At 43.4% G+C, this 57,671-nt stretch carries 45 protein-coding genes, 1 tRNA gene and 1 pseudogene (1 of these 47 running past the window's edge); 23 read left to right on the forward strand and 24 right to left on the reverse strand.

All coding sequences use genetic code 11. The annotated features are described in order from the left end of the window. From BHV83_RS15260 to rseP, 4 genes are all read left to right on the forward strand, one after another. Positions 1-96: a hypothetical protein gene (locus BHV83_RS15260; protein ID WP_502687967.1), complete on the forward strand. Its 96-nt coding sequence runs from the start codon at positions 1-3 to the stop codon at positions 94-96. 15 nt (positions 97-111) lie between these two features. Next, positions 112-984: a M23 family metallopeptidase gene (locus BHV83_RS15265; RefSeq protein WP_005641364.1), complete on the forward strand. Its 873-nt coding sequence runs from the start codon at positions 112-114 to the stop codon at positions 982-984. A 5-nt stretch (positions 985-989) separates the two neighbouring features. Continuing rightward, on the forward strand, positions 990-2,141 hold the full coding sequence (locus BHV83_RS15270; protein WP_122204490.1) for a 1-deoxy-D-xylulose-5-phosphate reductoisomerase: 1,152 nt from the start codon (positions 990-992) through the stop codon (positions 2,139-2,141). A gap of 140 nt (positions 2,142-2,281) precedes the next feature. After that, positions 2,282-3,616 carry an RIP metalloprotease RseP gene (rseP, locus tag BHV83_RS15275; RefSeq protein WP_005641362.1) on the forward strand — a complete coding sequence of 445 codons (1,335 nt, stop codon included), beginning with the start codon at positions 2,282-2,284 and terminating at the stop codon, positions 3,614-3,616. Between the two features lie 144 nt (positions 3,617-3,760). Here rseP and bioD read toward each other — a convergent pair whose 3' ends face one another. The 12 genes from bioD to BHV83_RS15335 all read right to left on the reverse strand — a co-directional run bounded on the left by bioD (position 3,761) and on the right by BHV83_RS15335 (position 16,698). Beyond that, on the reverse strand, positions 3,761-4,438 hold the full coding sequence (gene bioD, locus BHV83_RS15280; protein ID WP_005641361.1) for a dethiobiotin synthase: 678 nt from the start codon (positions 4,436-4,438) through the stop codon (positions 3,761-3,763). Positions 4,439-4,446: 8 nt separating this feature from the next. Beyond that, positions 4,447-5,211 carry a malonyl-ACP O-methyltransferase BioC gene (gene bioC, locus BHV83_RS15285; RefSeq protein WP_119215624.1) on the reverse strand — a complete coding sequence of 255 codons (765 nt, stop codon included), beginning with the start codon at positions 5,209-5,211 and terminating at the stop codon, positions 4,447-4,449. After that, positions 5,199-5,864 (reverse strand): DUF452 family protein, encoded by a 666-nt coding sequence (locus BHV83_RS15290; protein ID WP_022322334.1) that lies wholly within the window; start codon positions 5,862-5,864, stop codon positions 5,199-5,201. The genes bioC and BHV83_RS15290 overlap by 13 nt, the downstream gene beginning before the upstream one ends. 62 nt (positions 5,865-5,926) lie before the next feature. Continuing rightward, entirely contained in the window at positions 5,927-7,066 is a 1,140-nt protein-coding gene (locus BHV83_RS15295) for an 8-amino-7-oxononanoate synthase (RefSeq protein WP_005641358.1), read from the reverse strand. Between the two features lies 1 nt (position 7,067). Beyond that, positions 7,068-8,348, reverse strand: coding sequence for an adenosylmethionine--8-amino-7-oxononanoate transaminase (gene bioA / locus BHV83_RS15300; protein WP_005641357.1), 1,281 nt, complete (start codon positions 8,346-8,348; stop codon positions 7,068-7,070). Next, positions 8,345-9,325 (reverse strand): biotin synthase BioB, encoded by a 981-nt coding sequence (gene bioB / locus BHV83_RS15305; RefSeq protein ID WP_005651148.1) that lies wholly within the window; start codon positions 9,323-9,325, stop codon positions 8,345-8,347. Before bioB ends, bioA begins: the two co-directional genes overlap by 4 nt. After that, positions 9,322-9,735, reverse strand: coding sequence for a hypothetical protein (locus tag BHV83_RS15310; protein ID WP_119215622.1), 414 nt, complete (start codon positions 9,733-9,735; stop codon positions 9,322-9,324). The genes bioB and BHV83_RS15310 overlap by 4 nt, the downstream gene beginning before the upstream one ends. Before the next feature lie 4 nt (positions 9,736-9,739). Continuing rightward, positions 9,740-11,266, reverse strand: a complete 1,527-nt coding sequence (locus BHV83_RS15315) for a peptide MFS transporter (RefSeq protein WP_005641353.1) — start codon at positions 11,264-11,266, stop codon at positions 9,740-9,742. Positions 11,267-11,286: 20 nt separating this feature from the next. Further along, complete coding sequence (locus tag BHV83_RS15320; RefSeq protein ID WP_122131926.1) at positions 11,287-12,354, reverse strand: DUF4831 family protein; 1,068 nt, start codon at positions 12,352-12,354, stop codon at positions 11,287-11,289. A 294-nt stretch (positions 12,355-12,648) separates the two neighbouring features. Further along, positions 12,649-14,184: a tetratricopeptide repeat protein gene (locus BHV83_RS15325; RefSeq protein WP_122204483.1), complete on the reverse strand. Its 1,536-nt coding sequence runs from the start codon at positions 14,182-14,184 to the stop codon at positions 12,649-12,651. A gap of 748 nt (positions 14,185-14,932) precedes the next feature. Next, positions 14,933-16,444: an NAD(P)H-hydrate dehydratase gene (locus tag BHV83_RS15330; protein ID WP_122115288.1), complete on the reverse strand. Its 1,512-nt coding sequence runs from the start codon at positions 16,442-16,444 to the stop codon at positions 14,933-14,935. A 181-nt stretch (positions 16,445-16,625) separates the two neighbouring features. After that, positions 16,626-16,698 (reverse strand) — tRNA-Gly (locus tag BHV83_RS15335). Between the two features lie 77 nt (positions 16,699-16,775). Between BHV83_RS15335 and argB the strand changes: the two genes are divergently transcribed. The 4 genes from argB (at position 16,776) to BHV83_RS15355 (ending at position 22,514) form a co-directional block, all read left to right on the forward strand. Continuing rightward, positions 16,776-17,543 (forward strand): acetylglutamate kinase, encoded by a 768-nt coding sequence (gene argB, locus BHV83_RS15340; RefSeq protein WP_022322110.1) that lies wholly within the window; start codon positions 16,776-16,778, stop codon positions 17,541-17,543. Positions 17,544-17,806: 263 nt separating this feature from the next. Then, positions 17,807-19,276, forward strand: a complete 1,470-nt coding sequence (locus BHV83_RS15345) for an ATP-binding cassette domain-containing protein (RefSeq protein ID WP_005651161.1) — start codon at positions 17,807-17,809, stop codon at positions 19,274-19,276. Positions 19,277-19,287: 11 nt separating this feature from the next. After that, positions 19,288-21,039 (forward strand): DUF6057 family protein, encoded by a 1,752-nt coding sequence (locus tag BHV83_RS15350; RefSeq protein WP_286757716.1) that lies wholly within the window; start codon positions 19,288-19,290, stop codon positions 21,037-21,039. A gap of 11 nt (positions 21,040-21,050) precedes the next feature. Then, the gene (locus tag BHV83_RS15355) at positions 21,051-22,514 is read left to right on the forward strand and encodes a TolB family protein (RefSeq protein WP_005651162.1); all 1,464 of its coding nucleotides are present in this window, start codon (positions 21,051-21,053) and stop codon (positions 22,512-22,514) included. Between the two features lie 88 nt (positions 22,515-22,602). Here the strand turns inward: BHV83_RS15355 and BHV83_RS15360 are convergent, their stop codons facing one another. The 3 genes from BHV83_RS15360 to BHV83_RS15370 are packed head-to-tail and all read right to left on the reverse strand — an operon-like array spanning position 22,603 to position 28,225. Continuing rightward, positions 22,603-23,475, reverse strand: a complete 873-nt coding sequence (locus BHV83_RS15360; protein WP_122342660.1) for a hypothetical protein — start codon at positions 23,473-23,475, stop codon at positions 22,603-22,605. A 29-nt stretch (positions 23,476-23,504) separates the two neighbouring features. Further along, entirely contained in the window at positions 23,505-25,043 is a 1,539-nt protein-coding gene (locus BHV83_RS15365) for a RagB/SusD family nutrient uptake outer membrane protein (RefSeq protein WP_005651166.1), read from the reverse strand. Positions 25,044-25,072: 29 nt separating this feature from the next. Beyond that, positions 25,073-28,225, reverse strand: coding sequence for a SusC/RagA family TonB-linked outer membrane protein (locus tag BHV83_RS15370; RefSeq protein WP_286757717.1), 3,153 nt, complete (start codon positions 28,223-28,225; stop codon positions 25,073-25,075). A gap of 961 nt (positions 28,226-29,186) precedes the next feature. On the opposite strand from BHV83_RS15370, the gene BHV83_RS15375 reads away from it, so the two are divergent. The 11 genes from BHV83_RS15375 to BHV83_RS15425 all read left to right on the forward strand — a co-directional run bounded on the left by BHV83_RS15375 (position 29,187) and on the right by BHV83_RS15425 (position 46,725). Beyond that, entirely contained in the window at positions 29,187-32,021 is a 2,835-nt protein-coding gene (locus tag BHV83_RS15375) for a SusC/RagA family TonB-linked outer membrane protein (protein ID WP_122204380.1), read from the forward strand. A 31-nt stretch (positions 32,022-32,052) separates the two neighbouring features. Next, the gene (locus tag BHV83_RS15380; protein ID WP_005641325.1) at positions 32,053-33,471 is read left to right on the forward strand and encodes a RagB/SusD family nutrient uptake outer membrane protein; all 1,419 of its coding nucleotides are present in this window, start codon (positions 32,053-32,055) and stop codon (positions 33,469-33,471) included. Positions 33,472-33,689: 218 nt separating this feature from the next. Then, positions 33,690-34,772, forward strand: coding sequence for an AAA family ATPase (locus tag BHV83_RS15385; protein ID WP_286757718.1), 1,083 nt, complete (start codon positions 33,690-33,692; stop codon positions 34,770-34,772). Between the two features lie 217 nt (positions 34,773-34,989). Then, entirely contained in the window at positions 34,990-37,980 is a 2,991-nt protein-coding gene (locus BHV83_RS15390; protein ID WP_286757730.1) for a SusC/RagA family TonB-linked outer membrane protein, read from the forward strand. Positions 37,981-38,001: 21 nt separating this feature from the next. After that, positions 38,002-39,588: a RagB/SusD family nutrient uptake outer membrane protein gene (locus BHV83_RS15395; RefSeq protein WP_122115299.1), complete on the forward strand. Its 1,587-nt coding sequence runs from the start codon at positions 38,002-38,004 to the stop codon at positions 39,586-39,588. Positions 39,589-39,802: 214 nt separating this feature from the next. Then, the gene (locus BHV83_RS15400; protein ID WP_005651174.1) at positions 39,803-40,972 is read left to right on the forward strand and encodes a site-specific integrase; all 1,170 of its coding nucleotides are present in this window, start codon (positions 39,803-39,805) and stop codon (positions 40,970-40,972) included. A 246-nt stretch (positions 40,973-41,218) separates the two neighbouring features. Further along, positions 41,219-42,499, forward strand: a complete 1,281-nt coding sequence (locus BHV83_RS15405) for a replication-associated recombination protein A (RefSeq protein ID WP_286757719.1) — start codon at positions 41,219-41,221, stop codon at positions 42,497-42,499. Between the two features lie 181 nt (positions 42,500-42,680). Continuing rightward, positions 42,681-43,748 carry a 3-phosphoserine/phosphohydroxythreonine transaminase gene (gene serC / locus BHV83_RS15410; RefSeq protein WP_005648320.1) on the forward strand — a complete coding sequence of 356 codons (1,068 nt, stop codon included), beginning with the start codon at positions 42,681-42,683 and terminating at the stop codon, positions 43,746-43,748. A gap of 2 nt (positions 43,749-43,750) precedes the next feature. Then, on the forward strand, positions 43,751-44,674 hold the full coding sequence (locus BHV83_RS15415; RefSeq protein WP_005641308.1) for an NAD(P)-dependent oxidoreductase: 924 nt from the start codon (positions 43,751-43,753) through the stop codon (positions 44,672-44,674). Positions 44,675-44,690: 16 nt separating this feature from the next. Further along, positions 44,691-45,938: a DUF1015 domain-containing protein gene (locus BHV83_RS15420; protein ID WP_286757720.1), complete on the forward strand. Its 1,248-nt coding sequence runs from the start codon at positions 44,691-44,693 to the stop codon at positions 45,936-45,938. A 160-nt stretch (positions 45,939-46,098) separates the two neighbouring features. Next, complete coding sequence (locus BHV83_RS15425; protein ID WP_005641304.1) at positions 46,099-46,725, forward strand: HAD family hydrolase; 627 nt, start codon at positions 46,099-46,101, stop codon at positions 46,723-46,725. Between the two features lie 679 nt (positions 46,726-47,404). Here BHV83_RS15425 and galE read toward each other — a convergent pair. The 9 genes from galE to BHV83_RS15470 form a co-directional block, all read right to left on the reverse strand. Next, positions 47,405-48,445 (reverse strand): UDP-glucose 4-epimerase GalE, encoded by a 1,041-nt coding sequence (galE, locus tag BHV83_RS15430; RefSeq protein ID WP_005648314.1) that lies wholly within the window; start codon positions 48,443-48,445, stop codon positions 47,405-47,407. 128 nt (positions 48,446-48,573) lie between these two features. Continuing rightward, the gene (gene rsxA / locus BHV83_RS15435) at positions 48,574-49,146 is read right to left on the reverse strand and encodes an electron transport complex subunit RsxA (protein WP_005641298.1); all 573 of its coding nucleotides are present in this window, start codon (positions 49,144-49,146) and stop codon (positions 48,574-48,576) included. A 13-nt stretch (positions 49,147-49,159) separates the two neighbouring features. After that, a complete protein-coding gene (locus BHV83_RS15440) occupies positions 49,160-49,744 on the reverse strand; it encodes an RnfABCDGE type electron transport complex subunit E (RefSeq protein WP_005641296.1) in 585 nt (194 codons plus the stop codon). Continuing rightward, a complete protein-coding gene (locus BHV83_RS15445; RefSeq protein WP_005641295.1) occupies positions 49,737-50,381 on the reverse strand; it encodes an RnfABCDGE type electron transport complex subunit G in 645 nt (214 codons plus the stop codon). The genes BHV83_RS15440 and BHV83_RS15445 overlap by 8 nt, the downstream gene beginning before the upstream one ends. 2 nt (positions 50,382-50,383) lie before the next feature. Continuing rightward, the gene (locus BHV83_RS15450; protein ID WP_005641293.1) at positions 50,384-51,343 is read right to left on the reverse strand and encodes an RnfABCDGE type electron transport complex subunit D; all 960 of its coding nucleotides are present in this window, start codon (positions 51,341-51,343) and stop codon (positions 50,384-50,386) included. A 12-nt stretch (positions 51,344-51,355) separates the two neighbouring features. Next, positions 51,356-52,687, reverse strand: coding sequence for an electron transport complex subunit RsxC (gene rsxC, locus BHV83_RS15455; RefSeq protein ID WP_286757722.1), 1,332 nt, complete (start codon positions 52,685-52,687; stop codon positions 51,356-51,358). An 11-nt stretch (positions 52,688-52,698) separates the two neighbouring features. Then, positions 52,699-53,709, reverse strand: coding sequence for a Fe-S cluster domain-containing protein (locus BHV83_RS15460; RefSeq protein WP_286757724.1), 1,011 nt, complete (start codon positions 53,707-53,709; stop codon positions 52,699-52,701). Positions 53,710-53,719: 10 nt separating this feature from the next. Then, complete coding sequence (locus BHV83_RS15465; protein ID WP_005641284.1) at positions 53,720-54,136, reverse strand: SoxR reducing system RseC family protein; 417 nt, start codon at positions 54,134-54,136, stop codon at positions 53,720-53,722. 100 nt (positions 54,137-54,236) lie between these two features. Beyond that, on the reverse strand, positions 54,237-55,817 hold the full coding sequence (locus BHV83_RS15470) for a DUF3078 domain-containing protein (protein ID WP_122205698.1): 1,581 nt from the start codon (positions 55,815-55,817) through the stop codon (positions 54,237-54,239). A 237-nt stretch (positions 55,818-56,054) separates the two neighbouring features. Between BHV83_RS15470 and BHV83_RS15475 the strand changes: the two genes are divergently transcribed. The 4 genes and pseudogenes from BHV83_RS15475 to BHV83_RS15490 form a co-directional block, all read left to right on the forward strand. Next, positions 56,055-56,261: a hypothetical protein gene (locus BHV83_RS15475; protein WP_122205697.1), complete on the forward strand. Its 207-nt coding sequence runs from the start codon at positions 56,055-56,057 to the stop codon at positions 56,259-56,261. Then, positions 56,222-56,395, forward strand: a pseudogene (locus BHV83_RS15480) (ABC transporter ATP-binding protein); the annotation flags it as partial. The gene BHV83_RS15475 and the pseudogene BHV83_RS15480, both read left to right, overlap by 40 nt. 63 nt (positions 56,396-56,458) lie before the next feature. Next, positions 56,459-56,998, forward strand: coding sequence for a hypoxanthine phosphoribosyltransferase (gene hpt / locus BHV83_RS15485; RefSeq protein ID WP_122122639.1), 540 nt, complete (start codon positions 56,459-56,461; stop codon positions 56,996-56,998). A 132-nt stretch (positions 56,999-57,130) separates the two neighbouring features. Next, positions 57,131-57,671, forward strand: partial view of an adenylate kinase gene (locus tag BHV83_RS15490; protein ID WP_005641269.1) — the 5' portion only. It continues 29 nt past the right edge of the window; 541 of the gene's 570 nt are visible here — the first part of the coding sequence; its start codon is at positions 57,131-57,133; its stop codon lies beyond the right edge, outside the window.

Genomic DNA, 57,671 nt, shown 5'->3' on the forward strand with positions numbered 1-57,671 from the left:
CTGTTGTTGCCTGCCGCCGAGGAACTGATCTTGTCTGCCGATCATGAGAATAAGACGCTGGCCGTTTCCGTTCCGGAAGGTCTGTTGGATTTATGAAATTGACGAATACACATGGCACAAAAGCAAAGACGAACAAATAAGAAATCATTCTGGCACCGGATTAGGTTTAAATACAAACTGTCTTTCTTCAATGAAGGAACGCTGGAGGAAGTATGGTCTTTCCGGTTGTCACAGCTTTCCGCATTTGCGATGTTGGCCTTGTTTGCTTTCTTGCTGATCGCTTTTACTGCCTTTATCATTATTAAGACACCGATACGGAACTATCTGCCGGGTTATCTGGATGTGGAAGTTCGTAAGGAGATCATGCAGAATGCCTTGCGTGCCGATTCGTTGGAAAGGATGATCCAGATACAATCTCTTTATCTGAATAATGTGGCGGGTATTCTGTCGGGGACGATGCCGATCGATTCGATTCGAGAGATCGATTCGCTGGCACGAGTGAACCCTGACTATGAGATTCCTCAAACGAAGGAGGAAAAGAAGTTTGTAAAGGATTTTGAAGAGGCGGAGAAATACAACTTGGCAGTCTTGGACCCGAATCCGGTTCCTACTGACGGTGTCTTTTTCTACAAGCCTGTAGATGGAGTGGTCTCTTCTCATTATAATGCCAATATCCGGCATTATGGTGTCGACTTGGTTGCAGCCCCGAAGGAAAGCGTGCTGGCTACGTTGGATGGCACGGTGGTCTTTGCTGGCTTCGATCCGAACTCCGGGAATGTGATACAGGTGCAGCATAGGAATGGTTTTTTATCTATTTATAAACATAACGAATTATTGCTGAAAGAGGTGGGCGACCGCGTCGTCGCGGGAGAGGCCATTGCTCTGGTAGGCAATACGGGGAAATTGTCGACCGGTCCCCATCTCCATTTCGAGTTGTGGTATAAAGGTGGCCCAGTCAATCCCGAAGAATATATAGCATTTTAATACGCATGAAAAGAAACTTGGCCATATTAGGTTCTACAGGTTCTATCGGAACGCAGGCTTTGGAAGTAGTCAGCGAACATCCTGACCTTTTTGAAGTATATGCTCTTACTGCCAATAATCAGGTGGATCTGCTGATTAATCAGGCACGTAAATATATGCCTGAAGTGGTGGTAATCGCTAACGAGCAGAAATATCCCGAATTGAAGGAGGCGTTGGAAGATCTCCCTATCAAGGTATGGGCGGGTTCGGATGCCATTGCCCAGGTCGTCCAGTCGGAACCGATCGATATGGTGCTGACGGCAATGGTGGGATATGCGGGGCTGAAACCGACGATCGCAGCGATCAAAGCCGGTAAGGCGATCGCGTTGGCAAACAAAGAGACGTTGGTAGTGGCCGGCGAACTGATCACAGCTTTGGCTGTCGAACACAAAGTGCCGATCCTGCCTGTAGACTCTGAACATTCTGCCATTTTCCAGTGTTTAGCGGGAGAGTGGGAGAACCCAGTGGAAAAGATATTGCTGACGGCTTCCGGCGGCCCTTTCCGTACCAAGACAATGGAGGAACTGGCTGTCGTGACCAAGGCACAGGCGTTGAGGCATCCCAACTGGAGTATGGGGGCGAAAATCACGATCGACTCGGCGTCGATGATGAACAAGGGGTTCGAGATGATAGAGGCGAAGTGGCTGTTCGGGGTTACGCCGGAACAGATACAGGTCGTGGTGCATCCGCAGTCGGTGATCCATTCGATGGTTCAGTTTGAAGATGGTGCGGTGATCGCCCAGTTGGGGATTCCCGACATGAAACTTCCGATCAGCTATGCTTTCTCATATCCCAAGCGGTTACACAGTAAAGCACCCCGTTTGGACTTCACTCAATATGCGACGCTTACTTTTGAGGAGCCGGATATGGAACGTTTCCGTAACTTGGCGTTTGCGTTCGATGCAGTCAGGAAAGGTGGTAATATGCCTTGTATCTTGAATGCTGCCAACGAAGTAGTGGTCGCTGCTTTCCTGCGTGACGAGATCGGCTTCTTGCAGATGAGCGACGTGATTGAAAAAACAATGGCGAAAGCCACTTTCATCTCTGTCCCTACCTACGAAGATTATGTGGCGACGGATGCGGAGGCGAGAAAAATTGCAGAGCAATTTTTTAATTGATAGTTAGGAGAGAAAATATTATAAAGAAAGATAATAGATAATAATTAAGAACAAGACGATTGAGGATGGACAAGGGACAAGAAGAAGTATGAAGGTATTTAATTGTCAATTGTTCATTGTCAATTGTCAAGAGACAAAGTATGGAGACATTTTTAGTTAAGGCTCTACAGCTCATTTTGAGTTTATCGATATTGGTGTTGGTCCACGAATTCGGACATTTTATCTTTGCCCGTATCTTTAAGGTTCGGGTGGAGAAATTTTACCTTTTCTTTGACCCGTGGTTCTCGATTTTCAAGTTTAAGCCTAAAAACAGTGATACGGAGTATGGTGTCGGTTGGCTTCCTTTGGGAGGTTATTGCAAGATATCCGGTATGATCGATGAGAGTATGGACAAGGAGGCGATGGCACAGCCGCCGAAACCTTATGAGTTCCGTTCTAAGCCTGCCGGACAACGGTTGATGATCATGGTTGCCGGTGTGTTGTTTAACTTTTTGTTGGCGCTGTTTATTTATTCGATGGTGTTGTTCACTTGGGGGGATACGTTCCTGCCGTTGAAAAATGTGAAGGCGGGTATGGATTATAGTGAGACTTTCCATAACGTTGGATTCCAGGATGGCGATATCTTGCTGAAAGCGGACGATACGGAGTTGGAGCGTTTCGGAGAGGATTGTTTCCGCCGTGTACTCAATGCACAGACCGTAACGGTTTTGCGTGGTGGTGTTGAAACGGTAATTCCCATCCCTGAAGATATGGCACAGCGCGTTATGCGGGATAAGAAAGGATTTGCCTCCTATCGTTTCCCGATGGTCGTGCGCGAATTGGGTAAGACGGAAAGTGGCGAATCACCTGCCGCAGTTGCCGGTTTGCAACCGGGAGACAGTATCGTTTCTATTAATGGCATCGTAACCCCTTCTTTCTATGAGGTAGGTGAAGTGCTTGCACAAAATAAGGATAAGGATGTATTGGTCGGTTTTTATCGTGCCGGTATCCCGCAGACATTGACACTGCATACGGATACGGCTGGGAAAATGGGTATTTATTCTGTTTCGCCTTTTGATATGTATCAGACGGTGACTCGTAAATATGGTTTCTTCGAGTCTTTCCCTGCCGGTGTTATGTTAGGTGTGAACACTCTGAAAGGGTATGTCAGCGACATGAAATATGTCTTTACGAAAGAAGGAGCTTCCAGCCTGGGAGGGTTCGGTACGATCGGCAGTCTGTTCCCGGCGGAATGGGATTGGCATTCGTTCTGGATGAAAACGGCTTTCCTTTCTATCATCCTCGCCTTTATGAATATTCTGCCGATTCCGGCTTTGGACGGCGGGCATGTGATGTTCCTGCTCTATGAAGTGATTGCACGCCGCAAGCCGAGTGACAAATTCCTCGAATATGCACAAGTTACCGGGATGTTCCTGTTGTTTGCTTTACTGATCTATGCGAACGGAAACGACATTTTCAGGTTCTTCTTCAAGTAGTGAAGTAAATGATATATGAATAAACAGCCGCTTATCATTCTTTTAACAGAGATGGATAAGCGGCTGTTCTTGTAAAGAGACGTCTGTTTAAGCTGAGGCATCATCCAAAACACCGGTGTTTTGAAAAGGAGGGGTAGAGGGAGCTTAGAACAGGCTGCTGATATCTATGTCTGCCACTCCTGCCGTTGCTTCCGGAAGTGTGATAAGGGCAGTTTCTGGAAATTCCTTTTCCAGATATTGAGTGAGGTATTCCAGGGTGTTGGCGGTTATCAGTTCGTCTGTAGGCGGATAAAGATTGTAAACAACCGTTCGGACCGGAATTCCGTATTGTTTGCAGGCGTAGAGACTTAATAATGTATGGTTGATGCTACCTAATTTGCCGGATGTCACCAGGATAACCGGGTATCCTTGTTCTTTTACATAATCGATGGCGAGCGAATGAAAATCGTTCGGAACCATCAATCCGCCCGCACCTTCCAGCAAGACGTACTCATATTTCTCTTGTAGGCGGCGGGTTGCCTCGGTGATGACAGAGAGATCGATTGTCTTCCCGTCTTTCTCCGCAGCCATGTGGGGAGAGCAGGGATAGGTGAAGATGTAAGGACAAGTTAATCCGGCTTTATCCTCTTCAGTGAAAGGAATTCCCTGTATTTTCCGGTGCATTTCGATATCTTCCGAGACTTCTGTGCAACCCGTTTGAATCATTTTCTGGGTGATGACTTTTTTCCCTTTTTCAGCCAATGCGCATGCAATCATGCCGGTGGCGAAAGTTTTACCGATATTGGTATCGATTCCTGTAATAAATAAGACTGTTCCTTTCATATCCTTTTTTATTTTTTGGTTGCTAATATATAAAGCGGGCGGTATGTGAGTGTCACTTGGCCGTCGGTTGTTGCGAATTGTTCCGCATATTGCCGGCAGAATGATTCCTGCCGGCCTTTTGTCCAACAGCCGTTTCCGGTCGCTGTGACGCCCGTTGCTTTGAGGTGTCTCAGTACGTCCAGTGGGGTTTTGAAGGTAAGGACGATCGTATCCTCTTCCTGATGCAGCAGATTGAAATCTGCTGTGGATAGCCATCCTACAAGTGTATCGGAGGTTGGGTACACAAGTCCTTTTCCTGTCAGTTCTTTGATTTCGTACAGGTTGCCGGGGACAAAAGTGCTGAACAGGAGTAATCCTTGCTGCATCAGCAGTCCCGACAGTTTATGGAGAAACGTTTCCGGTTCTTTCATCCACTGGAAAACAGAGGCGGATGCAATCAGGTCAAACTTGCCGGGAAAGGATAGTGTTTCGGCATCCCCGGCTATGAAGCGGGGAGGAGAACCAGGGAAGAGCTGCTCTATCTTTTCCTGGCAGTCCTCGCAAAGATCATTCAGTATCCATTCGTCAATATGGCATTGTTGTTTCAGCACTCCGGTGAATCCGCCCGTGCCACAGCCAATTTCCAGCATCCGTTTGTAACGGATATTCGCCTGATGAGGGAGGAGAGAAGCGAGTTTCCGACTGATACGGTGTTGGGCATCGGCATGGTTGTCGTAGCTGGACAAAGCACGTGTAAAGCGGATATGTATCTGTTTAGCTTCTATTGCTTCCATATTTCGTTCCATTGTTTCCATAAATAAAAAGGATAGTGCGGAGCTTCTATCTCGGTTATAGGACAACGGCCTTGCCAGAAGGCACGCAGATTCTCGGTAGGAAAGATCCGGTCTTTGGAGGAGATGAGAGCCTGTGTCCATCCGTTAAACAAGGCGGAAGCTGGTGATGCTTTCTTTATTTCGGCGTACAGGTACTCCAATTCTTCCCGGATGTCGGCGAGCGGACGAGGCGGTATCTGCTCGTAGGCTTGCAGAATATCCCGTTTGCCGCACATGCGCCGGTTGAAGCGTCGCATGCCTTCTTCGGTTACGTTATCCAATGTTCCCCGGAAGATCGTTTCCGGGATACCCCACCGGTCATGAACGGGGCAGGGAGTCCCGTTGACGGCAATGGCTTCGGTGAAAGATACAGGCTTTTTACCAAACATGACCGAAGCGGCCCATACACCTAATGACCAAGCTACCAGTCGGATTTTCCGGTATCCGGAAAGGGCTTCTCCTTCAAAATCCATTCCCCGGTAGTCATAGCAAATCCAAAGATCCGTATCCGGTTCCGTTTCCAGCTGCCGGAATACTTCAGGAGAAGCTGCCCAGCCTGAAAAGATGAGAAGAAGTTGGCTGTTGCCTGTTTTTGTTTGTTTATATATGTTCATGCTTTTGATTTATGAATTTTGATTTATGAATGGTGAATTATATTTGTGTGTTTTGATATAAATCATAATTCATTAATCATAAATCGGATCTCCTCTTCAGTTATGTCGGCTGTTAATGAGAAGCGTATCCGCGCTGTCCCTTTGGGGACTGTGGGAGGGCGGACGGGGAGGCAGTAAAAGCCTTTCCGTTGCAGGTAGAGGCTTGTCTGGATACAGTCTTCGTTTTCTCCAATAATGAAGGGAATGATGTGGCTTGCCGATATTTCTCCCCCTTTCCCTTTCAAGGCCTCTGAAAGCAAGTGGCTGGTAACGGCCAGACGATGCCGTTCGTCGGTAAAGCTGGGAAGTCTCTCAAACAGAAACTTTGTCCAGGCGATTTGAGCAGGTGGGAGTGCCGTGCTGAATATCAGAGGGCGCATCGTATTGATCAGATATTCCCTAACCGTCTGGCTGCACAACAGATAGGCTCCCATTGATCCCAAAGCCTTTCCGAAGGTACCGACCAAGAGATCTATATCGCGGATGCAATCCTGCTCTTCGGCGACCCCCAAGCCGTTTTCCCCTCTTACACCGATAGCATGCGCCTCGTCTACATAAAGCCATACATTCGGATATCTTTTCTTTAAGGATACCAGCCGGCCGAGATCGGCGATATCTCCATCCATGCTGAAAATACTTTCCGTGACGATAATAATTTGCTCGTATGCATGTACGTATTTAGCCAATAGCTGTTCCAAATGCTCATAATCGTTGTGACGGTAACGTTGGTAAGGTGCGCCGCTCAGCAGAATCCCGTCGATGATACTCGCATGTACCAGTTTGTCCGCCAGGATCAACGACTGTTTATCCGTCAAGGCGGGAAGTATTCCGGTATTGGCATGGTAACCGCTGTTGAACAGCAGGGCGGCTTCGCGTCCGAAGCGGTTGGCCATCAGTTCTTCCAGCTCGGTATAGACCATGAAATTCCCAGTCAGTAACCGGGATGAAGAAGAAGAGAACGGCAGGCCGCTTTCCTGCAACTGTTCGATAAACTCGTCCCGCAGATCCTGCCGGGACGAGAGTCCGAGGTAGTCGTTGGAAGATAGGTTGAGCATTGTCTGCCCCTCTTTTTCGATCCATTTGCCACGATGGACGATATCAGGAAGACTGCGCAGATTACCGGAAGCCCTTAGTTTCTCCAATATGTCGTTATAATCTTTCATTTTATTTTGAATCTAATACGGTTAACAGCCCTTTTGTTAATTTAGACAATTCCTCTTTTTGAATGATAAAGGGTGGCATCAGGTAAACCAACTTACCGAACGGGCGGACCCAGATGCCCTTTTCGATAAAACGTTTTTGTAAGACGGCCATATTTACCGGTTCTTTCATCTCGATCACACCGATGGCTCCCAACACACGTACCTCTTGTACGTCGGGGAAAGATGAGGCAGGAGCCAGTTCTTCCCGAAGCTGTGACTCTATGGCCTTCACCTTTTCCTGCCATCCGCTTTCCAACAGGAGCGAGACCGATGCCGATGCGATTGCACAGGCCAACGGGTTTCCCATGAAAGTGGGCCCGTGCATGAAACACCCTGCCTCACCACTGCAAATCATATCGGCTACGGGTGTACTGGTGACGGTTGCCGACAGTGTCATGTAACCTCCCGTCAATGCCTTGCCGATGCACATGATGTCCGGTTCCACCCCGGCCCATTCCCAGGCGAAAAGCCGCCCGGTCCGTCCGAATCCCGTTGCGATTTCATCAAAGATCAGCAATACTTGATACCGGTCACACAGTTCACGTGCCGCTATCAGAAATGCGGGTGAATAAAAATACATACCGCCTGCCCCTTGAACGACAGGCTCGAGGATTAAGGCTGCGATCTCTCCTGCATGTTTCTCAAACAAGTCTTTTAAAGGTTCAATCGCCTTTTCGTCCCATTTTTCCTCGAATCTGACGGAAGGCTGGGGTATAAAGTATTGTACAGGCAGGCTTCCGGAAAAGATCCCATGCATGCCGGTAACCGGATCGCAGACAGACATTGCGTGCCAGGTATCTCCATGATAGCCGCTTCGGATGGTCGCGAAAGCATATTTTTTTTGTTTCCCTTGTGACTGCCAATATTGGATGGCCATCTTCATGGCGACTTCTACTGCAACGGAACCGCTGTCGGCAAAGAATATCTTTTGCATAGAAGGCGGCAGCAACGGGAACAACTTGGCTGCCAGTTCTACAGCCGGTTCGTGGGTAAAGCCTCCGAACATGATGTGGCTCATCTTGTTCAGCTGTGCCTTGGCCGCAGCATTCAACACCGGATGATTATAACCATGCACGGCCGCCCACCATGATGACATGCCGTCGATCAGCTTTCGGCCGTCTTTCAGGGTGATCGTAACCCCTTCTGCTCGTTCGACCGGATAGACCGGAAGCGGATCGATTGTCGATGTATACGGATGCCAGATGTGTTCCCGGTCAAAGTGTAGTAATTCTTCTGTCGTCATCTTTCCCAATCTGTATTTTCGGTTAATGAATATCCTTCGGAGGTGAAAAGAGCTTTGTCTTCCGTTACCCGGCTTCCGATCGTTGTCAGCAGGTCGCCGATGATCGCCGAATTGATACCTATATAAAGAGCCTTGCGCTGTATCTTTTCACTTAGTTGGGCCCGTCCGCCCGAGAAACGCAGGTAAGCATTCGGGTTGATGAAACGAAACAGGGCGATCGTGGTCAGGAACTCTTCGTCCGTCAGCGGTTGTGCCTTTTCCAACGGTGTGCCGGGTATTGGTTGCAGGAGGTTCAGCGGGATAGAGAGAATCCTTTCCTTTTGAAGCAATAAAGCCATCTCGATACGTTGCTCTACCGTTTCACCCATCCCGATTATCCCACCTGAACAGATACGGAAACCTATTTCCCGTGCCGTCCGGATCGTTTCTAGTTTCTGTTCCGGCGTGTGGGTCGTACAAAGGGTGCGGAAGTAGGAGGGGGCTGTTTCTATATTGCAATGGTAATTTTCCGTTCCGCTGTCGTAAAGGGCTTGCAGTTGCTCACGGTTTAGGAGTCCCATCGAGGCGCAACATTTGATATCGCAGGTTCGCTTGATACGGCGTACGGTCTCTGTAATCTTTACCATATCTTTGTCCGAAACCTTCTTACCGCTGGTGACAAGTGCAAAACGGCTGATTCCTTGCTTATGGTTATGTGTCGCATGGCGGATACATTCTTCTGCCGGCAACAGCGGGTAAAGCGTCACGTTTGTTTTATAATGTCCGGACTGTGCACACCATTTACAGTCTTCGCTGCAATTCCCGCTTTTGGCATTGATGATGGAACAAGTGTCGAACTTGTTTCCCATGAAGTGGCGGGTGATCTGATGAGCTGCTTCGTAGAGGGCTTCCTTATCCGGAACGGCAGCCAGTTCTTTTGCTTGTTCTTCGTTGATCATGCCACCGGAAAGAACATGTTGTTTGAGTGTTTCAATCATGTATTTGGGTATTTGTATAAACGAAAATCGCGGAAGGCCTTCAGTTTATAACTGAGACCTTCCGCGATTTCGGAAATGTTATCTTTTATTATGTGTGCATACGATGCCGCAGGTCGGTTTGCGATCTGGACAGGACATAAGGCTTGCAGGAGCAGGGACAGGGTGATGTCTTTTGAACAGTCTGGATGAGATGTATTCTCCTTTTCTTCAGTCTCCCCATTGTTTACCTTGTCGAAAGTGAGCACGGACGTATGTACGGAACCATTTTTTGCCTGGAACCGTTCAGATACGTTTGCCGACAACTGCCCGATCGTAACGGCATGTTGTATACTAATGAAAGCAGCATACCTCTTCCGGCTCCATCTTCTGAAGCGGAGAGCAACAGGTTTGTATGTATACTGCTTCCTCATGGTCTTATGCTACCTTTTCTAATTTTTTCATGACAGAGAAAATGAAAACGGCAGAAACGAGACATACGCCGACCAATACACCCCATACGATCCACAGAGGCATATCTCCCCAAATCCACGCTGCTACGGCTGTCAAATAGTTTCCGATAGCTGTTGCAACGAACCAACCTCCCATCATCATACCTTTGTATTTGGGAGGAGCCACCTTCGAAACAAAGGAAATACCCATAGGCGAAAGTAATAACTCACCGAATGTAAGAACCAAATAAGTGGAAATTAACCAATTGGGTGAAACGAAAGAGGCAGTACCGGCCTGGATTGCTTCGGATTGTGCTTCGGGAGTCAATAGGCCGAATGATGAAAACATCATTAAGATGAATCCGCATGCTGCCACCAGCATGCCGAGACCGATTTTACGCGGTGCCGACGGTTCTTTGCCTTTTCTGGATAATGCCCCGAAAATAGCCATGGAAACAGGAGTTAAAGCAACCACAAAGAATGGGTTGAATTGCTGGAAAATAGGAGCATCTACGGGAACCGAACCATTGAGTGAACTATAGCGGTATCCTAAGAATGCAAGTGCAAGTAGAATGACGATACCGGATATTGCTTTGCCTTTTCCTGTAGAAGACTGGAATAAGGAAAATAGACCATAGACGATAAAGATTATGGCAACCAGATTCCATACATCGAACATCATGCTTTCCAAGCCAGTTGAACTTTTGGCCGTGAACTCATCGGCAAAATAAGTCAGGGTAAGTCCGTTTTGGTGGAATGCCATCCAGAAAAAGATGACAACTGCAAACACTAAACACAGAGCTATGATACGGTCTTTTGTTTCTCTCGGAGAGAGTTCTTCCACTTTGGCCGTTTCCTTTCCTGCGCTTGTTTGTTTGATATTTCCTTCCACATGCTTGAATGTGCGGCGAGAGGAATAATAGATAGCCATGGATATGATCAGAGAAACGCAGGCCACTCCGAAAGCAAAATGATAAGAGTCGTTTACACTAACCCCTAAATTTTGTTGGGCGTATTCCATGATCTTTACGGCTGCTGTAGGAGCAAACAATGCACCGATATTGATCGCCATATAGAAGATACTGAAAGCGGAATCGCGTTTGGATGCATATTCGGGAGAGTCGTATAAGTTACCGACCATTACTTGCAAGTTCCCTTTGAATAGTCCGGTTCCCGTACTGATTACCAACAAGGCGGAAAACATACAGGCCAAAGCCAATGTCCCACTGCCTAATGGCAATGCGAGCAGAACATATCCGGCAAACATGGCGATGATACCGATTGTCACCATCTTGCCATACCCGAATTTATCAGCTAAGATACCGCCGATGAATGGTAAAAAATAGACTAAAGCAAGGAATGTGGAGTAGATCGTACCTGCCATACCTGGCGATAGACCAAAGTTTGCTTTTAAGAAAAGTACAAAAATTGCGAGCATGGTGTAATAACCAAAACGCTCGCCGGTGTTCGCTAAGGCTAACGCATATAAACCTTTAGGCTGTCCTTCAAACATAGAATTAATTTGTTAGATGATTATTGAATGATTTGTTTTATTGCACCTGTTTCCGGATAGAAATAAACTTTTACCGGAGCTTTTTTATCTTCAAACATGATGGGGGCAAGTCCTTCCCGTGTACCGAACTGGGTAATTTGTGCTTCGCCTTTATAAAGTGTTTTTTTGTTCATGCTGATTTCGATGCTGGCTTTACCTGGTACATTATATATAATGCCCTTCAGTGATTTTTCTTTCTTTTCAGCCTCTTTCGGGTCTAAAACAGGAGCGCGGTCGATGGCTTTTAAGTTCATATACACAGGTGCTCCGCCCAAATCGTCGGCATCTACGATTCCCAATTGGGGGGAGAAGCGGAATAATACTTCTTTATCGAGATTGTCGAAAGGTACAATAGTCACTTCGTAGTCACTGACTTCCTTTGCCTGGATACCTGTGAACAAGTTGGTTAGCGCTTTTTCCTGCTCTTCCAGTTGTTGGATGACCAGCTTCATCGCTTCGCCATCGGGTGGCAGGTTATCGGCATCACCCGTAAGAATGTTCATGCGGCTCTCGCGGATACGGTAGATTTGTTTGGCTGCCACTTCTGCCTGCTTGGCTGTAGATCCTGCCATAAGCAACTCTTCTGACAAAACAGAGGCATCGGTTACTTTTGTCGGAGCCTGATTTTTCTTTCTTGCCGCTTCCAGTGCTGATTCATCGGGGGTATATTCGGCATTGATGGAACAAAGCAGTCCGTCTTCTGTCAAATAAGCATATGGGGCAACTGTTCCCGCTTTAAATTCAACGATGAATGTATTGTCTGCATCGGGTACACCTTTGTTGACCAAGCTGATCTTTCCTAATTCGTAATAGACCTTATCTTCTGTGATAGCGTCTTTTACTCCTAAATATTTTTCTGCGTATTTATAATAGGGACCTGCTTTGCAAGTTACTTTCGTAACTTCTGCATCTACAACCAGAGATGTTTTAGGAAGTGAATAAGTTATACCGAAATTATTTGCCTTGACGGCATTTTTCTTTACAACTTTAGTCTGAGCCATAATGGGTAAACTAAGGAGCAGACTGGCTATAATGATTAAATTCTTCATATTCTAATCTAAGTTTAATCTCTACTAAATGATTGTACAAAACTATGAAATATTTTGTTAGTAACCAACCGGAAAAGCCTCTTTTCCTCATTTATAGATCAGAGAAGAGATAAAGAACGGTCCCAAAGGCGGCGGAAAAGGAGATCGAGATATTAGGCTTGGTTAAATCACCGCCCGGGACTGTTCTTGTATATTAATTAAAATAAGATTTGTTTTAGTGATCGACAAAGGTAAATTTCTCTTCATTATTAAGCACGTATTTTTGTTGACAAAAATGTGACAAGTTGTACTTCCTTAGAGATCAGATATGAATTTGTCGAACTTTTCTGTGTTTTGAGGCTCTCCTGTGAACTTTTTATATAATCTTCTGCGACATTGAGACACCCCTGAACTTGTGATATGCATAATGAAGGCTATCTTTTTTATGGGTAATTGCATCTTTACTAAATAACAAATATGTATTTCTTCTATGGAGATTTGTGGGTAAAGTTTTATAAGTCGATTGGTGAAATCTGGATATGTTGCATCAATCAATTGATGTAGTTCTTCCCATTCATTTGGACCAAGTTGTATGTCATTCTCCCTATGAATCCTAATATATAAAGATGAGTTATGAAAATCTTTATCCAACAAAAGAAATGTTCCCTGTTTTTCGAAAATTTGCCTGTTTTCCATTTCAAGCATTAATTTTCTCGCTTCATATAGTTGTTTTTCGACTTCACCCATTTCTTCTTGTTTAGATCGGAGCATTTCTGTTAATTGAGAAATTTGTTTTTCATTGTCTTCTATGTATTGTTGACTGCGTTTGTATTGCTCTTCTTTTAAATGGGCAAATCTCTTTTTTCTATTTTGTTCTTTTTTGAAAAATATGAAACTTAAAATGAAGATGATACTGAAAACGATAATCACTTGATATATCAAAATCATTCTTTGGGTTGCTTCTTTTTCGTATTTACTTTTTTCATTAACAATCCTTTGGTAGTTAAACATACTTTGTGTTAGACGCGTATTTTCAAAATGTAAACTATCTACTATGGAATTGCGTGTTTGTTCATATAGATTGGAATATTTGATGAGATCGTTGATGTTTTTTTCTTTCTGAGCTATTTGAGCCAAGTGGTACAAACTACCAGCACGTGTATGAATATTGGAACTCTTTACACAATGATTAAGATAAAATTTAGCAGAATCTAACTGGTTGGTGGCAATGTGCAGTTCTCCTTTTGACAAATATAAGGAATAGAGTGTTTTTTCATTACCGATTAAAGGCTTTGCTTTTTCTATGCATTGATATGCTTTTTTATAGTCTTTGAGACTGAGATATAGATTCCCTAAATCGGTAAGGATAGAGGCTCTGTTTTTTATTGCAGAGTATGAAATTGCACGTTTATAATATATTATTGAACTATCTGGTTTTTGTGTCAAGGAATATATACGTGCAATGTTTCTTAGGGCAAAAGCAGTTTTTACCGAATCGGGCTCTAACTCCAAATATGACAGGGCCTTTTTATACATGGGTAACGCCATGTCGTTGATATCCTGGTGAGCATATAAAGTACCTAAGTTGTTATAAATGTTAATCAGGAGAGTATAATCTTTTGAATCTTCGCCTATCTCCAAAGCCTTTAAGTAATATTCTTGTGCCTGTAGAGCATCTTGTAAATCGGAATTTACACGCCCTAAGTAGTTTAAGGCGCTGTCCGGTTGTTTTTCGATGGTTTTCTCCGCTTCAAGTAGTATTGGAGTCTTTGGGGTATTATTGCAAGCACCCATGGTCAGGAACAAAACGAGGGCAACAAGCGATGTAATATGTAGTAAAAACTTATTCATTTCTCTTCCCTTTAGTTATGGATTCGAATATACTTGTTTTCGGGAAAAAAATGATTTATTTCCAATAAAATGTTTTAATCATTTTATTTATTTACTTCGATTTATAAGAAAAAAGCCTATTTTTTTTGCTGGTACAGTAGTTGATTCGTGAACCCCATCCCTGCAAATCACTCGATTATTTTATGCAAAAAACGGCTATAAAATAGGTAAAACCGGGTAGTTTTTATTGTCAGATAAGGGACTTTAGTTGCCGGACATCCCCATGTTGCCATCCTTAACACCCGGATGTACCGGCTCTCTACACCCGGATGTTAAGGATGGCAACATGGGGGTGTTTATAGAATTATGTGCTTGTCTTTGCTAAAAAAAGAGATAGCTTTTGTGGAATGAAGAACCGTATTTTGCCAATTTAATACCTATTATATTCGTTTTTACATTTGTTTATTCGATTATTTTATATGCTTTTTAAAAAGTAGAAGAAAGTAGTATATTGATTTCCAGTTACATAATAAATTTCATGTGTTTCAGACGTGATAGAGACGTGATAGAGAAGTGATAGAGGAAAACGTCCTGTATCACTCCTCTGACGCTTGAATATGAATAGCTACAACCTTCGTAGTGATAGAGTGATAGAGGATTTTCAGGAAACTTCGTATGCCGATCATAATCTTCTTTGAAAACGGAGGGGGATACTTTGGGGGGCAAAATGTATGTGCCCCCCTTATTGAGTTAAATTAATGGGATCTTTTTATTTTATCTGCTTGAACGCTTTTCCCAGCATATCCGTGATGTCACTGGCGATCATGCTTTCTTCTGAACGGTAGACGGCAGCCAGGTCACCGGCTGTCCCGTGAAGGAAAACACCTGAAACGGCTGCCGTTTCGGGCTCTAACCCCTGTGCGAGCAATGCTAAGATGATACCTGTCAAAACGTCACCACTGCCTGCCGTAGCCATACCCGGATTTCCACAATTGTTGAAATAAACGTTTCCGGTAGCCGTACAGATTGCTGTATAAGCCCCTTTCAAGACAACGCAAAGTTGATGATCGGTAGCGAAAGCTTGAGCCTTTTTCAACCGTTCGTATGAATTAGTGCTTTCACCCGCTATCCGGTCGAATTCTTTGGGATGCGGTGTCAGGATGCTGCGTGGAGGGATGCGTTTCAATAAATCTTTATTGGCTGCAATCAGGTTCAACGCGTCGGCATCGATCACAAGTGGCTTTTCTACTACTTGGAGTAGCTGTTCCAGAGCTTTGACGGAATCCGGATGTTGTCCCAGACCAGGCCCGATCGCGATTGAGGAGTAGGCTTTGATACCGGAAACAGAGCTGAAATGATCTTGATGTTGATCCAGATCAACCATCGCTTCCGGAAAGGCAGTCTGCAAAATCTGCTCGCCACGTCCGGGGATGTGGACGGTCAGTAAACCTGCTCCACTTCTAAGGCAGGCTTTAGCGGATAGGAGGGCTGCTCCCATCTTTCCGTGGCTTCCGGCGATCAGAAGTGCATGGCCGAATGTCCCTTTATGGGCAAAGCGGTTACGGGGTTGGAAAACAGCAGCAATATCTTCTTCCGTCACCAATGTGAATTGTGTCGGAGTGCTGGCAATTATTTCCGGGTGTAACAGGATGTCCAGTACTTTCCATTCACCGACAAATTCTGCATTTTCGGGAAGTAGAAACGCTAATTTCGGAAAACCGAATGTCAGCGTCAGATCGGCATGGATAATAGCGTCCGGATCGTTCTTGCGGTTGTCTTCGCCGAACAGGCCGGAAGGAATGTCGATTGCAACGACGGTCGCATCCGACTGGTTGATATATTTTACCATCGCGGCAAATCCTCCGGTTAAGGGGCGATTCAGACCGGAACCGAACAAGCCGTCTATCACGACATCCCGTTCTTCCAGTTCGGGCGGGACAAAATCGTCCACGACTTCCGTGAATTCGATCTTTTCCATGTGAAGCAACCGTTGCTTGTTCAGCTCACAGTCATCAGAAAGACGCATGGTTGGATTGAACAGATAAGTTTCCACCCGGTAACCGGCATCCGTCAGCATACGGGCGATTGCCAGCGCATCGGCTCCGTTGTTTCCTTGTCCGGCAAATACGATAATACGAGTTTGTTTGGAATAGCGGCGGCAAAATTCACTTGTAAATACGGTTGCCGCACGTTCTACCAAGTCGATAGAGCTGATCGGTTCGTTTTGAATGGTATATTTATCGAGCTCTCTGACTTTATCTGTTGAGAATATCTTTATCATAACTATCGGTTGTCTTTGTTTCTTTGTGCATACAAATGTAGGAATATTACTTTTCTTTTGAAAGAAAAGTTTTGCTTACTTTTGAGTCACTGGGATTTTGCTGTGCATGTAATTTGTTTTTACAAAAAAACACTCCCGATTATCTGTTAATAACATGATAATCAGAGAGTGTCTTCTTTTGAGCGGTAGGCGAGGCTCGAACTCGTGACCCTCAGCTTGGGAAGCTGATGCTCTACCAACTGAGCTACTACCGCGTTGGATGGTGCAAAAGTATACAAATCTTTTATTTTTTACTACCTTTGGCTCAAAAAAATTAGAATAATTTATAGGGATGGAAAAGCTAACGCTGATAAAGGTGGGAGGAAAGATTGTGGAAGAAGAGGAAACACTTCGCAATCTGTTGAATGATTTCTCGCAGGTAGAAGGATATAAAGTGCTGGTTCATGGGGGCGGACGTTCCGCTACGAAGCTGGCTGCACAATTGGGTATCGAGAGTAAGATGGTGGGCGGTCGCCGGATTACGGATGTTGACATGTTGAGGGTGGTTACAATGGTTTACGGGGGACTGGTCAATAAGAATATTGTCGCCGGCCTTCAGGCCTTAGGTATAAATGCGTTGGGACTGACCGGAGCGGATATGAATCTGATGCGGTCGGACAAACGTCCGGTGGGAGAGGTGGACTACGGTTTTGTCGGTGATGTGAAAGAGGTGAATGCGGATCTGCTGGCATCCCTGATTCATCAAGGTATTGTTCCGGTATTGGCTCCCCTTACACACGACAAACAAGGACATATGTTGAATACCAATGCCGATACGATCGCAGGAGAAGCCGCAAAAGCTCTGGCGAAACATTTTGAAGTGACTTTGATGTTCTGCTTTGAAAAGAAAGGTGTCTTGAAAGATGAGAACGATGATGAAAGTGTGATTCCCGAAATAGACCGTACGGCTTTCGAGCAGTATGTGGAAGCGGGTGTGATTCAAGGGGGAATGATCCCTAAGCTCGAAAATTCGTTTCAGGCGATCGATGCCGGGGTTAAGCAGGTGATTATCACGCAGGCTTCGGATATTCATTTGGGGAAAGGTACACGTGTCTTTTAAAGTGTTACTAAATTTGTTGCTAATATTATGTTTTGCAACAAATTTGGGTTGTAAAATGATAATAAGTAAAATTGTTTCGTATATTTGTGGTGTAAATAGTTTAAGTGTATTTTTTAAGACGAACGTTGGGATACTGTACAGGTCTGTTTTTTGGTAACTAATTTGCGAAGGAATATATAACAATATACCTGTACAAAATAGAAGGGGGAGCTTGGGAGAGTTTCCCCTTTTCTGTTACCTTTGCTTCGTGTAATAAAAAGGCGATGGAAAATAGGAAAATAGTTGTGAATATTCGGAACGTCGTGACCCGTTTGCCGGAACTGCGTTTTGAAGAACCTCTCAATTGGATAATAGAAGAGGGACAACAATGGGGTGTTATCGGGCCGAACGGTGCGGGCAAAACATTGATTGCTGACGTCATGCAGCGTAAATTTGCATTGAAGGAAGGCGAAGTTGCTTTCGGGTACGAGGAAAATGTCAGTAATATAGTGAAAAGTATAGCATTTAAGGATATTTACTCCTTGGCCGATTGCCGTAATTCTTATTATCAGCAACGCTGGCATTCGACTGAAACGGATGAGGTCCCAACAATAGAAGATATATTAAAAGAAGATGCGGGATCGGAAGATTATCATAAAGTGTTATCTTTGTTCGGCATAGAAGAGCTTTTGCCAAAGAAACTGATCTTCCTGTCCAGTGGTGAGTTGAGGAAGTTTTTGATTGTTCGTACGTTATTGAAGCATCCTCGTGTCTTGATATTGGATAATCCGTTTATCGGATTGGATGCTCCTTCGAGGGGTGTTCTGGTGGAGATGTTGCAGCAAATAACGAAGTTGAAATGTGTGCAGGTGGTTTTACTGCTTTCTAATCCGGACGATATACCTGAAATGATTACACATGTCTTACCGGTCAAGCAACGCAAATGTCTTCCTGTTTACAGCCGAGAGGAATTCCTGAAGCAAACGGATCTGATAGCCGATTTATTCCCATTCGAAGGAAAGGAAGATTCCGTTCGGAGCGGGGCGTTTTCACTTCCGGTCGGGGAACAGAAAGAACCTTCCGCTCATCTCGTTACTTTCAGGATGGAACATGTTTCGATCAAGTATGGTAACCGTACGATTCTGAAAGATCTGGATTGGGAAGTGAGAAACGGGGAGAAATGGGCGTTGTTCGGTCCGAACGGGGCTGGCAAATCGACTTTGTTGAGTTTGATTTATGCCGATAATCCGCAGTCGTATGCCAATACGCTTTATCTTTTTGATCGTAAACGTGGTTCGGGGGAAAGTATCTGGGATATAAAGAAGCGTATCGGATATGTTTCCCCGGAAATGCATCTTTTCTATATGGAGAATGTGCCGGTATTGAATATCGTCAGTTCCGGATTTTTTGACTCGATCGGGTTGTTCAGGAAATGCACGGAGAGGCAGCAACAGGTAGCTTTGGCCTGGATGCGTGTATTCGGTATTGAAGAGTTGAAAGACCGTTCTTTTCTTACACTTTCTTCCGGTGAACAGAGGTTGGCGCTTTTAGCGCGTGCGTTTGTCAAAGATCCGGACCTGATTATCTTGGATGAACCGTTGCACGGATTGGATGTGAGCAATAAAAAGAAGGTGGCTGCCATTATCGAGCAGTTCTGTTCGCGTCCGGGAAAGACGTTGATTTATGTCACGCACTATCCGCATGAATTGCCAGCTTGTGTGGATAAACGTTTTGAATTGGTTAAACACGCTTAAGGATTTGTCAGATGAAATACAAACTTGTTGCCTTTTGGTTGATCGTTTTCGGAGCTTTGTTTGCTTTTTTGCAAATGTGTTTCGAGTATCATTTTTACTATATAGAACAGAGTCAGCTGTTTTTGTTTTCCGAGGCGTATATAAGGAATAAACTGCTTCTTCCGGGTGGCTTTTCCATGTTGGTGGCGGAATTCCTGGTGCAGTTTTTTATCCGTCCCTATGTTGGGGCGTTGGTTACTGCGGTCTTATTGACAGGTGTCGGGGTTTGTACGGCTGGTATTGTGAAACGGATCGCGCCTGTTTCGGGGCTTTTTATCCTTTATGTGCTACCGATGTTGGCTTTGCTGTTCATGCATTTCGACTTCAATTACAGGGTACAGGGCACTGTTTGCTACCTGATGACGATGGCTTTGCTCTGTGGGTATATGAGGATACGGAATGATCTTTTCCGTTTGGTGGCAGGTTGTGTGTTGGTTCCGGTCTTGTTTTGGTTGGCAGGATCGATTACCGTCTTGTTTGCCGGAATGGTTTGCCTGTTCGAAGGGTTGCGGAAGACGCCTAAATGGTATATCTCGTTGATCGGGGTTGCAGAGGTTTTGCTATTGGGTGTTGGAACGGTTTATTTCTCTTTGATGGGTGAATACCGATGGGTTTTCGGGCCGGATCTGTATTACCATTATACGCTCCATCCAAAAGAAATCATTTATTATTCTTGGATTTGCCTGCCTCTGGTCTTTCTTGTCGCTTTCTTTATCCGGAATAAAAATAGCTTGTCCGGAAAGAAATGGCGGGCAGGGATCAGTTGTATTGCTCAATTGGCTATGATTGCTGCCGTTCTGTGGTGGGGAATGCCCAAATATAGCGATGCAAAGACACTGAAGTTGAAAAAACTGGATTATTTTGCCCGTACGGAACAATGGGACAAGACGATAGAAGAATGTAAAGGGAAACTGACAAATTTCTTATATATGTGCCATCTGAATATGGCATTGGCCAATAAGGGAGAACTTTCGGATAAAATGTTCAACTTCGACCAGCGGGGACCTCAAGGATTGCTTGTACAATGGAATAAATCGGAAAATATCTCTTGCATGCTCAGTGATATCTATTTTACGATGGGAGCAACCGCTTCATCGCAGGAAATGGCTTTTGAGGGGTATGTGAGTGCTATGGAGGATGGTAATCCTCGTATGTTGAAGAGACTGGTGCAGACAAATCTGATTTACGGTACGTATCCCGTAGCTGAAAAATATATCTCAATACTTGAGAAAACATATGCATACCGGGATTGGGCTCAATCACAGCGCAAATACCTTTATAATGACGAAGTTGTCGAAAGCGATCCCATATTAGGAACCCGTAGGCGGATGTTGCCGGATCGGAATTCATTGGCAATGATAAAGGGGTTGGCAGGAGATCTGGCGCTTTTCTTGGAAAAAGGACCTGCCAACTCTGCTGCTTTGCAGTATTTGGGTGCAATGTATTTATTGGCTAAGGATCTGGAAGGATTTAAAGCGCTGGTGGAAAAATATTACGGGACAGAGTTTTTGCCCGTATTGCCCGTGCATTTTCAGGAAGCCGTTATTGTGATGTCTGAAAAAGAACCGGATTACTGGAAACGTTTCAATGTCTCCGAAACAATTGTTGCCCGCTTCACCGACTATAAAAAGCAGGTGCTTGCGAACCGCAATAACAGTGCTATTGCCGGGCTGTTGAACCGGTCGTACGGAAATACCTACTGGTTTTACTTTATGTTTAAATGATGCGTAAGAAAATGGAAAGAAAGAATGTATATATATGTATGCTGGCGGCTTTGTTGTCTTGTTCCGACTCGGTGAAAGTGAGCCGTACATTAGACGCGATGCCTGCCATTTTTCCGGATTATAACGGTGTGGTTATTCCTCCTAATATGGCTCCTTTGAATTTTGCTTTGGATGATCAGGATGCCGGATCGCGTGCTGTTTTTTCTTTTGGTGGGCAACAATTCGAGGTGAAAGGAGAAAAGGGTAGCATTGTGATTCCTCCTTCCAAATGGAAGAATTTGCTGGAATCGGCTGCCGGTGACTCCATACAGGTGACGGTCCAAGTGAAACAAGGCAATGAATGGGTGGCCTATTCTCCTTTTACTATCCGGGTTGCTCCAGAAAAGGTAGACTCTTATTTGGCTTATCGTCTGATCGATCCGGGATATGAGTTGTGGAACAAGATGGGAATCTATCAAAGGGATTTGGAGAGTTATACGCAAATTCCTATTATTGAAAATAAGATGAGTGGAAACAACTGTGTGAATTGCCATTCGTTTTGCATGCAGGATCCGAATAAGATGCTGTTTCATATGCGCGAGACTTTTCCGGGGACGATCCTGGTCGATGGCGATAAGATTGAAAAGCTGAATACCAAGACGAAGGAAACGATTTCTCCTTTGGTTTACCCTTCCTGGCATCCTTCGGGCAAATATGTGGCTTTCTCTGTGAATACAACCAAGCAGGCATTTCATCTGAATGACAGGAATAGGGTGGAAGTATATGACGAGGCTTCCGATGTAGTGGTGTACGATGTGGAAAAACACGAGATCGTGACGGCTTCAAATATCTTTTCGAAAGATGCTTTTGAAACATTTCCGACTTTCTCTCCCGACGGAAAGACACTCTATTTCTGTACAGCAGAGGCTCGACCTATTCCGCAGGAGTACTCGGAAGTCAAATATAATTTATGTTCCGTCTCTTTTGATCCGGTGACACGTGCTTTCGGGGCGCAGGTCGATACGCTTTACAATGCGAAGAGCGGTGGGATGAGTGCTTCTTTTCCGCGCGTTTCGCCTGACGGACGTTACCTTTTGTATACATTATCCGGTTATGGAAACTTTTCGATCTGGCATAAAGATGCTGATTTATATATGGCGGACCTTCAGACAGGCACGAGCCGTCCGTTGGTGGAAGTGAATAGCGACGATGTGGAAAGCTATCATTCCTGGAGTAGCAACAGTCGTTGGTTCGTATTCAGTAGCAGGAGGATAGACGGTTTATATACACGCCCATATATTGCTTATGTCGATGAAGACGGCAAAGTTGGCAAGCCCTTCCTGTTGCCTCAGAAAGATGCCGGTTTCTATCAGTCCTTTATGAAATCTTTCAATATCCCGGAATTTATAACCGGAAAGGTAAAAGTACGAGGCCGGGTCTTGGCTATTAAGGCAAAAGAGGATAAGGGGACGGATGTCAGGCTTGCTCAGCAATAAGGTTGGATAGAAAGAAAAGAAATGGTGGTGTATCAAAAGAGCTGTAATCCTTTTTTGATACACCACCATAATAATAGGCAATTTCTTTTTATGGAAGCGTAATAAGAATAGAACCACCTTCTCCTGTGTAATCAAAACCTCCTTGCAAAGCTTCTATGTAATAGTAAGGAGCTAATTGGAAAGTCTTGTCATCTAGCTGTTTATTATTTGCCAAACTGATTCCTGCAAAATCACTTGGGTGGTGGGCATAAATTGCATTTGAGGCACTTCCGTCATAATTGATTCCGATAAAGAATTTATTATAATAAATAATGCCATCCTTAATCCAAAATTCGATATAATCGCATGAAGTTGAGGCTACAGCGTTTCCCCATCCGCCATCATCATTTTTCAAACCTTGTTCATATGGTTTCATTACACGATAACGGTCAAAGCCATCCGCTTTTTGAATTTCTACATCGTAAGGCTTTTCTGTAAAAGCCAAAACGTCAGCAAATGTACCTGTTCCCAAAGATACCCAGTTATAGTCTTTATTAACCGTAACTGAAACTGTGTTACTGCCACTTACAGGTTCATTTGTATTATCCAATGTTAGTGTGATATTCAATTCTTTACCAATTTCCAAAGGAGATACGTTGACTGTGACTTTTGTCATATTTTCACCAGCAGCAAAAGTATAATCGGAAACAGTACAACCGGCTAAGGGGACTTCATCGACCGTAGCAGTCAATACAATGGTCCCACTTGATTCGCTGTCGGCATTTGCACGTACTAGATCTACTGTAAAGGTCGGATCAGCTGGTGAAACCGTGATATTAGCTAAAGAAGCATTTACAAAAACAGCTCTATTTGCTGCATCTGTATTATATAGAGCACATTCTTGTTCATTATCACAGGCTGCAAAGCCCAAGATAATTGATAGAAGAGTGGTTAATGTTGATAATTTTGAAATATATTTCATCGCTTTTATCTTTTAATCAATGAATAAATTTATTTAGTATCACCGACCGGATTTTGGTCTTTGGTCTGGTCCAGACTGGAATTTCCATCAAATTCAGTTTGAGGAATTGTCAATACCCACATATAGCTTTCCGGGTCATTTGCATTGCGATTAACAAGCAAAGCGTCAGTCGGCCAACCCATTTCTGCAGTTCGTTTGAATCCCTGTTTCAAACGACGAATGTCGTAGATACGACCAAATTCGCCCCAAAGTTCGATACGACGCTGTATAATGATTTCTTCCAATAATGAACCTGTATAATCAGAAGTCAATTTTCCCATAGATGTACCGGACTTTTGAGCACAGCTGTAAGACGCGTCACGCTTACTCATCAAATCCATTAAGTATTCGCGTGCACCAGCATCATTTCCTAAACGACATTCTGCTTCAGCAGCAATCAGGTACATTTCTTCTATACGCATCCAAACATAATCTCCCATCCAAGTTTGGATATCGGAAAACTTAAATTTTTCCTGCTGATAACCACCATCTTTATTGTTGGCATCTTTCGGGTTCCACCAGACCAACCGTTCGTCTTCCGTTCCCATTTTTCCATACAAATCTTTGTTGATCTGTTTGCGGGCTTTTGCTCCGTATTTATCGGCATCTGCATCCATGTGTGTGAACAAACCTGCATACATACCGCTTTGGTCAGATATGATTTCTGCCCCCCACATAACATTTGGTGCGCTTACGCTGTTCAAACCTTTAAATTCTGAAACTTTTGCAATCGTGCATTTGCTTACTGCAATAGCTTCTTCCGATGATTTTTTAGCGGTAGCCCAGTCCTCCATCACTAATGCGATACGAGCCTGCAAGCCTAATGCTGTGGCATAGTCGATATGTGAAATGTGTTTGCGGGTTGTACCGTTTAACCGTTCGACAGCTTTATTGATGTCATTCATAATCTGAGCATATGTCTCTTGCACTGTAGAACGTGGTTTTCCTTCTGTACCGGCGACTGTCGGCTCGACATATATAGGGCAACAAGGTTCACCCTCATGTCCTTTATAGGTCCGGGCAAAACTTTGCGCTAGCATGAAATAGGAGTAAGCCCGTATTGCATAGGCCTGCCCCATGATATAGTTGACTTCCGTTTCTGTCCCTGCCATAGTTTCCTCTGCATCAAGTATATAATTAGCATTGGAAATCCAAGTATAATAGCAATTCCATAAATCATATGAGCGCCAAGTAGTAGCAGTATATCTGCTTTTTACGTTATATAAGCAATCATACCAGAACCAGCCGCTGCCCATTGCAGCCATGATCATATCTTCTCCCATCACATCGGCCATCAGATTGTAAGCACTGATACCGAAGCATTGGTGTGTATTATCTGTTGGAGACCATGCTGAATACATGGAACGGTAAAGACCGTTCAGTGGAACTAAAGCCGCATTGGCATTTGCTAATAGTCCGCTTCCGGACATTGAATCAGTCGGATTGGTATCAAGAGAACTTTCCAAGCATGACGATAGAGTCGTACAAGCCACCAGACCGACAATCATATATTTGAATATCTTTTTCATCTTGTATCTTATAAAATAATGATTTAACATTAGAAGTTAATTTCTACACCAAAAGAGTATGTTTTGTTTGGTGTATACGAATAATCGGTTTCACCCTTAAAATTGTATTGAGGGTCCATACCTTTCAAATGAGAAAATAACGCCAGGTTATCAATGGAACCGAATACACGGACATTTCCCAGTTTTGCTTTTCTCATCCAGTCTTTAGGCAAGGAATAGCCTAATGTGATATTTTTGATTGCAAAATAAGATGCATTGATTAAGAAACGATCTGTCGTTGTATAAGCACCGTTGATTTCCACACGAGGCACATCTGTAATATCGCCTGGTTTCTGCCAACGGCGTAGCTGATGTTTATTCCAGGTGTTCGTCGCATATTGGGCGTTCATGGAACCTGTATACAGGCTGTCATATATTTTACCGCCAATCGAATAGGAGGTTAGGACTGACAAATCGAAGCCTTTGTAAGAAAAGTCTGTTCCAATACTTCCGTAAAGATCCGGAATACGGTTGCCTTGATAATATTTACTGGTTGATGCTTTTGAATAGTCATCGCTGATACGTTCGTTGATGATGTTTCCATTTTCATCCTTGTCGTATACCCAATAGAGTTGAGCGCCTGTAGCTGGATCTACTCCTGCTGATTTAGCCATATAGAACGTATTGATAGGCATGCCCTCTTTGATACTGTAAACTCCCTTGATGATTTCGGGTGCTGTATTAGTCAGCTTCAAGACTTTATTTTTTACAGTTGATCCCATCCAACTTATATTCCAGACGAAATCATCCGTTCTGATAGCAGTACCTCTTATTTCAAATTCGAAACCCGAGTTTCTCATGTCTCCGACATTGGCATTGTAGCCATTGAATCCGGTAGAAGTTGCCATCGGGTAACTTAACAACATATCGACAGTCTTACGATTGTAATATTCGGCATTGACGGATAGACGGCTTCCAAGGAAGGTCGCTTCGACACCAACATTCAAGTTTCCATTCTTTTCCCAAGACACTACCTGATTTTCCAATGAAGAAACCATACCTCCGATTTGGTTCGAATTCGGCCAATCTAAATCATACAAGCTTTGCCATAAGTAATAATTGCTTGTCTTATCTGAATTCAGGATATTATCATTACCTTGTTGTCCATAGCTTAATTTCAAAGACAGATTATCAATCCATTTAACATCTTCCATGAACGCTTCTTTGGAAATGCGCCAGTTACCACCGATAGACCAGAATGTTCCCCAACGATGATCTTTATGAAAACGAGAAGATCCATCGGTACGCAAAGATGCAGAGAAATAATACTTTTCATCATAATTATAGTTGAAACGTCCTAACCACGATTCGATACGATATTTGTCCGTATAAGAATCGGCTGCATACAAAGTCGTTCCCGGACGCAGTTCAAGGATACCGTCTACCAGGTTTGTTTTTCCAGCCTTCAAATATTCGTAGCTGTAAGCATAAAATTCATGTCCAGCCAAAACATCAAAAGAATGTAATCCGAAAGAACGGTTCCATGACAACAGTTGGTTGAAAGTATAACTTTGCATGCGTGTGTTATATTTGGTCAATAAACCACCTGCTGTAGCCTGGTTTCCATGATACATATTCATATAGCTCATTCGTGATTGGTTGCGGTAATCAAGACCGAAATTCACATTCAGTTTAATTCCCTTGAAAACACCGAAATTATCTTTATCTGAACCAAAAGTCACTCCAGTGCGAAGGCTTGCCACATCATTCTTTTTATTTGATTTGTCGTCAGTCAAACCGCCGACTGGATTGTAATCCGTATAGCTTCCCGGACGTCCGTTTTCTCCATAATCCAATTGAGGTTTTCCATCTTCACCCAATACATTCTTTCCATCCAATCCCTTCACATAGACGGGAAATAACGGTGAAACGAACTGTGCTGAATACCATACATTTGATGTGGAAGATCCGTCATAGTCACTGTAATCCTGCACTGAATTAGACAAGGAGGCATTCATGTGGGCCTTAAACCAATCTGTAATATTAGAATTAACGTTTACACGAGCATTATAACGCTGAAAGCCTGTATTGATAAGAATGCCATCTTCATTCAGATAACCGAGAGAAAACATATATTTTGTTTTTTCAGAACCGCCGTTTACAGATAATTGGTGTTCTTGCCTGAATGCATTATCTCGTTGAACTGCATCCATCCATCGTTCATTCCAGGCTGAAACAGCATCAGCTTGTACCATTCCTGTTTCAGGATTGATCAAATTGTCCCATGTGTAATTCTTAAACGGGTTGTATAGTTCACCACCTAAATTGGCACTTAAACCGGCTCTTGCCATCTGTTGTGCTTGTTCCCATGAATAACCAGAGTTGAATACGTAACCATTACGAAGAGCTTCATAAGTTAATTGCACAAATTCTTTCTGATCGACCATATCATACGGTTGGATAGCACGTGATGCCCATCCTACAGTTGAACGCCATGTTACTTGAGCTTTTCCTTCTTTACCTTGTTTAGTTGTGATCATAACGACACCGTTCGCACCACGCGCACCATACAAAGCACCAGCAGAAGCGTCCTTCAATACAGTCATAGACTCGATATCAGACGGATTGATGGAACTTAAAGAACCATCGAAAGGAATACCATCGACAACATACAAAGGATCTTGTGATGCATTAATTGAACCATAACCACGGATTACAATGGAAGCATCTTCGCCAGGCTGTCCGGATCCTGAAGTTGTCAACAATCCTGTTGCCTGTCCTTCTAACCCTTTTGTTAAGTTCGTAATAGGACGGAGTTCTAATTTTTCATTACTGATCGTAGAGGCTGATCCCGTAAAAGAACTTTTTTTAGCGGTACCGTAAGCGACAACCATTACTTCGTCAAGCATCTGATTGTCCCCCTCCAATACTACATTTACTTTTGGCTTGATTCCAACCTCCTGAGACTTCATCCCCACGAAGGAAATAACCAGAGTCTTTGCAGAACTTGGTACATCCAGAGAAAATGCACCGTTAAAATCTGTTACTGTACCTATAGTCGTACCTTTAACAACTATAGATGCACCAATGATGGGCTCGTTGTCTTCCGCCGAAATAACAGTACCTGTTACTTTCGTCGTCTGAGCGTTGGCCATCCCAATACCTAATAATAGGCAGAATAAAAGGAAAGTTAACCTTTTCATAGACACACTTTTTTTGTTTAACTTATAAATAACTAATTTGCACTATCTGTTTTTATACATATAAGCAATGTATAAATATTCCTAAGAGATGGCAAATGTAATAATAAATTTATTATAACAACTAAAAAACTAATAGGATTTTACAAAAATGGGGATGATAATTAACAAAAGATCATGTAAAATCGATATTTTAGATTGATCTCTCATGAAATCTCCTTGATTTCGCCTCCTTTAAAATTATCTATTTTTAACCTCTCGCCTAAGTACCGTTTTTGGACAATTCTGAAGGGTGAAAAAACGCCTCGGGTCTACAAGGGTAGAAAATAATTAAAGACTGTAGACACATTACCCGGAATCTGCCTGCTCTCTTAGGATAACTGATCCGTAACATAGCATAAACTATTCCGAAAGTCATAGTAAACTAATTCAAGACATACATCATATTATTCGTATGTAGTACTACCTATCGCAAATACATAGTACTACATAACGTCCATAGGTAGTACTACGTATAGGTAATAAGTAGTAACTACTAACAGATACTTTGTTATATGTTATCATTTAGTTCTTGGGGTGTTTTGACTTAGTTGATGGCATGAAACGACTTAGTTTACCTGTTGTCAAAGGAGCGATTTCAGATAGTGTCGGTATCTTTTGCATTGTTCTATATAAAATTCATATTCCACAAAGCTTGAACCGTAAATGATGATTTACAGGTAGTTTACATTTTCTTATATACATGAATAAATGGCTATTTATTCCACGAAACAAGTAGAAAATAAGTCATACTCTATTTTGTAAAAGAATTCTCGCTAATGTCTAAAAAAAACAATATGTAGCTAATATATAAGACATTAACAAGATAACAATTTGATAGTCCTTCCACAACCAGTCTTTAAAAGACAATAAATAACATATTGATAATCATTTAATTGATGGATTATCAAGTTCTGCAAAGACTCTGGTAGTTTCTTTTGTGGGTATGAAATCTCAGGAAATCGGCATCAAACCGACATTACATGTTGTGTTGGCAGCAGATAACCAAATGCTTGACGAAGTGATGGTTGTTGCGTATGGTACTGCTAAGAAATCATCTTTTACCGGAGCCGCTTCATCAGTAAATGCGGAAAAAGTATTAAAAGATGTACCTGTTACATCTTTTGAACAAGCCTTGCAAGGCGCAACAACTGGTCTGACCGTAAATTCGAGCAGTGGACAGCCTGGTGCAGGTTTAAGCATTCGTATTCGTGGAACAGGTTCTATGAACGCCACAAATGAACCTCTTTATGTAATCGATGGTGTACCGGTTATTTCCGGAGATATTGCTGTATCTGGAGTAAGTAATGACTCAAAAGCTTTCAATATCATGTCTTCAATCAATCCGAGCGACATTGAAAATATCACGGTTTTGAAAGATGCTGCGGCTGCTTCTTTGTATGGTTCACGTGCTGCAAATGGTGTAATTCTTATTACAACGAAAAGAGGTAAGGAAGGCAAAACTCAGATCAATTTTAAAGCGAACTGGGGTTTTTCCGACTGGGCTGTTAAAAACAGGGAAACGGTTTCAGGGGAACAGCAGCACGAACTTACCTATGAAGCATATTACAATGAAGGTATTTTATACAAAGATATGTCAGAAGAAGAAGCAAGAGCTTACGCACAAGAAGGTGCAGATACTTTCGCTCCTTTAAGAGATCACTATTCAAACTGGGAAGATGCATTATTCAAGAAAAGTGCGTTCAACCAGAATTATGAGTTTTCAGCACAGGGAGGTAGTGAACTGACAAATTTCTTCGCTTCATTGAACTACAAAACGGAAGACGGTATGATTAATACCACCGGTATGGAAGGATTTACCGGTAGAGTAAACGTAACCCATAAATCAAAAGATGGGAAAATGCAGATGGGAGCTAATATCTCATTCTCAAAACAAAAATCAGAAATGGCTTCGGAAGGAACGGCTTATGCCAATGCCTATTTCGTTAAAAACTGGTATGCAATCCCTAACCTTCCTATTTATAATGAGGACGGTTCATTTTATGAAGGTTTTCCCTTGGATCAATTAAATGTGCCTAACCCATTAAGGGATCAAGGATTGGATAAAAATACATCCGAAGTGCTTAGAAGTACCAACTCCTTATGGGCTTCTTATAAAATAATCGAAGGGCTGACAATCAAGGAAACAATAAGCTATGACTTTATCGACAACCAGTCAACAACTTACTGGCCGATGAATTCGAATAACGGTGAGGCTTACAATGGTTTGATGATCAAATATCCATATCAGCACCACAACATCTATTCATCAACGGTATTGAATTATACCAACACATTTGCCGACAAGCACAATCTGGATGTTTTGCTCGGATGGGATGTTGACGACAGAAAAGAACAATTTGTCCAAGCAGTCGGCGCCAACTATCCGCACGATAAATTACCAGAACTTGGTAATACGTCGGAACCGATGACAGCCTCATCCGGATATAGCGAAGATCATCTGTTATCTTTGCTTTCTCGTATAAATTACGATTATGACGACAAATATTACATTTCTGCAAATTACCGCCGTGATGGTAGCTCAAGATTAGGAGCAAACACACGTTGGGGTAACTTCTGGTCTGTTTCTGCTGCTTGGAGATTGAGCCAGGAAGCTTTCATGAAAAATTTGACTTATGTTGATGACTTGAAGCTAAGAGTTTCTTATGGTATAAATGGTACTTTACCCTCTAAGTTCTATTCACATTTGAGTTTGTTCGGTTATGGCTTTAACTATCAGGATCAACCGGGATCTGCTCCTACGACTATTCCTAATCCGGATCTGGGATGGGAAAAGAATGAGAACTTCAATATCGGTTTCGATGCCAGACTGTTCGGCCGTTTAAGTGTAGCATTCGATTTCTATAATCGTGAAACAAAAGACTTGTTGCAAGATGTTCCGGTCTCAATGACTACTGGTTTCAATAATACATTGAAAAACGTAGGAGCCATGAATAACCGTGGTATTGAATTGGATATGAACTATGACGTATTCAATGAAACAGCAGTAAAATGGTCTACAGGTATAGTTCTATCTCATAACAAAAACAAGATCAGCAAACTGTATGGAGGAAAAGACATCATTAGCGGAACTTCCATCTTGAGAGAAGGTGAATCTTATTATTCTTGGTGGAGCCGTGAATGGGCTGGCGTTGATCCTCAAACGGGTGAAGAACAGTGGGTATTGAACACTGAAAACGAAGATGGAACCATCAATCGTGGATTGACTAAAGATCCGTCACAGGCTCAACGTGTTATTATCGGAAAACCGGATCCTAAAGTAACCGGAGGATGGAGAAATAACCTTTCTTGGAAGGGCTTGGATTTAAGCGCCTTATTTTCATTCTCTTTAGGTGGACATATCATGGATGATCCTGCGCTGCTGTACACAGATACAGATGGTGAAACTGCATATCAATCCATTGGTATCCAGCAGTTGGACAGATGGCAAAAACCGGGTGACATTACAGATGTTCCGAGACGTATCAATAGCTATCAATATGCTCGTTACGGAAGTTCCCGTCATATGAAGAGTTCAAACCATCTCCGCCTGAAGACTGTAACATTATCTTATAATTTGCCGTCAAAATGGATGCAGGCTGCTGGAATGAGAAATGTCAGAATCTTCGCTTCCGGTAACAACCTGCTGACATGGGCTGCCTATAAGAATATTGATCCGGAACAGCCGGTCAATGGTGTGGCCACTTGGGCATTACCGAACTTGAAATCAGTAACATTTGGTATTGAAATCGGATTGTAATCCGGAATTCGTTTTACTATAAATAATAACAATGATGAATAGACTAAATATAAAATCTATATTTGCTGCTGTAGCAATAGCTTCAGTGACATTTACATCTTGTGATGGATATCTGGAAACTTTCCCTTCAGATTCATTGGTCAGCACAGATGCTATCACGACTTTACAAGATGTGGAAACAGCACTTAACGGAACATACTACAGTTTAAAGAGTGCCAACTATTATGGTTGTGATTTTGTATCACGCGCCGAAGTGGGGGGTGAAGACGTACAGACAATCTCTTCCGGGGGGTTAAGAACCGACACTTATTATCGTTTCATACACCGTCAGAATAACTCGCCGGAAAATTTATGGAGCTATCCGTATGCCGTTATCAACCGTGCGAATGTATTGCTGAATGCAATTGAAACAGGAGACCTTCCTGCAGGAGATGAACTTAATAATGCAAAAGGAGAAGCCTTAGCTCTTCGTGCTTTATGTCACTTCAACCTTCTGATTACATACGGAAAGCCTTATTTTGTAGAAAATGGAGCTACTCCGGGTGTAGTATTGGTAAAAAATGTTTTGAGCGCAGATGATCTTCCCAGTCGCTCAACTGTTGCAGAAGGGTATGATATGGTCATCAACGACTTGGAGGAAGCGTTGAAATGTATCGGGACGGAAGTAAAAGACGGACGTTTCAACAGTTGGGCCGTAAAAGGTTTACTGGCACGTGTCAATCTATATAAAAGAGATTGGGATAAAGCTTTTTCTTATGCAGAAGATGTAATCAAGAATTCTCCGTATTCTTTGCTGAAAACAGAAGACTATGTTGCAGCATGGTCTGGAAGATACTCTTCGGAATCTGTATTCGATCTGGAAATTTCGGATTTGGATGCCGGTGATCGTGAAATGTTTGGATATGTAGTCGATCCTAAAGGATATGCTGCTGTTTCCAACACGAAAGAATTTGAAGATCTTATCAACGAGAACCCGGATGACATCCGTCGTAATTTGCTAACTGCAGCATCAGTCGAAGGACGTACTTACATGAACAAATATCCGGGGATCAATGGTAAAACGGCCGTAAACAATATTCGTGTAATCCGTCTGTCAGATATTTATTTGATTGCTGCTGAAGCTGCATTGAAAAAATCTTCTGCTGATCAGGCTAGTGCAAATAAATACTTGAATGCGATCATCAAACGTGCTATTCCTTCCGCTTCAGATGTGACTGCTACCGAAGCATTGGTCTTGAAAGAAAGACGCAAAGAATTGGTGATGGAAGGTCATCGTTTTTATGACATCATGCGTTTAGGGATTACGGTAACTCGTAAGGGTGGATATCATTTCTTGAACAACACCGATCTTATATCTCCGAGTTATCAGGATTATCGCACGATTTTGGCAATACCACAGTCTGAAATAGATGTAAATCCCAATATCAAACAAAATGAAGGATACTTCTAACAGGATAATATTCAAATGAGAAATAGGCTGTTATTCTTATATAACAGCCTATTTTCTTTTGTGACTATTATATATAAGATCTCCATATCCTACATTATTATTAGTCAATGTGCGTGAAACTGGTTAATTTGAAATCAATCGATTTCAAATTAACCAGTTTCATATTTGCACCTTCCAACTATTGTTGCTACATTTGTTTAGATATAAAAAATTGTACTATGGAGGCTCCATTTGCACAAAACTTCAAGAATCTCATTAATACCGTTATTATATCTCCACGTCGCTGGGGTAAAACATCTTTGGTAAATAAATGTGCCAAACTTTTGTCAGAAGAGAACAAGAATACACTGGTCTGTCAAGTCGATATTTTTAATTGTAGAACGGAAGAACAATTTTATACGGCCTATGCTAATGCTTTAATGCGGGTATCTACCTCTGCTTGGGAGGAATTTGTAGCAGGAGTAAAAAAATATTTGAGCCGAATGGCACCTACTGTTTCTCTTTCCGAAGGCAGTCAGAGCTATGAATTATCTTTTGGTATCGGTTTTAAAGATAACCGGTTGTCTTATGATGAGATATTAGATTTGCCACAACAGATCGCTAAAGATAAAGGTAAAAAGATCATTGTCTGCATTGATGAATTCCAAAATATCAACGAATATGAAGATTCGCTTGCTTTTCAACGTAAACTTCGTGCTCATTGGCAGACACATACATCTGTTTGCTATTGCCTGTATGGGAGTAAACGTCATATGTTACTGAGTATTTTCAATGACTACAGTATGCCTTTTTACAAATTTGGCGATATCTTATTCTTACAAAAAATAGAACGAAAAGACTGGGTTGCATTTATTTCCCAACGGTTTGCTGATACCGGAAAGCAAATATCGGATGAATTATCTGGTATGATTGCCGATAAAATGAAAAACCATCCGTATTATACTCAGCAATTAAGTCAGCAAACTTGGTTGCGTACATCAAAAGAGTGTTCGGAAGCTATTGTCAATGAGGCGTTCAACAGTTTGATCGGTCAATTGAGCCTGTTGTTTACCAATATAATAGATTCTTTGACTTCCCGTCAAATTAGCTTTTTGATAGCTGTCGCCGATGGAGTGGTTAATTTCTCATCTAAAGACATTTTGAAGCACTATCAATTGGGAACTTCAGCAAATATCAAAAACTTGAAAAAAGCGACACTTGAAAAAGATTTGATCGATATATTGCCTGGCAATACGATAGAAATCCAAGATCCGGCTTTTGAATATTGGCTTAAAAATGTGTATCAGAATCCTGCAAGATAGTTTAATCTACATCAAGAAATCAGGAGGAAACAGGTAGAACTACAGCACAGTTTAGAACTGTTAAGGATGTGGTTGCTACTTTCACTAAACATTTTAACACATTGTTAATCAAATAAATCAGTTTGCTATATATTTAGAATGTTATCTTTTATAGGAGAATGATGATTTAAAAAGATAAATCAAATAATACTTTGATAATCAATAATATAACCATCAACTGAGTTCTGCAAAGACTCTGGTAGTTTCTTTTGTGGGTATGAAAGCCCAGGAAATTGGGGTTAAGCCGAAAGTAAATGTGGTGTTGGAGGGGGATAATCAAATGCTTGATGAAGTGATGATTGTCGCTTATGGTACTGCCAAGAAAAGTGCTTTTACAGGATCTGCTGCAACAATTAAAAGCGAGAAAATCACCTCTCGTCAAACTTCGAACGTTACGAATGCCTTGAGTGGGCAGGTTGCTGGTGTACAGACAACGAGCAATAGTGGACAGCCGGGTAAAGATGCAGAGGTCCGGATTCGGGGTATCGGATCTATTTCTGCCAGCAATAAACCTTTATATGTAGTTGACGGTGTCCCCTATGACGGTGAGATTTCGGCGATCAGCACTTCTGATATCGAATCTATGACTGTATTGAAAGATGCTGCTTCTAATGCATTGTATGGTGCCCGTGGTGCTAATGGTGTAATTTTGATTACGACTAAAAAAGGTAAAAGTGGCGAAGCTCGTGTCAGTCTTGATGCAAAATGGGGTGTGAATAAACGAGGAGTACCTAATTATGAAACAATTAATGACCCTGCTAAATTTTATGAATTGAATTATTCTTCTATTTATAATGCAGACTTGAAAGGTTATGCCGCAGCTGGTGATCTGGCCGGTGCCAATGCATATGCTAATCAAGCTTTGCTTTCCGGAACTTATTTAGGATATCAAGTCTATTCTGTTCCGACAGGAGAACTGTTGATCGGTATGGATGGAAAACTGAATCCGAAAGCTACGCTTGGTTATTCCGATGGAACCTATTATTATATTCCGGATAATTGGTCGGATGAAATTTTCGAAAATAATGTTCGCCAGGAATATAATTTAAGCGTTAGCGGTGCTTCTGACAAAATGAACTATTATATGTCTGCTGGTTATCTGGATGATCAGGGTATCGTCCCTAATTCAGGTTTTCAACGTTATTCAGCTCGTTTGAAGGCGGATTATCAAGTGAAACCGTGGTTGAAGTTGGGTGCTAATGTTTCATTTACTCACTATGATAGCCGTGAGCAGGATACAGAAAGCGGAACTTCAAATGCGAACATATTCTATGCCTCTAATATTATGGGGGCGATATATCCGATGTATATCCGTGATGCACAGGGAAATATAATGACTGATAACCGTGGCTTCCAACGTTATGATTATGGGAAGAAAGGACAAGATACGAATGGATCTCGTAATACTATCCCTAATGCTAACCCGTTGGCCAGCTATATGTTGGACAAGATGAAATATTCCGGAGACGTAGTTAGCGGCAAATGGTTTGCAGATGTTGATATCTGGGGTGGCATCAAGGCCAAGGTGAATATTGGAGTGGATGCCAATAACGTTCGGAATACCGATATGGTGAATCCGTTTTATGGACAATATTCGGAAACGACAGGTGTCGGTGGTTTGATTTCTGTTTCAACCCAACGTACATTCAGTGTTAATCAGCAGTATTTATTGACATACAATAAAACGTTTGATGATGTACACAATCTGGATGTTTTAGCCGGTCATGAAAATTATAACTATAAATACCAATATTTGTATGGCCAGCGTGAAAAACTGTATAACCCGAATGTCCCGGAATTGGATAATGGTATTTCAAATCAGTATAACTCATCTTATTCAAAAGATTATGCGACTGAAGGTTGGTTGTTCCGCGTTCAGTATGATTATGATGGGAAATATTTCGGTTCGGCTTCTTATCGTCGTGATGCTTCTTCTTGCTTCCATCCGGATAATCGTTGGGGTAACTTTTGGTCTGTCGGTGCAGGTTGGTTATTGAATAAAGAAGCTTTCCTGGAAAATCAAAGTTGGATTAATATGTTGAAGTTTAAAATCAGTTACGGTTTGCAGGGAAATGACAATTTGATGTATCAAGGTGGTTTGTATCGCAACTACTATCCGTATCAGGATCAGTTTACTTTGGCAAACAGTAATGGAGATTTCTCAACTTCTCTATATTATAAAGGAAATAAAGATATCACATGGGAAACTTCTCACAGTTTTAATACCGGTTTTGACTTTACGTTCTGGGGAGGCAAACTGAGTGGTTCTGCAGAGTACTTCTCTCGTAAGACTACGGATATGCTTTATTTCAAACCGGTTGCGGCTTCGATGGGATATTCCCGTTTTCCGGAAAATGTCGGTTCTATGGTGAACCGTGGTGTTGAAATCGATTTGAATTCGAATATTATCGAAACAAAAGATTTCTCATGGAGCGTAAATTTGAATTTGACTCATTTCAAAAACAAAGTGTTGGAGCTGGCGCCTGAGCTGAATGGCCAGATGATTGATGCAGGTCGTATCTATCGCGAAGATGAATCAATGTTTCAGCTTTATTTACCGAAGTATGCCGGTGTAAATCCTGAAACGGGAGAAAGCCAGTGGGCTTTGTTGAAGCCGGATGCTGAGGGCAACACGGTTACGACTTCTTATTCCACTGCTACAGAAAACCGTTTTGCGACAGGAGATATCCTTCCTAAAGTATATGGAGGATTCGGTACAAGTTTTACGGCATACGGTTTTGACTTGTCGCTCTCATTTGCCTATCAGCTAGGTGGCCGTATTTTAGACTACACATATCAGGAAATGATGAGCCCGGCTGCTACGGGTAGTGCTTTGCATAAAGACATGCTGAATGTATGGACTTCCGAGAACAAGAATACGGATGTTCCCCGTATGAATGTAAATGATAAATATACAAACCGGTTGTCCGATCGCTTTTTGACAAGCTCTGATTATCTGAGCCTTCAAAATATAACATTTGGCTATACTCTGCCGAAAAACCTGACTCGTAAATTACAGATTGAAGGCGTGCGTTTGTACTTTGTTGCAGATAACGTCGCATTGTTGACTGCCCGCAAAGGGCTGGATCCGCGTCAAGGTTATGTCGCTTCTGATAATGTTTATTCGCCGATCCGTACAATTTCGGGGGGTATATCATTGAATTTCTAATCCGTTAAATTGTTTTTGAATATGAAATTAACAAACAAATATATGATGTTCGCAACAGCCGCCCTGTTGCTGGCATCTTGCGATTTGGATAAATATCCTGAAGGTCAATATGTTTCTGACAATCAGAAAGAAGAAACGATCAAGGACAGACCTAATTTGGTCACGGCCGAAGTAAATGCCATGGCTGCTAAATTGAATGCTTACGGAACGATTTCCGATGATGCGACAACCTATCATAATGATTATGGAGTCCCGGCTGTCTCTATGGCGTTGGAGTCTGGAGGACAGGATCTTGTAGCACTGGTTACAGGATATAACTGGTTCAATACTTCTCAGAATTATTCAGACCGTGTTTATGACAGTTCTACAGATGAACTGATTTGGAAAACTTTTTATAATCATCTGAAGGCCGCAAATAGTGTATTGAGCTTGATTGATCCTGCTACAGAAGATGCTTCTTTGAAAATCTATCGTGGTCAGGCTTTGGCAGCTCGTGCATACGACTATTTGAATCTGGTTCAGATTTATCAGTTTACTTATGCAGGTCATGAAAATGCTTTGGCTGTTCCCATTGTAACGGAAAAGATGTCTGACGAAGAAATGCAGAACAATCCGCGTGCTACTGTCCAGCAGGTATATGATCAGATTATGAGCGATTTGAATCAGGCAGCAGAATTGTTGGCCGGTTTTGATAATGGAGCGAATAAAGACCAATTGGATGAAGCGGTCGTATATGGCTTGCGTGCCCGTGCCAATCTGTTGATGCAGAAATGGGCTGATGCAGCAAAAGATGCAGAAAGAGCTATTGCCGGCGGAACACCGCAATCATTGGCAGAAGTATCTACTCCGACATTTAATTCTGCTACTGCAAATTCTTGGTTATGGGGTGTCATGATCACTCCGGATAATGATGTTGTACAAACCGGTATTATAAACTGGCCTTCTCATTTGTGTTCTTTTACGGGGAATGGATATACTTCAGGTGTTCCTGACGGATACAGAAAAGTGAATACGGATTTATATGACCAGATTCCGGATACTGATATTCGTAAACAATGGTTTTTGTCTCCGGATAGCACATCTTCGTTGATAGACAACGAAACGATAGAAGGATCTTCTATTGTTGAGTATTTCGGTCTTGAACCATATGTAAATACTAAGTTCGGTGCTTATCAGAGTGTGTTTGGGAACACGACTAATGCTTCGGATTGGCCGTTGATGCGTGTGGAAGAAATGTATTTGATTAAAGCGGAAGCTGAAGCAATGAGTGGAAATCTGGCGGCAGGTAAATCTACATTGGAAAACTTCGTGCAAGCCTATCGCGACCCTTCTTTTGTTAGTAAAGCTACTTCGCCACAGCAATTTCAAGATGAAGTCTGGCTGCAGCGTCGTATGGAACTTTGGGGCGAAGGTCATTCGTTGTTCGACCTTTTACGCTTAAAGAAGCCGGTTATACGTAAAAATACGAATTATCATGCTTCCGTACAGTTTAATTTGGAGCCGGAATCCCAGATAATGATCTACCGTATTCCGCAATGTGAAATGGAGACCAATACAGGTATTTCTGATGCAGATAATAATCCGGCGGCTCCACAACCTGCTTTATAAAAGAAATAAGGTTTATATCCGGAAAAGGAATGAAGAGGCGTGTTCAAAAAACACGCCTCTTTTTTTGTCTCTGTCCGGGCTTTTGCAGGATAGCTTTGCTGATAGTTGTTCTTCTATTGAAACATGAAATATAACAAACTTTTAGTTTGTCTCATACGAAACAAAGAACTTATTATTGTTCCTTCGTGTTCTCATTCAGAAAATAATGTATATCATGGAAAAAGTTATTTACAATCTGGTGTTCAATCGGAAAAAGCGGTTGAATGCAGAAGGAAAGGCTTTGATTCAGGTAGAGGCTTACCTGAATAGGCAAAAGAAGTATTTCTCAACGAAAATCTATGTTAAGCCCACACAATGGGATAGCAAGAGAAAAGCTGTGAGGAACCATCCCAATATGGATGAACTCAATCAGTACATTGAGGATTATATTACTTATTTGGAACGGATCGAATTAGATATGGTCCAAAGCGGACGTCCGTTTTCTTTGAAGTATTTGAGGGAAAGGGGAGATTTTGAATCCGTCTCTTCCTCTTTTGTCTCTTTTATGAAAAATGAGATCAATCATAGTAACTTAAGACTTTCCACATTGAAGAACCATTTATCCACTTTGCAGGTTTTGTGCCAGTATCAGCCACAAGTCTCTTTTGATGATCTTACCTTTAATTTCCTTTGTGGTTTTGAACATTTTCTTCTTGAGCAAAAGTACCACCGGAATACGATTGCCAAGCATATGAAGCATCTGAAAAGATATGTCAACCTGGCGATTAATAAGGATTTGTTTGAATTGCAGAAATATCCTTTTCGTAAGTATAAGATTAAATATATGGAGAGCAAGCGTGGTCATCTGACACCTGAGGAATTGGGAAGGTTGGAGAATATCGCTCCTAAATTGCAACGAACGCTCAGACGGACGCTCGATATGTTCCTTTTCAGCTGCTATACCGGGCTGCGCTTTTCCGATATTGTCAATATACGACCGGATAATTTTCATCTGATCGATGATAAGTTATGGCTGGTCTATTCATCGGTCAAGACGGATGTGAACGTCCGGCTTCCTTTGTTTCTGCTATTCGACGGAAAAGCTCTTGCTGTTTATGAACGCTATTGCAAGCGTTATTCAAGAACGTTGTTTGGAGTTTCTGTTTCGGCAAACTCGAATGTAAATAAACAGTTGAAAAGGATTTGCCGGCTGGCGGAAATAGATAAAAGGTTGTCTTTCCACATGGCACGCCATACCAACGCTACCTTATTATTATATAATGGAGCGAATATCACGACAGTCCAGAAGTTGCTGGGGCATAAAAGTGTACGGACAACGGAAATCTACAGTGATATTATGGATATGACTGTTATACGTGATCTGGAAAATATCACATTGAAATAAAATAAGGTAATAGATACGGGGGCAGTGCATTCTCTGATACACACTGCCCTGATCTTTCATGATTTTATTCAGTGCCCAAGAGTTATAAATATGACAAAATGTTATCTTATTATGGTTTTTATGGCTGTTTATTGCTATGTATGCTTACTTTTTATCATATTTTCTGTTGTCAAACATTAAAATAGCCTTGAATTTTTACTGTATTTATACTTTGAAAAGTAAATAAAATATGCGACTTTTGTTGGCATGATGAGTCAACCGTTAGCAGAGAGATTACGTCCGAAAACGTTGGACGATTATATCGGGCAGAAACACCTGGTTGGTCCGGGGGCTGTCCTTAGAAAGATGATTGATGCGGGTCGTGTCCCCTCTTTTATATTGTGGGGACCTCCGGGAGTAGGAAAGACTACGCTGGCGCAGATTATTTCGAATAAGCTGGAAGCTCCGTTCTACACGTTGAGCGCAATCAGTTCAGGAGTGAAAGATGTGCGGGAAGTGATAGAAAAGGCAAAAGGCAATCGCTTTTTCAATACCGTTTCACCGATCCTGTTTATTGACGAAATACATCGCTTTAGCAAGTCGCAGCAGGATTCCCTGCTCAATGCTGTAGAGACAGGTGTGGTAACCTTGATCGGAGCCACGACAGAGAATCCCTCGTTCGAGGTCATCCGTCCGTTGCTTTCCCGCTGCCAGGTATATGTTTTGAAATCATTGGAGAAATCTGATCTGTTGACCTTGTTGAATAAGGCGGTTACCGAAGATATCATATTGAAGGATATGAATATCGTGTTGGCCGAGACGGACGCCATGTTGCGTTATTCCGGTGGCGATGCACGGAAACTGCTGAATATCCTGGAGCTTGTCGTTGCTGCGGAAGAAGGAAATGAAAAGATTGAAATAACAGATGAAAAGGTGGTGGAGCGCTTGCAGGAAAATCCGGCGGCGTACGATAAAGGAGGGGAGATGCATTATGACATCATATCCGCTTTTATCAAATCCATTCGCGGAAGTGATCCGGATGCCGCTGTCTATTGGCTGGCTCGTATGGTTGCCGGTGGCGAAGATCCGGAATTTATAGCCCGCCGTCTGGTTATTTCAGCATCGGAAGATATCGGATTAGCGAATCCGAATGCTCTGTTGTTGGCAAATGCGTGTTTTGATGCCTTGAAGAAAATCGGCTGGCCTGAAGGACGGATCATTTTGGCGGAAACGACCGTTTATCTGGCATGCAGTCCTAAAAGCAATTCGGCTTATATGGCGATTAATGATGCGTTAGAGTTGGTGAACCGTACAGGAAACTTGCCTGTTCCCCTTCATTTGCGAAATGCACCGACAAAATTGATGGCGGAGCTGAATTACGGAAAAGATTACAAATATGCGCACGATTATGAAAATCATTTTGTCAAGCAAGAGTTCCTTCCAAAGGAGATTTTAAACGAACGGCTGTGGAAAGGACAGGAAAATCCGTCCGAACACAAACTAATTGAACAGATGAGGCGTTTGTGGGGGGATAGATATCAGAATTGACAATTGATAATAGACAATTGGCAATTGGGGAATAAGTGTAATTGATAAAGATAATTATCATGTCGTTTTGCTAATAATTATCAATCATCGATTGTCAATTGTCAATTTATTTTGTACATTAGCCGCCTGTTTTTGGGAAATTAGTTACTTAAATTATATTTAACATTAAAAAAACATTGGTATGAAGAAGCACAATTTTTATGCAGGTCCCTCTATCTTGAGCGAGTATACAATTAAAAATACGGCCGCTGCAGTAGAGAATTTTGCGGGTATGGGTTTATCTCTTCTTGAAATCTCCCACAGAAGTAAAGAATTCGTTGCCGTGAACGATGAGGCGCGTGCGCTGATCAAAGAATTGCTGGATGTTCCTGCTGGCTATGAGGTTGTTTTCCTGGGTGGAGGTGCAAGCATGCAGTTCTGTATGGTTCCTTACAACCTGTTGAATAAGAAAGCTTCTTATTTAGATACCGGTACATGGTCGTCCAAAGCCATCAAGGAAGCTAAGCTCTTCGGGGAAGTCGAGGTTGTGGCATCTTCTAAAGATAAAAACTATACATATATTCCGAAAGATTATACGATTGCCGACGATGCGGATTATTTCCATATTACAACCAATAATACGATTTACGGAACGGAAACTCGCAAAGATCCGGATGTGAAACAACGTTTGGTCGCCGATATGTCGTCCGATATTTTCTCCCGTCCGATCGATGTATCCAAATATGACATTATCTATGCCGGGGCACAGAAGAATCTGGCTCCTGCCGGTGTGACGTTGGCTATTGTTCGTGTGGATGCTTTGGGACATGTGGAACGCCCGATCCCGACAATGTTGAACTATAAGACTCATGTGGACAAGGATTCCATGTTTAACACTCCTCCCGTGCTGCCGATCTATGCTGCGTTGCAGACATTGAAATGGTATAAGGAACAGGGCGGTGTTGCCGCTATGGAAAAGAAGGACATGGAAAATGCCGCTATCCTGTATGATGAAATCGATCGTAACAAGTTGTTCAGAGGGACTGTTGCAGCCGAAGACCGTTCTATCATGAATGTATGTTTCGTGATGAATGACGAGTATAAGGAACTGGAAGACGAATTCAGCAAATTTGCTGCGGCTGCCGGTATGGTCGGTATCAAGGGACACCGCTCTGTCGGTGGTTTCCGTGCCTCACTGTACAACGCAATGCCTAAGAGCAGCGTTGAAGCTTTGGTTGCATGTATGAAGGATTTTGAAAAACAGCATTGATTATGGCAAAGATATTAGTAGCAACAGATAAACCTTTCGCAGCGATAGCTGTGAAAGGTATCCGCGAAGTAGTGGAAGGGGCAGGCGATGAACTGATCCTGTTGGAAAAATACGGTGAAAAGGCCAAACTGCTGGAGGCAGTCAAGGATGTGGATGCAATCATTATCCGCAGTGACGTGATCGATGCCGAAGTGCTGGATGCCGCCAAGCAGTTGAAGATAGTGGTTCGTGCCGGAGCCGGTTACGATAACGTCGACCTGGCTGCTGCGACAGCTCATAATGTTTGTGTGATGAATACACCGGGGCAGAACTCCAATGCCGTTGCCGAATTGGCTTTCGGAATGATGGTAATGGCTGTCCGCAACTTCTATAACGGAACATCGGGAACAGAATTGAAAGGAAAGAAATTGGGAATCCACGCATACGGCAACGTAGGTCGCAATGTGGCCCGTATCGCAAAAGGTTTCGGAATGGAAATCTATGCATTCGATGCTTTCTGTCCGGCTTCGGCCATTGAAGCGGATGGTGTGAAACCGGTCGCTTCACCGGAAGAACTCTATGCTACCTGCGATATCGTTTCTTTGCATATTCCCGCAACTGCCGAAACAAAGAACTCCATCAATTACGCTCTGGTCGGCAAGATGCCGAAAGGGGGCCTGTTGGTCAATACAGCCCGTAAGGAAGTGATCAACGAAGCCGAACTGATCAAGTTGATGGAAGAACGCGCAGACTTGAAATATGTAACCGACATCATGCCCGTAGCCAACGAAGAGTTTGCCGCCAAGTTTGCCGGCCGCTATTTCTCCACTCCTAAAAAGATGGGTGCACAGACTGCCGAAGCCAATATCAATGCCGGTATTGCCGCTGCCAAGCAGATCGAAGGCTTCCTGAAAGAAGGATGTGAAAAATTCAGAGTAAATAAATAGATTTATCTAAATTATCATGGCACGAATTAAACCTTTCAAAGGAATCCGTCCTCCTAAAGATTTGATCGAACAAGTGGCTTCCCGTCCTTACGATGTGTTGAACTCGGAAGAGGCACGCGAAGAAGCGAAGGGAAATGAAAAATCATTATATCATATCATCAAACCGGAGATCGACTTTCCGGTCGGGACGGATGAACACGATCCTGTCGTTTATCTGAAAGCTGCCGCCAATTTCCGGATGTTCCAGGAAAAGGGCTGGTTGGTGCAGGATAAGGAGGAATGTTACTATGTGTATGCCCAGACCATGAACGGCAAGACACAATACGGCTTGGTTGTCGGTGCGTATGTGCCCGATTATATGAATGGCGTTATCAAGAAGCATGAGTTGACACGGCGTGACAAGGAGGAGGACCGCATGAAGCATGTCCGGGTGAATAATGCCAATATCGAACCGGTGTTCTTTGCTTATCCCGACAATGCCGAACTGGACCAGATTGTCGCCAAATATACATCCCGCAATCCGGAATATGACTTCGTCGCGAAAGACGACGGTTTCGGCCATACGTTCTGGATCATTGACGAGCCGGCTGATATTGCCCGCATCACGGAACTGTTCGGCGAAATGCCTTCCCTGTATATTGCCGACGGCCATCACCGTTCCGCCGCCGCCGCCCTGGTCGGTGCGGAGAAAGCTAGACAGAACGCGGCTCATAAAGGGGACGAGGAGTATAACTATTTTATGGCTGTCTGTTTCCCGGCAAACCAGTTGACGATTATCGACTATAACCGTGTGGTGAAAGACTTGAACGGCTTGTCGGAAGAGGAATTTCTGGCTAAATTGGAAAAGAACTTCGTCGTGGAAGAAAAGGGCGCGGATATTTATAAACCGGCAGCTTTGCATAATTTCTCCCTCTATTTGGCAGGAAAATGGTATTCGTTGACAGCCAAGCAAGGTACATACAACGATAACGATCCGATCGGTGTCCTGGATGTGACGATCTCTTCCAACCTGATTTTAGATGAGATTCTGGGCATAAAAGATCTTCGTTCGGATAAACGCATCGATTTCGTAGGCGGTATCCGTGGGCTGGGAGAATTGCAGCGTCGTGTGGACAGTGGCGAGATGAAGGTCGCGTTGGCGCTTTATCCTGTCACCATGAAGCAATTGATGGATATTGCCGATACCGGTAATATCATGCCTCCCAAGACAACCTGGTTCGAACCGAAACTGCGTTCCGGTCTGGTTATCCATAAGCTCGAATAAAATGATTTCACATTCACAAGCCTGCTTGATGCTTGTGTGATGCCGATTTACAGTGAAGGCTGAGTATGCGGAGGGTGATCCCGCCTGCATACGGCCTTCACTTTTTTTATTTGGTTGTTCGGACACTTTTATGTAAGTTTGTGAGTATTACGCAAAGAATATGAAAAGAATCAGAAACATAGTATTTGATCTGGGAGGCGTCTTGATCGACCTGGACCATCACCAGGCTGTAAGCCGATTTGAGGAAATAGGAGTGAAGGATGCAAAACAGTTGCTCGATCCTTATGAGCAGAAAGGCTTTTTCCTTGAACTGGAGAATGGAAAGATCGATGTTGATACTTTCTGCCGCAAGTTATGCGAGCATACCGGCAAGCAACTTTCTTATGATGAAATCAAATATGCCTGGATGGGTTTTATTGCCGATGTCCCGCAATACAAGTTGGATTTCCTGTTAGAGCTGCGAAAGAAATATAAGGTTTATTTGTTGAGCAATACGAATCCGATTGTCCAGTCGTGGGCGAGGAGCGAGGCGTTCACCCCCGCCGGTCGTCCTATATCCGCTTATTTCGACAAAATGTATACTTCCTATGAAGTTGGGGTGACGAAGCCGGATGCCGCCATCTTCGACCGGATGATAGAAAATGCCCCGCTTATTCCCGCTGAAACGCTGTTTGTCGACGATGCCAAATCGAATATAGAGGTTGGACAAGGGCTCGGTTTCCACACCTATCAGCCGGAAAACGGAGAGGATTGGCGGGAAGCTGTCCTGAATATACTGGCAAAGTAATCTTTCAGTCTGTTTTTGGGGGAGATGTCTCATGATAAAAAAGCTATAGCCTGTTTCCAAAAAGGTTATAGCTTTTTTCTTGGAAAGCTATGGCTTGTAAACGGAAAACCTATAGCTTTTTGGAGGGCTTGGAACGTTTTTTAGGCCCCCAAATATAGAAAAGGACAATTTGACCGCAATATTTCCCCTACACTTTTTGGAAGCAATAGATTTATGAAAATATTGTATGTGTTTGATAAATAATAGTTTAGATGATTTTTCTAAACCTTTGCCTTTCTTTTCCGTATGGAGGCAGTGCATGCTAAGAGTCAGGCTGTTCAAATGGGGTGGAGGTGTGTGGAGGAGAATGTGTTTTTGTCCGGATTTGGGTTTTTCTTCGTCAGGTAGCTCGTTATTTACCGTTCGTTATTTACCGTTCGCTATTTACAAGGAGTATTGCGGTTGTCGTGTAAGAAAATGAGGCTTGTTTGAAAAAGTGTAGGGGAAATATTGCGGTCAAATTGTCCTTTTGTAGGGATGGTTATTTTCAATATATTGATATACAGTGTGCTGTCTGATGATAAGCTTGTCTTTATACTGTATACACCTTTCCAAGGCTTCTTAATGAAAAAGGGGAGCCGATGGGTTTAATAATAAACTTTGGCCCCCCTTTTTTGTATGGTAACGAGAAATATTCCGATTACATGATACCGCGTTCGCGCAGTCTTTCCTGCCATTTCCAGGCCGAAGCCAATGTGTCGGCCAGTGTTTCTGTCGCTTTCCAGCCTAAAACTTTATTGGCACGTTCGGGATTGGCCCAAACCTTTTCGATGTCACCTTCGCGGCGTCCTACGATTTTGTGCGGGACTTTAACGCCTGTTGCAGCTTCGAATGTGTTGATCAGTTCCAATACGGAAACGCCGTTGCCGGTTCCGAGGTTGAAGATTTCCACATTATCCAGAGACTTGCCACCCAACATGCGGTCCATGGCGATCACGTGAGCCTTAGCCAAGTCGACAACATTGATATAGTCGCGGATGCAGGAACCGTCAGGCGTGTCATAGTCGTCACCGAATACACTCAGCTCTTTGCGGATACCCATAGCAGTCTGTGTCAGATACGGGATCAGGTTCTGAGGAACGCCGTTAGGCAATTCGCCGATCTCTGCTGTCGGATGTGCTCCGATCGGGTTGAAGTAACGCAGGATGATGCTCTTGAAAGGAGCGCCGGCATGGATCGTGTCGCGGATGATCTCTTCGTTGATCTGTTTTGTATTTCCGTATGGAGAAGTAGCCGGTTTGATCGGAGCGTTCTCGGTTACAGGCAGATTCTCAGGGTCAGGCTGCCCGTAAACGGTGCAGGAAGAAGAGAATACAATGCCTTCGATATTGAATTCCGGCATCAGTTCCAACAGGTTCACCAGTGTCACTACGTTGTTGCGGTAGTATTTCAACGGCTGCTGTACGGATTCGCCTACTGCTTTGCTGGCGGCAAACAGGATGATCCCTTTGATTCCCGGATGAGCTTTCAGTGCTTCGCGGGTTCCTTCCTTATCTTTCAAGTCCAGTTTGATGAATTCAGGACGGATGCCTGTGATGCGTTCGATACCGTCCAATACTTCTATATTGGAGTTAGACAGGTCATCGATGATGACAACTTCATAACCTGCGTTCTGCAGTTCTACTGTGGTGTGTGATCCGATGTAACCAGTTCCACCTGCTACTAAAATCTTCTGTTTCATGAGGAGAGAAAATTTATGATTTATGATTTATGAAAGGATTTATGATTTATGATTTATAGCGGCAAGCGGTATTACCTGTTATTATCAAGCAGTATTACTTGTTATTATAAATCATAAATCATAAATCTTTAAACGATCCCCGAGAATCCCATAAACGCCATAGCCAGCAGGCCAGCTGTGATTAGGGCGATCGGGGTTCCTTTCATGCCATCGGGGACATTTGTCATTGCTAATTGTTCTCTGACACCTGCAAAGATAATCAAAGCTAATGCAAATCCAATAGCAATAGAGAATGCATATACTACAGATTCTAATAAATTATACTGTTTCTGGATGACCTGGATGGCGACACCCAACACACAACAGTTTGTCGTGATCAGCGGAAGAAACACTCCTAATGCCTGATAGAGGGCAGGAGAAACTTTCTTCAGGATGATTTCCACCATTTGGACCAGAGCTGCGATAATCAGGATGAAGCTGATGGTCTGCATAAAGCCCAGGCCGAATACATCCAGCACATATTTTTGTACGAGGAAAGTCACGAGTGTCGCAATGGTAAGCACAAATGCAACGGCTGCTCCCATGCCTATTGCTGTATCCACTTTCTTGGATACGCCGAGGAACGGACATATACCCAAGAATTGGGACAATACAACGTTGTTGACGAATACAGCGGCGATAAATATCAATATATATTCCATATCTTACCTTGTTTTATGCTTTACGCAGTTTATTAACAATGGCTATCAGGAATCCCAGTGCGATGAATGCACCCGGAGCCAATACAAAAATCAGCGAGCCGAACTGTTCCGGCATGATTGTCAGGTTGAACAGTTTACCCGTCCCCAACAATTCGCGGATAGCTCCTAACAGTGTCAAGGCAATCGTAAAGCCGAGACCGATACCGATTCCGTCGAAAGCCGAGGCCACGACTCCGTTTTTAGCGGCAAAAGCTTCGGCGCGTCCCAACACGATACAGTTGACGACGATCAACGGGATGAACAATCCCAAACTTGCGTATAAGGCAGGAATAAATGCTTCCATGCACATTTGCACAACCGTTACGAATGTGGCGATTACGACAATGTACCCGGGAATACGGACCATATCCGGGATTACATTTTTCAATGCTGATATGACCATGTTGGAACAGATCAACACGAACATGGTAGCAAGTCCCATACTCATACCATTCATCGCTGAAGAGGTCGTTCCCAATGTCGGACACATACCTAACAGCAATACGAATGTCGGGTTCTCTGTGATGATTCCGTTCATCAATATTTTCAGATTACTCATTGTCGTTTCCTCCCTCTTTAGTTGTGTTATCGGATGATGTGGTTGCTCCGGTCAATCCGTCGGCACCGGAAAAAGCACTGTAGGCGCGGTTCACGGCGTTCAGGAATGCACGGCTGGTAATGGTCGAAGCTGTTATGGCATCGACATCTCCACCGTCTTTGGTTACTTTCAGTTCGCCATCAGACAAATTGCGTCCCAAAACGCTCTGGCGATTTTTGTCCGTACGGAACCATTCTTGCATTTTAGCCCCTAATCCGGGTGTTTCGGCATGTTGCAAGACTGAATAGTTCAGCAGTTTGCCTTCGGTGTCAAAACCGACAATCACGCGGATCTCACCGCCGAACCCTTTCATTGTGTTGCTCTCCACTGCGGCACCGACGAATTTGCCGTCTTGTTTTGCCGGGTAGATTTTCAACGAGTCGCCATCGGCTGTAACTGCCATATAGGCTTCTTCTGTCGGTTTGTTGTCGAATGCCGGAGTGACCGCTTTGATCGCTGCTTCCAGCGCTGCTGCTTTGGTGGCGGCAATCGGACCGGTGGTGTACATATTCACACCTGCTAATATTGCTCCGGCCACTACACAGATGATCGTGAGTGAAAGGAACATATTGGGTAATGTTGATTTTAGTTTTGCCATGCTTATTTCCCTCCGAAATGTTTAGGTTTCATATAACTGTTGATGAGCGGAGTAACTCCATTCATGATGAAGATGGCAAATGACATACCTTCGGGATAAGAACCGAACAGACGGATAACCGTTGTCAGGATACCAATGCCGACACCGTAGACAATCATACCGCTCTTGCTCATCGGCGAAGTCACATAGTCGGTCGCCATGAAGATAGCTCCCAACATCAGACCTCCGGACAACAGATGGACGAACGGGCTTGCGTATTGAACCGGATTCACCAGGTGCATGATACCTGTAAAGACAAATACCGTGACGAAGATGGATACCGGAACGTGCCAGGTGATGATCTTCTTCCATAACATATAGAACATACCTAACAGCAGTGCCAGTGCGCTGACTTCACCAAGGCTACCGCCCATGTTACCGATCAGCATGTCGCTGAGTGTAGGCATTTTGTCGAGTGCACCCTCGTTCATCAGAGAGAGGACGGTTGCCCCTGTTGTTGCATCGGCATAAGATGTCAACTGTCCGACAACGGGCCAGGTGGTCATCTGTGCCGGGAAAGAGATCAGCAGGAAGATGCGTCCTGTCAGTGCAGGGTTGAAAATATTGTTGCCCAGGCCGCCGAACGACATCTTACCGATACCGATGGCTGCCAGCGCACCGATGGCGATGATCCAGATCGGCAGGTTTGACGGCAGGTTGAACGCCAGCAAAACACCGGTCAGGATGGCCGAACCGTCGTAAATGGTCGGTTCCTTTTTCATCAGGAACTTCTGAATCAGATATTCGAACAGGACACAGAAGAAAACCGAGGCTACGGTTACGATTAGCGCACCCAGTCCGAAAAAGTAGAGTGATACCAGGAAAGCCGGAACAAGGGCAATCAGTACACCGTACATATTTTTGCTTATGCTGTCGCCGCCATGAATGTGGGGCGAGGGAGACACGTATAATTTGTTTTCCATATTGCTCTTGTTTTATGACTTTCTTGCACGAATAATACCCATAACTTTGCCTTTACCCAATCGGATCTGGTCTAACAGCGGACGGTGGGCAGGGCAAGTATAACTGCATGAACCGCATTCGATACAGTCCTGAATATAGTTGGCCTCGGCTTTTTCCCAGTCTTTGTAGACGGTGAACTTCATGAGGAAGGCTGGGTTCAATCCCATCGGGCAGACGTTCACGCACTTGGCGCAACGGATACAGTCCTGCATCGGTTTGCGGACAGATTCTTCCTTGGTCAGGAGCAATACGCCGGAACTGCCTTTGGTTACCGGAACTTCGGCGCTTACCAACGCTTTGCCCATCATCGGACCGCCACCGATAATCTTACCCGTGTTTTCGGGAATACCACCGGCTGCTTCGATCAGCGTGTTGATAGGCGTACCCATACGGACCAGGAAGTTCGACGGGTTGGCAACGGCTTTTCCTGTTACGGTCACGACGCGCTCGAACAGAGGTTTGTTCTTCTGGACGGCTTCGTAGACGGCGTAGGCGGTTCCTACGTTCTGTACGACGGCTCCGGCCGAGATAGGCAGGGCGCCGCTCTTTACCTGGCGACGGATCACGGCGTCGATCAGCTGCTTTTCACCTCCTTGCGGATATTGCACTTTCAGCGGCATGATCTCGATTCCGGGATAAGCGGCTGCCAGCTTCGTCAGGTGGGCGATTGCATCGGGTTTATTGTTTTCAATGCCGATAACGGCTTTGTTTACATTTACGGCTTTCATCAGCAATGTGACGCCCACCAATATCTGTTCGCCTTTTTCCATCATCAGGGAATGGTCGGAGGTCAAATAAGGTTCACATTCTACGGCATTGATGATGATGATTTCTGCCTTGCTTCCGGGAGGCGGCATCAGTTTCACCTGTGTCGGGAAAGTGGCTCCCCCCAGACCTACGATACCGGCTGCTGCAATCTTGTCGACGATCTCTTTGGATGACAACGTACAATCTTTTACCAATGCATCGCTGCGGTCGATCGTTTCTTCCCATTCGTCTCCTTCCACATCGATGTAGATGGCCGGACGCTTGTAGCCGCTTGAGTCGAGGGCGTTATCTATTTTGTTTACTTTACCGGATACTGACGAGTGGATATTGGCGGAAACGAAACCACCTGCCTTGGCGACAAGTGTTCCGACTTTAACCAGATCACCCTTCTTGACCACTGCCTGGGCTGGAGCCCCGATGTGCTGACTGAGCGGTATGATTACCTGCTTAGGAGCAGCTAAAGCGGTAATTTTCTTACCGGCAGACAATTTATTTTCGGGCGGATGTATACCTCCGATTCGAAATGTCCTTAGCATACTATTAGATTTTATTTTTGAATTGTTTCTTCTTTTGTTTCAATTTTAGGAGTTTCTGCATTTGGCGTAACGTTTGCTGTTGGAGCTTCTGCCTTCGGAGACTCTTTCTTCGGGGCTTCAGTCTTTGGCGCATCAGCCTTCGGTGCAGCCGGTTTCGGAGCTGTTGCCGGTTTTATTTTGTCGGCGTCCACAGCCGGAGCTGCCTCTTTACGTGGCGGGAAGTTCAATTCGTGGATGGCGCCGGTCGGACATACGGCTACGCACTTGCGGCATAAGCGACATTTTGTGTAATCGATGTAGGCCACGTTGTTTTCTACTGTAATTGCTTCGAACGGGCATTCCTTTGCACATTTGCCACAGCCGATACAAGCGTTGGCGCATGCTTTCTTGGCTACTCCGCCTTTGTCTTTGTTTACGCAGCTGACGAAGACGCGGCGTGATTTGGGGCCCTTCTTACGCAGTTCGATGATGTTTTTCGGGCAAGCTTTTACGCAAGCTCCGCATGAAGTACATTTGTCTTCGTCCACTTCCGGAAGCCCGGTCTTAAGGTTGATGTGGATGGCGTCGAAGTTACATGCAGCCACACAGTCGCCATAACCTAAGCAACCGAATGAACAGCCGGTCTCTCCGCCGTACAAGGTGGAAGCAATCGCACAACTCTGCACACCGTCGTATTGGTTGGTACGCGGACGGGCGGCACACGTTCCGTTGCAGCGGACAACGGCTACCATCGGTTCTGCACTGGCTGCTTCTTTTCCGAGGATGGTGGCTACTTTGCCCATTACAGGTGCTCCGCCTACGGGGCATAACAGGCCGTCCAACGTGTCGGCTTTTACACAAGCCGTAGCAAAACCACCGCATCCGGGATATCCACAACCTCCGCAATTGGCTCCAGGCAATACCTCCTGGACTTGTGCGATACGAGGATCTTCGTATACTTCAAACTTCTTGGAGGCGGCGTATAGAAAAACTGCGCCGATGGCTCCAATCGCTCCTAATGAAATAACGGCAATTAAAATCATGATATGTTTGTCAATTAAGTTTTTTCAAAGTAAATATGAATCGCTTTTTCAGTTTGTCGCGTAAAAAGTATAATATGCAATAATAAGGAACTAAGAGCAGTAATCCGGTTAACCCGCTTGTGGTTTCTTCCCATTGCATACTTGTACCTGTTACAATAGCCGCAAAAACTATGATGAGCGGAAATACAAATGCAAGAAGTACGGCCTGCAGCCCCAGTGAACTTTGTCCGCATAACTGGACTTCTTCATTTATATGGAATTTTCCAGAGTTGTCCGGAACCTCGATGATCTTTTCTTTGCTCTCGGATGCCGTACACATACTTTTCGCATGGCATCCGGAGCAAGCCGATTGTTGGATGATCCTGACATAGACCGTACCGCCGTCGATCTTCTCTATAATCCCATTGTGATTGATACTTTCGCTCATATTTGTAATCTCGACATTGCAAAACCGAGGCAAAAGTACGTATTATTTGGAAATTATGTCACGATTAACAAAGTTTATTATGGAAATAATAGACTTTGTCTTACCATTTGTAATTAAACCCGAAGCTTAACAGCTCGTTGATCTGAAGATAGCTGTCGAAATCTTCGTTTTTGGCAACACCATCGTCATAGCGAAGGTGAAGATTGATCCGGGTTGAAAAGAACCGGCTGATCTGTAAGTTGAACGTGTTCTCAAACTCTCCGGTAATACGATGATAATCCGTGAAATAATAGAAACGAGATGTCCAACTGACATTTCGGTTGATATTGAATGTCATGTTTGCTTCGAGTTTCGAACCAATTTGGCTTTGGGAGTTCCTGTATTTGTTAACATCGTCAGGAAGTTCGGCGGCATTGTCTTTCTCTTTAAAACCATGTCGTTTCAAATCCATATCTGTCCCCTTTTGGGTACTGTACATATAGTTATAAGAGAATGGAGCCATGTTGACATTCAATTTTATGTTTCGGTGTCTCACTTTTGTAAGGGTTTTGGTTAGTTCGTATTTCATACCGATACCGGTATTGAAGGTCATAGGCGCGAGAAATGCCGATAATTTGGTTTCGCTGTTTTGGGCGTAGTTGGTTACTACTTGTGTGTTGAAACTGATGTCGACTGTGTAGTACCACTTGTTAAATGCTTTGTAACCGAACAGCGTATGGAGACGAAGTATCTGGTCGTTTATCTTATACGAATGTATAGAGTCTGTTTTGTCCGGCAAAGTATTCATGTTCAGTTTGAATTCAAGTTCGTTTGTTACCTGTACTTTGTCTTTATTGTAATCATATTTGAAATATTGCCGGGTATTCATATTGAAGTTCGGATCGCCACCTGCACTCCAGTTCGGTGAAATGTAATTTTGCGAAAACTGCATGGTGCTTTCGAAGTTGGAAGTCCAATAACGGCGTTCCGGGATAAACTTGACCGGAGCGTCCACGTCGCTGAAAGCGTTCGGGTCGCTTTCTATTTTGATTAGTTCGGGTTCGTATGTCGCTTTCTTGATAACATGCGTTTTAACGACATCTGTCGGCAGGTCACGTTCCGAATAACGGAAATATTCCGGATAGTTTACACGTACATAATTATATGCGGTATTCTGCAACTTGTTCTTTAGTATTTCGTCTTGGAACAAAGTCGTATCCGGTTCGAACAATGGGAAGTTGGGACGTTGTTTTGCAATAAAGTCCTTGTCATACAATTGCAGGTCTTCCGGGATAAGTCCTCCCTTGAACAGGATCGGGGTGAACAGCGGATTGACGATTGTAGTATCCCGTAAGGTTGCCCACGGGCTGATGATGGTAGACGGGTCGCGTACCCAATTTACCCAATATTGTGCTTCCGGCGATAATTCTATCTCGTCTTTTTTTAAAAAGCGAAGCAAGTTCTCACTCGGTGCGGCGGGTGATGAGTAGCTGCTATTGAGTTTTTCGAACTGTGCCCTGAGGTCGGGGATTTTATCCAGTTCCGTTTCTTCCAAGTCTAATAAAGGAAATGTATCGGGGACAGCGGTCTGAACCGGTTGATTCGACTGATTCCCGCTAATTATGTTGACATCCTGTGCTCCTACCTGATTACTACTGAATAACAATACAATAAATAACGCTAAAACAGACCTCTTTATCATCGTCGTATCTTTTTACATTCATTTAAAATATTGGTGCGAAATTAATGAAAAGTTCTGAGATAGACTAATTTATTTTCGGCGTTGTCGGGAACATATCCGTGCATTTTTGCACGTAAGATGTACGGGAACGGACAATACGTTTAAAAGCTTGGTGTGTATGTGGTTGTAAATAAGTGAATTCCTGATTTGGCATGATCTTTGCCTTATTATTAGTGGTTCATAAAAAAGATATGATATATGTTTAAACACTATGTAAAAGTCGCACTCCGGCTAATTAAGCGAAGCTTTTTGTTTTCGTCTGTTAATATGCTAGGGTTTGTGTTGGGGATGACGGCAGTTTTCCTGATTTATCTCTGGATTGTGGATGAGTTGACATTCTGGCTTTCCGGTTATCGCCGGCGATCCCGACCGGAAACCTGGATTCCGTCAACGGCAATGAAGTGATGAACCTGTTGATGGAACTGAACCGTGAAGGAATGACCGTCGTGATGGTTACCCACTCCGAGGAAAATGCTCGGATGGCGGGTAGGCTGATCCGTATGATAGATGGCAATATTTTGACAGAAAGCAGAAAATGAAAATCCACTTTTGCGCTTACCCGAAAAAGTTGTACCTTTGTTCCCTCGAAAATCAAACGGAATATGGATAGAATCCGATTAAAAGACAAAGAATTTGAACTCTTTATCCCGGAAGAGGAGATAAAGGATGCAATTGCAAAAGTCGCAGAACGTATCCGGGAGGATGTAAAAGGCACGAATCCGTTGTTTGTGGGAATCCTGAATGGAGCTTTTATGTTTACTGCCGAGTTGATGCGTCAGTTGAACGAACCGTATGAGATCACCTTTGCTCGTTATTCTTCTTATAAAGGGACCAGTACGACCGGTGTCGTGCGTGAAATCATGCCGGTGCAGGCCGATGTGAAAGGGCGGACTTTGATCATGATAGAGGATATTATCGATACCGGATTTACGATGCAATATGTTATGGATAAACTCCGTAAGGATGGTGCTGCCGATGTCAAACTGGCGACCATGTTGTTTAAGCCGGATTCATTGAGATGCAATTTGAGACCCGATTATATCGGCATTCGGATTCCGAGTGATTTTATTGTCGGTTACGGCCTGGATTATGATGAAATGGGGCGGGCTTACCGGAATATATATAAGATAATTGACAATTGATAATTATCAATATATAAAGGAGTGGAGAATTTATCAGATTAATGTATAATAAGAGGCGATAGATGGTTGGATAGTTGGCAGGTAATTGTCAATTGTCAATTATCAATTGTCAATTTAAAAAGTTTACTTTTTATGTTGAACATTGTTATTTTTGGTGCTCCCGGTTCAGGAAAGGGAACACAGAGCGAATTGATTATTAAAGAATATGGTTTGGATCATATCTCTACAGGTGATGTTTTGCGTTCTGAAATGAAGAACGAGACAGAGTTGGGTAAGATTGCTAAAGATTACATCGAAAAAGGACAACTGGTTCCGGATGAACTGATCGTTGACATGCTGGCTAAGGTTTTGGACAGCAAGGTGAACTCCAAAGGCGTCATCTTCGATGGTTTCCCCCGTACTATCCCGCAGGCTAAGGCACTGAAAGAAATGTTGAACAAACGTGGAACCGATGTTTCTGTTATGCTGAACCTTCAGGTAGAAGAAGAAGAACTGATCAACCGCCTGTTGGAACGTGGTAAGGTTTCAGGCCGTTCGGATGACAATCTGGAAACAATCAAGTCAAGATTGGACGTTTATCACAAACAGACAGCTCCTTTGGCAGATTATTATATCGGTGAAGGCAAACATGTCGCCATCAAAGGTATGGGTACAATCGAAGAGATTTTCGGTC

Source organism: Parabacteroides sp. merdae-related_45_40, from assembly GCF_001915675.1.

Coding starts and splice junctions, on each gene's coding strand:
- BHV83_RS15265 (WP_005641364.1), top strand. CDS start 112: ATGGCACAAAAGCAAAGACGAACAAATAAGAAATCATTCTGGCACCGG.
- BHV83_RS15270 (WP_122204490.1), top strand. CDS start 990: ATGAAAAGAAACTTGGCCATATTAGGTTCTACAGGTTCTATCGGAACG.
- rseP (WP_005641362.1), top strand. CDS start 2,282: ATGGAGACATTTTTAGTTAAGGCTCTACAGCTCATTTTGAGTTTATCG.
- bioD (WP_005641361.1), bottom strand. CDS start 4,438: ATGAAAGGAACAGTCTTATTTATTACAGGAATCGATACCAATATCGGT.
- bioC (WP_119215624.1), bottom strand. CDS start 5,211: ATGGAAGCAATAGAAGCTAAACAGATACATATCCGCTTTACACGTGCT.
- BHV83_RS15290 (WP_022322334.1), bottom strand. CDS start 5,864: ATGAACATATATAAACAAACAAAAACAGGCAACAGCCAACTTCTTCTC.
- BHV83_RS15295 (WP_005641358.1), bottom strand. CDS start 7,066: ATGAAAGATTATAACGACATATTGGAGAAACTAAGGGCTTCCGGTAAT.
- bioA (WP_005641357.1), bottom strand. CDS start 8,348: ATGACGACAGAAGAATTACTACACTTTGACCGGGAACACATCTGGCAT.
- bioB (WP_005651148.1), bottom strand. CDS start 9,325: ATGATTGAAACACTCAAACAACATGTTCTTTCCGGTGGCATGATCAAC.
- BHV83_RS15310 (WP_119215622.1), bottom strand. CDS start 9,735: ATGAGGAAGCAGTATACATACAAACCTGTTGCTCTCCGCTTCAGAAGA.
- BHV83_RS15315 (WP_005641353.1), bottom strand. CDS start 11,266: ATGTTTGAAGGACAGCCTAAAGGTTTATATGCGTTAGCCTTAGCGAAC.
- BHV83_RS15320 (WP_122131926.1), bottom strand. CDS start 12,354: ATGAAGAATTTAATCATTATAGCCAGTCTGCTCCTTAGTTTACCCATT.
- BHV83_RS15325 (WP_122204483.1), bottom strand. CDS start 14,184: ATGAATAAGTTTTTACTACATATTACATCGCTTGTTGCCCTCGTTTTG.
- BHV83_RS15330 (WP_122115288.1), bottom strand. CDS start 16,444: ATGATAAAGATATTCTCAACAGATAAAGTCAGAGAGCTCGATAAATAT.
- argB (WP_022322110.1), top strand. CDS start 16,776: ATGGAAAAGCTAACGCTGATAAAGGTGGGAGGAAAGATTGTGGAAGAA.
- BHV83_RS15345 (WP_005651161.1), top strand. CDS start 17,807: ATGGAAAATAGGAAAATAGTTGTGAATATTCGGAACGTCGTGACCCGT.
- BHV83_RS15350 (WP_286757716.1), top strand. CDS start 19,288: ATGAAATACAAACTTGTTGCCTTTTGGTTGATCGTTTTCGGAGCTTTG.
- BHV83_RS15355 (WP_005651162.1), top strand. CDS start 21,051: ATGGAAAGAAAGAATGTATATATATGTATGCTGGCGGCTTTGTTGTCT.
- BHV83_RS15360 (WP_122342660.1), bottom strand. CDS start 23,475: ATGAAATATATTTCAAAATTATCAACATTAACCACTCTTCTATCAATT.
- BHV83_RS15365 (WP_005651166.1), bottom strand. CDS start 25,043: ATGAAAAAGATATTCAAATATATGATTGTCGGTCTGGTGGCTTGTACG.
- BHV83_RS15370 (WP_286757717.1), bottom strand. CDS start 28,225: ATGAAAAGGTTAACTTTCCTTTTATTCTGCCTATTATTAGGTATTGGG.
- BHV83_RS15380 (WP_005641325.1), top strand. CDS start 32,053: ATGATGAATAGACTAAATATAAAATCTATATTTGCTGCTGTAGCAATA.
- BHV83_RS15385 (WP_286757718.1), top strand. CDS start 33,690: ATGGAGGCTCCATTTGCACAAAACTTCAAGAATCTCATTAATACCGTT.
- BHV83_RS15395 (WP_122115299.1), top strand. CDS start 38,002: ATGAAATTAACAAACAAATATATGATGTTCGCAACAGCCGCCCTGTTG.
- BHV83_RS15400 (WP_005651174.1), top strand. CDS start 39,803: ATGGAAAAAGTTATTTACAATCTGGTGTTCAATCGGAAAAAGCGGTTG.
- BHV83_RS15405 (WP_286757719.1), top strand. CDS start 41,219: ATGATGAGTCAACCGTTAGCAGAGAGATTACGTCCGAAAACGTTGGAC.
- serC (WP_005648320.1), top strand. CDS start 42,681: ATGAAGAAGCACAATTTTTATGCAGGTCCCTCTATCTTGAGCGAGTAT.
- BHV83_RS15415 (WP_005641308.1), top strand. CDS start 43,751: ATGGCAAAGATATTAGTAGCAACAGATAAACCTTTCGCAGCGATAGCT.
- BHV83_RS15420 (WP_286757720.1), top strand. CDS start 44,691: ATGGCACGAATTAAACCTTTCAAAGGAATCCGTCCTCCTAAAGATTTG.
- BHV83_RS15425 (WP_005641304.1), top strand. CDS start 46,099: ATGAAAAGAATCAGAAACATAGTATTTGATCTGGGAGGCGTCTTGATC.
- galE (WP_005648314.1), bottom strand. CDS start 48,445: ATGAAACAGAAGATTTTAGTAGCAGGTGGAACTGGTTACATCGGATCA.
- rsxA (WP_005641298.1), bottom strand. CDS start 49,146: ATGGAATATATATTGATATTTATCGCCGCTGTATTCGTCAACAACGTT.
- BHV83_RS15440 (WP_005641296.1), bottom strand. CDS start 49,744: ATGAGTAATCTGAAAATATTGATGAACGGAATCATCACAGAGAACCCG.
- BHV83_RS15445 (WP_005641295.1), bottom strand. CDS start 50,381: ATGGCAAAACTAAAATCAACATTACCCAATATGTTCCTTTCACTCACG.
- BHV83_RS15450 (WP_005641293.1), bottom strand. CDS start 51,343: ATGGAAAACAAATTATACGTGTCTCCCTCGCCCCACATTCATGGCGGC.
- rsxC (WP_286757722.1), bottom strand. CDS start 52,687: ATGCTAAGGACATTTCGAATCGGAGGTATACATCCGCCCGAAAATAAA.
- BHV83_RS15460 (WP_286757724.1), bottom strand. CDS start 53,709: ATGATTTTAATTGCCGTTATTTCATTAGGAGCGATTGGAGCCATCGGC.
- BHV83_RS15465 (WP_005641284.1), bottom strand. CDS start 54,136: ATGAGCGAAAGTATCAATCACAATGGGATTATAGAGAAGATCGACGGC.
- BHV83_RS15470 (WP_122205698.1), bottom strand. CDS start 55,817: ATGATAAAGAGGTCTGTTTTAGCGTTATTTATTGTATTGTTATTCAGT.
- BHV83_RS15475 (WP_122205697.1), top strand. CDS start 56,055: ATGTTTAAACACTATGTAAAAGTCGCACTCCGGCTAATTAAGCGAAGC.
- hpt (WP_122122639.1), top strand. CDS start 56,459: ATGGATAGAATCCGATTAAAAGACAAAGAATTTGAACTCTTTATCCCG.